Source organism: Methylorubrum pseudosasae, assembly GCF_029504475.1.
In the GTDB taxonomy this organism is placed as follows: domain Bacteria; phylum Pseudomonadota; class Alphaproteobacteria; order Rhizobiales; family Beijerinckiaceae; genus Methylobacterium; species Methylobacterium extorquens.
This window is the reverse complement of sequence record NZ_JAQGDU010000002.1, coordinates 643,411-698,560: the sequence shown is the minus strand read 5'-3', so window position 1 is coordinate 698,560 and position 55,150 is coordinate 643,411. Positions and strand designations below refer to the sequence as shown.

The window sequence follows — 55,150 nt, the reverse complement described above, 5'->3', positions numbered from 1 at the left end:
CCGGCGTATCCATCGACGGCAGCGGCATCCCGCCCATGCTCTGGGCCAGAGCCGGCCCAGCCAGCAGGACAAGGCCGACAAGAGCGGCGGCGGTCTTCGTCGGTGCAACAATCCTGGCAGACATTCGGCCCGGTCCTTCTCCCCGCATGCCGCGACGGGTGTACCCCCGATCCCGCAGCGCCCATCCGGCCTGAATCCCTGGCGGCTCGCGCCATGGGCCCGGCAGAGGGGCTTGAAGTGTTTCGATGCGGAAGTCTTCTGCGCACGGGATTGTGGCGCCAATGGTGCCTTCCGCCGCACGAATGCCAGGAGCGTGGGAAACGCCTTGAAACATTCGAGGCGTGCTGTTTTTGCACCAGTGAGCGTCGGGCCGCCGCCGATTGACAGGCCGGGGCCGCCACGCGACGAGACCGGCTTGCCTGCGAGAGACCATGGCTGCTTACGACTTCACCGCTCCACGCCTCTTCGTCGAAGCGGATCTAGCGGAGGGGCGCGTCCTGCCGCTGGAGCGGGCGCAGGCGAACTACCTGCTCACGGTTTTGCGCCGCGCGGAGGGCGAGCCCGTCCTGCTGTTCAACGGGCGCGACGGCGAGTGGCGCGCCGAGATCGTGCCGCAGGGCCGCAAGAGCGCGGACCTGCGCGTGGTGGCGCAGACCCGGCCGCAGCCGGCGCCGGCCGACCTCCACTACCTGTTCGCGCCGCTGAAGACCGGCCGGATCGACTACATGGCGCAGAAGGCGGTGGAGATGGGCGCGGGGCGCCTCCAGCCGGTCTTCACCCGCTTCACCCAAGGCGAGCGGATCAAGCTCGATCGTCTCCAGGCCAACGCGATCGAGGCGGCCGAGCAATGCGGCATCCTCTCCGTGCCGGAGATCGGCGAGCCGGCCCGGCTGCCCGCCTGCCTCGATGCCCTCGAAGCGAATCGCCTGCTCGTGTTCTGCGACGAGGACGCAGCCGTCACCGATCCGGTGGCGGCCCTGCGCGGTGCGGCCGATCCGGCGAACCCGCCGCCGCTCGCCGTGCTGGTCGGTCCCGAAGGCGGGTTCCACGAAGAGGAGCGCGCGCTGATCGCCGCTCGCCCCAACACGGTCGCGCTGTCGCTCGGTCCGCGCATCCTGCGGGCGGATACGGCCGCGGTGGCGGTGCTGGCGCTGGTGCAGGCGGTTCTGGGGGATGCGCGGTGAGCCGAGCCGAATTGAGGATGTCTTAAAGAATGACGTTGCCCCGCATCCTCCTCCTGTCCCTCGGCGGGACGATCACCATGACCCGGAGCCTTGAGGGCGGGATCGTGCCGACGCTGACGGCCGCCGACCTCGCAGCCTCGGTACCGGGGCTCGCCACGGTGGCATCCATCGAGACGCTCTCGCCCCTGCGCCGGCCGAGCGCCGGGCTCACCCTCGACGACCTCATCGGCGTGGCGCGCACGTTGAACGAGCGTCTCGCGGGCGACCTCGACGGCGCGGTGGTGATCCAGGGCACCGACACGATCGAGGAAACGGCCTTCGTCCTCGACAGCTTGGTCGCCGGCGACAAGCCCGTCGTCGTCACCGGCGCGATGCGCGGGCCGGAAAGCGCCGGCGCCGACGGGCCCGGCAACCTGCTGGCCGCGACCATCGTCGCGGGCAGCGCTTCGGCGCGGGGAATGGGCGTGCTCGCCGTCCTCAACGACGAGATCCACGCCGCCCGCCTCGTGCAGAAGGCCCACACCGCCCTGCCTTCGGCCTTCCGCTCACCGCTCGCCGGCCCGGTCGGTCTCGTGATCGAGGGCGAGGCCCGGATTTTCGTGCGGTCCCACCGCAGCCTTACCCTGACCGGTCCTTTGACGGATGAGCCGGCCCCGGTGGCGCTCCTGAAGATGGGGATCGGCGACGACGGACGTCTGCTCGCCGCCCTGCCCGATCTCGGCTTCGCGGGCGTCGTGATCGAGGGAATGGGCGCGGGCCACGTGCCGGAGGCGCTGGCGGAGATCGTCTCCACCTTGATCGCGCGGCTTCCGGTGGTGCTCGCCTCCCGCACCGAGACCGGTCCTGTGTTCTCGCGCACATACGGGTATCCCGGCGGCGAGATCGATCTGCTGGGTCGCGGCGCGCTCTCGGCCGGCATCCTGTCGGGCGTGAAGGCGCGGCTGATGCTCCAGCTTCTCCTTCGGGCGGGGGTGGATCGGGCCGCCTACGGCGCCTATTTCGCGGATCGGTGATCGGCGAGGTAGACGCCGTAAACATTAGCTTATGTCATGTCTGCCATGCGGTCGGCGGGCGCGTTGTTCACTCTTGCAGCGTCCTCTAAGGACACGACATCCGGTGCGGCTGCTGACGGCCCCTCCGGTGGCGGATTCTCGGCGCGCCGCTGACCCCTTCGACCGACGTTACCTTCGAGGCAGCGCATGGCGCGCGACACGTCCGACACCACCCCGCTCACGACGCGGGACGAACTGATCGCGTGGTTCGCCGCGGGCGAAAAACCGCGCGCACGGTTCGCGATCGGCACCGAGCACGAGAAGATCCCGTTCTACACCGCCGACCACATGCCCGTTCCCTATGAAGGCGAGCGCGGCATCCGGGCGCTTCTGGAAAATCTCGGCCGGGAGACCGGCTGGGAGCCGATCCTGGATGCCGGCAACATCATCGGTCTGGCGGGACCCGAGGGCGGTGGCGCGATCTCGATCGAGCCCGGCGGCCAGTTCGAACTCTCCGGCGCGCCACTGCCCGACATCCACGCGACCGCGACCGAACTCGACGAGCATCTCGCGGCCACGAAGCGCGCGGCCGAGCCTCTCGGCATCGGCTTCCTCGACCTCGGCATGAGTCCGAAATGGACCCGCGAGGCGACGCCGCAGATGCCGAAGAGCCGCTACCGCATCATGCGCAACTACATGCCCAAGGTGGGCAAGCTCGGCCTCGACATGATGCTGCGCACCGCGACCGTGCAGGTGAACGTCGATTTCGCCTCCGAGGCCGACATGGTGCGCAAGATGCGCGTCAGCCTCGCGCTTCAGCCCATCGCCACGGCGCTGTTTGCCAACTCGCCCTTCACCGACGGGCGGCCCAACGGCTTCCTGTCGCGCCGCTCGGAGATCTGGCGCGACACCGACCCCGACCGCACCGGCATGCTGGCCTTCGCCTTCGATGAGGGCTTCGGCTACGAGGCTTACGCCGATTGGCTGCTCGACGTGCCGATGTATTTCGTCAAGCGCGGCGAGACCTACCACGACGTCGCCGGAGCCTCGTTCCGCGACCTGATGGCCGGGCGCCTCGCGCAACTGCCGGGCGAGCGGGCCACCGTCTCGGATTGGGCGAACCACGCCTCCACCGTCTTCCCGGAAGTGCGGCTCAAGCGCTTCCTCGAGATGCGCGGGGCCGATGTCGGCGGGCCGGCGATGATCGCCGCGCAATCGGCTTTCTGGGTCGGGCTCCTCTACGACGAGACCGCCCTCTCCGCCGCCTGGGATCTGGTGCGCGGCTGGTCCGCCAGCGAGCGGGAATCGATGCGCGCGGCCGTGCCGCGGCTCGGGCTCCATGCCAGCATCGGCGGGCGCTGCCTCGGCGCGGTCGCGGCGGAGGCGCTCGCCCATCGCCCGCACCGGGCTTCAGGCGCGGGCGCGCCGCGACGGCAACGGCCGCGACGAGGCGGTCTATCTCCAGCCGCTGGAAGCGATCGTGGCAGCCGGCCGCAGCCACGCGCAGGAGCGGCTCGCCGACTACGAAGGCCCCTGGGAGAAGTCGGTCGATCCGGCCTTCACGGCCTGCACGTTCTGATCGTGCGGGTACCACCCTAGATTTTCTTCCACGGCAAGCGGGGCAGTCGGAACGCGTTCTGTGCGGCGTTGTTCCTCTGCGTGTTCCTTATCGCGTAAGGAGTTCGCATCCATGTCCCGCATCACGACCCTGACGCTGGCCGGCCTCACCGCGGCGAGCCTGACGGTGACGGCCGTTTCGCCCGTCCAGGCCGCGCCCCTGCCGGCGATGAGCGCTGCGCAGGTCGCCGGCGGCCCCGCCGTCGAGACCGTCGGCTGGCGCCGCGGATATTACGGCGGCTATTACGGCCCCCGTTACGGCTACGGCTACGGTTATCGCCGCCGCAACGTCGCGGGTGCGCTGTTCGCGGGTGCGGCGCTCGGCCTGATCGGCGGCGCGATCGCCGCCAGCGCAGCCCCGCGCTACTACGGCTATCCGGCCTATGGCGGTTACTACGGCTACGGCGTCCCCGTCGGCTATTACGGCAGCTACGGCTACCCGGTTTATGGCGGCTATTACGGCTACGGCCCCTACGGCTGGTAGCCGTCTCCTCCACCGCTGAAGACAACGCCCTGCGGCTGGGTTCAGCCGGCAGGGCGTTTTCGTGTTATGCGCCGCTCCCATGTCCGAGATCTCGCAGGACGGCACGGTCGAACTCGACCTCAGCGGCCTCAAATGCCCCCTCCCCGCTTTGCGCACGCGCAAGGCCCTGCGGGCCCTCGCGCCCGGCGCGCGCCTGGCCGTGACCGCGACCGATCCGCTGGCCGGGATCGACATCCCCAACGTCGTCCGCGAGGAAGGGGCCGCGCTGGAGGCGCTGGAGCGCCGCGGCCCGGCCGCGCGCTTCCTGATCCGCCGCGGCGTCGACCGCCCGCCTGCGCAAGCCTGACCCCGAGATTCCGACCTGAAGCCCCGAACCGGAGACGCCATGCCCCCCGAGATCCGCGGCACCCGCACCGTCCACGATGGCTGGGCAACCTTCCTCGTCGCCGAGGTGACGACTCCCGAGGGCACCGCGGTGACCCGCGAGATCGAGGATCACGGCGAGGCGGTCTGCGTGCTGCCCTACGATCCCGAGCGCAAGGTGGCCCTGCTGATCCGGCAGTTCCGCGCCCCACCCTTCTTTACCGCGGGCGTGACCGACCTGCTGGAAGTGCCCGCCGGCCTGCTCGACGAGGCCGACCCGGACGAGGGCGTGCGCCGGGAGGCCTTCGAGGAGACCGGCCTGCGGCTGTCGCATCTGGAGCCGGTCTCCACGGTGTGGAGCCTGCCGGGGATCTCCACCGAGCGGATGCACCTCTACCTCGCCCCCTACGCGGAGAGCGACCGGGAAGGGCCGGGCGGCGGCTTGGCTGAGGAGCACGAGGCGATCACCGTGGTCGAGATGCCGCTCTCCACCCTCGCCGCCATGAGCGAGGCCGGCGAGATCGTCGATATGAAGACGCTAGTGCTCCTGCTCTCGCTCCGCCTGCGCCGCCCCGAATTGTTCGCCTGACGCGCCGCTTGCGGACCGGTCGGCAGCCCCTATCATCCTCTCTCACGCGGACCGGATTTTCTCGAAACAGCAGACGCCGCCGCGGGGAGATGCGCCCATGTCCTTCTTCATCGGGATCGCCGGTCCCTGGCTCGTGATCTCCGCCCTGCTGCTGATGTGGCACCGGCGGGAGGAGGAACGGCCGGCGCGGACCGCGGAGGCCGAGCCGGGCGGATACCCGCCGCGGGCCTGAGGCTGTCCGGGCCAACGCGCCCGCCGCTTCCACCCCTTTCCTCTCCCGATTCCGCATGGTGCTCCGGCACGGCCGAACCAACGGCCACGCCATGGGTTGTCGAGGCCTCTGCGCCCTGTCGCAGCCCGACGTCACCGGCCGGCCCGGACGATCGCGGCGGACACGGCGCGTTCCGTTCGAACCCGACGCGCCGCGTATCGTGGGCCGTCGATGCTGGAGCCACGTATGGACATTGCCCTCGACAAGATCACCGAGATCATCCTGCGGCTGCGGGCGGTCGAGGTGAAGGAAGGCGCGACCGATCCGGATTCGGGCTCCAACCCGACCGATGACGGCTCGATCGACATGCTGGTCGGCGGCACCGACGACGCCACCGAGCAGGAGATCCGCAGCATGATCGCCGGGCTCAACGAGGATGAGCGCGCCGATCTCGGAGCACTGCTGTATATCGGCCGCGGCGACTACGAGGCGGCCGAATGGCACACGGCGGTCAACTTCGCCAAGGAGCGTGAGGCGGCGGGCGATACGGTGATCCGCGAGTTGCTCGGCACGCCGGATGCGGCGCCGCTCCTCGAAGAAGGTCTCGACGCGCTGGGAATTCCGATGGAGCCGCCCGAGGCCTAGGGCGCCCCACCCGGCCTGAGGTCGCGCAGACGCCCGCTGCAAGCCGGACGAGTCGCGGCCATCCGCGCTTCGAAAGAGACATCCATCTCACAAAATGACATCGGCCCGGAACGAGCGCTCCGGGCCGATGCCGTATCAGGGGTTAGATTTTAGGGTTCGCAGGCCAGCGCCTTCGCGCCGACGGCGACGAACTCCGCCGCTGTCCGCAATTCGTCGTCGATCCGCGGCGTCCGGGCCACTTGCCTGGCTTCGCGCGCCAGCTGGTCGTTGCAGGAGCAGGTCGGCAGCCCCTGGCCCACCGGCGGCGAGCAGGCATCGTGGTGCATGCAGGCCCGGTCGAGGGCATCGATCGGCGGAAGGCCGGCGCCGCGGCTGCCTGGGCCGCAATAATTACCGTGAAAAACCAAGGCGCCCTGGGGCAATCCGTTGCCGAGGTCGGGCGCGGTCGGCGCCTCGACGGAGGGCGCCTCGAGGTCCGGTGTGGCCACGGACTGAGCCGAGACGGCGAGCGGTGCGAGGCCGAGCAGGACGGCCGAGAGTGCGGCAACGAGGGGAAGACGCCGGGCGGCGCTGTAAGGACGTATAGCCAAGGTCGGAAAACTCCGTTCGAAACGCTCCCCTCACAGCTTTGCACCGGCCGGGATCGTCACCCGCGCCGGGAAGGCTGAGCCGTTCAAACGATTTGTCCGTGGACGTGGTTCACTCTTGCCATCGCGGTGACGAGCGAGGTCATCGGCCCCGTCGAGGCCGTGGCCCGAGGCCGCCTGATGGTGCTCGGACAAAGCACCGACCGCGAGCCTGAAAACGTCCCGGGCGGCTTCGGAGGCGGTGGGCGGCGCTGACGCCCGTCAGCGGCTGCGCAGGATCAGCCGGTCGCCGCGCACCTCGTAGGAGGGCAACCGGTCGAGGAAGCTCTGGCCGAGCAGGTTGGTGGTCAGCACGCCGGGCCGGCTCACCATGGCGTTGACGTTGCGCTCGGTGATCGGCCCGACGGTGATCGAGTCGAGCCGGATCGGCGCGGTGAGCGCGGTGCCGTTGGCGGTGGAGACGCGCTGGGTGAAGGCGCTCTCCGGCGGACGGATGCCGAGGCGCTCGGCCGTCTCGGCGGTGAGCACGACGCTGCTCGCGCCCGTGTCGAAGACGAAGCGCTGCTCGGCCCCGCCGTTCACCGCCGCCAGAACGGCGAAATCGCCGTCCGAGCGGCGGGTGATCGTCACCTCGCCGCCCGGGCCGACAATGGCGGTGCCGGGGCGCAGCGCCCCGACGACGTTGGCGCCGACCCGCTGCGCGTCGTCGCGATAGGTGTAGCCGACGACGATCACCGCGCCGATGGCGAGCCAGATCAGGATCGAAGCCAGGGTCTTGCCCGGCATGACGAGCGCCTGCCGCCAGCGGCCGGCGACGAGCAGCAACAGCAGCGCGGTCATCGACACGACGCCGGCGAGCTGATCGGCATCGAGCCCCATCACCGGGCCGCCGTCATGGTTGGCGATCAGGACGGCGAGGCCGATCCCGAGAATGGCGAGCGCGGCCCACATCATGACGCGCATGCCTCCCGGCCGGGATAGGCCCGGCGCAGCCGCTCGGGCAGCGCGGCCATGACAGCCAGCCGCTGTGCCTCGGAGAGCGAGCCCCACAGCCCGATCTCGTCGCGCGTGCGCCCGCAGCCCTCGCACAGGCCCGTCACGGCATCGAGCACGCAAAGCTTGGTGCAGGGTGAGGAGGGTTTCTTCGAAGGGGTCGCCAGCATCGCCCGTGCAAATGGGACGGAGCGGGGCCGTGAATCAAGGTCTCACCGAAAACCTTACGCCGCCCGCGGGTCGTCGGACGGGCTGCGCTTCAACCAGTGGATCGGGTGGACGAGGATGCGCGTCCCCACATCCCCCTCCCAATGCGTCCGCAACCCTTGCGCCTCCACGGCCGCCACGATCTCGGCGGCGATGGCGGCCATGGTCGCATCGCGGTCGTCGAACGCGCCGAAGGCGAGATAGAGCCCCCGGTCGAAGACGACCGCTTCGATATCCTGCCCGTGGTAGAAGACGAACCCCCGCGACGCGCGCCCGCGCTCCCGGCGCTGGTGATAGATTTCGGCCGCATCCGAGATTCCGTCCGAGCGGGTGTAGCCGGCATCGTGCAGCGCGATGATGCCGCTCGCGTCGAGTGTGTCGAAGGCGATGGCGAGGCGGTCGAAATCCGTTTCCAGCGGCCAGGTCGCCTCGTCGGCCCGCTTGCGTGCGAAGGCGCGCGCCACCTCCGCCTCGACCCAGCGGCGATCCTCGGGATCGATCTCGTCGGGGTTCAGGTACTCGTCCAGGATCGTCTCGAGCGTCGAGGCTTCGGTCTCGAAGCCGCCGCGGGCCAGGATCTCGATCCGCTCGGCGGTGTCGGCCCGGTCGATCGCCTCCAGGGGCGAGTCGGACGGGGCTTGGCTCTGCGCCTTCACCCTCCGGCTCTGGAAGAGCCGGCGGAGGATCCTCAGCATCGCGCGGATCTCGCCTAGGCCGTCGCTGCCACCAGGGCCAGCAGCACCGCGATCTCGCCGACCTGCTGGCAGGCGCCGACCACGTCGCCGGTCTGTCCGCCGATCTTCCGTTCGGCGAGCGCGCTCAGGCCGAAGGCTGCGAGCGGCGCCAGGATCAGCGCGAGGCCGAGACCCAGCGGCGGCAGGCCGAGGGCGGCGGCGATCCCGGCAAGGATCAGGCAGATCGATCCCGCGATCCCCAGCGTCGCCCGGCTCGGCCGGCCGACGGCGGCACCCGCTCCGCCGGGACGGGCGGGGTCGAGGATCGCGAGCGGGAGCAGCGCCACCGTCCGCGACAGGGCCGCGGCGAACAGGAGCGACACGGCGGCGAGCCCGCCGGAGCGGTCGAGCAGGGTGGCGAGCATCGCCGCCCGCAGCGCCAGCCCGAGGAACAAAGCGGTGCCGCCATAGGCGCCGATGCGGCTGTCGCGCATGATCTCCAGGCTGCGCTCGCGGCTCTGTCCTCCGCCGAACCCGTCGGCGACGTCGGCCAAGCCGTCCTCGTGCATGGCGCCGGTGATGAGCGCGAGCGCCACGAGGGCGAGTGCGGCGGCGACGAACGGCCCGAGCCGGATCTCCCAGGCCAGCACCAGCACCAGGGCGGCGGGCACGCCGATCAGCAGCCCGGCCAGCGGCAGCATCCGCGGCACGGTGCGAAAATCCGGCGCGGCGTAGGGCGCCGGCTCGTCGGGCAGTGGCGGAACCGGCAGGCGGGTGAAGAAGCGAAGGCAGGCGGCGAGATCGTAGACCAGCTCCGCCCCCGGAAAGGGCGGTCCGAGATCGCGGCCACTGCGCTCGATCATTCCGCTGCCCTTCCCTTCGGCCACCTGTACCGCGGGCCCGTCCGCTTCTATAGCGCCGGGAGCCGGCTGCCTGCTACGCGGCGCCGCTGGCTATCCGGTGGCAATTCCCGCACCGATCGGGCGACCTCCTTCGTTTTTCCCGCATCCGACGCGCACGAGCCCTGCCGATGACCTCCAGCCCGACCCCCGACGCCTCGCCCTTCGCCGACATCCGCCGCCTGCTCACCGAGATGCCCGGCCCCGATGGGGACGCGGTCGCCGCGATCCGGGCGCGGGATGCCAGCCTCACCAAGCCGCCGGGCGCGCTCGGGCGGCTCGAAGGTCTCGTGGAATGGCTCGGCGCGTGGCAGGGCAAGGCCAAGCCCACCCTCGACCGGCCGATGGTCTGCGTGTTCGCCGGCAGCCACGGCGTGGTGGAGCGCGGCGTCTCGGCCTTCCCCGCCGCGGTCAACCGGCAGATGCTGGACAACTTCGCCGCCGGGGGCGCGGCAATCAACCAGCTCTGCGCCGCCTACGGCCTCGGCTTCCGGGTGTTCGACCTCGCCGTGGATCTGCCGACCGGCGACATCTGCTCCGGCCCGGCCCTCGACGAGAAGGGGTGCGTCGCCACCATGGCCTTCGGCATGGAGGCGGTGGCGGCGGGCACCGATTGCCTCGCGGTCGGCGAGATGGGCATCGGCAACACCACGGTCGCGGCGGCGATCTACGCCGCGCTCTACGGCGGCGAGGCCGAGCACTGGGTCGGGCGCGGCACCGGCCTCGATGCGGCCGGCCTCGACCGCAAGGCGCAGGCCGTGCGGCTCGCGCTCGACACCCATAAGGATCATCTCGGCGACCCGCTGACGATCCTGGCACGCCTCGGCGGCCGGGAGATCGCGGCGATGGCCGGGGCCATCCTCGCCGCGCGGCTGCAAAGGGTGCCGGTGGTGCTCGACGGCTATGTCGCGACCGCCGCGGCGGCCATTCTGCACGCCGCCGACCCTCACGCCCTCGACCACTGCATCGCCGGGCATCTTTCAGCCGAGGGCGCGCATGGCGAGGTGCTGGCACGGCTCGGCCTCAAGCCCGTCCTGTCGCTCGACATGCGCCTCGGCGAAGCCTCCGGCGCGGCCCTGGCGCTCGGCCTGCTGAAGGGCGCGCTCGCCTGCCACCGCGACATTGGCGACGTTCGAGCAGGCGGGGGTTTCGGGCAAGAGCGCCGATTAAGACGCGCCGGCTGAGGACGTGGGCCGGGGCGCTCGGGCTGAGCGCTTCGTCCGTCAGGCCGCCCGCGCCCGCCGGGCGGACGCCGCCTCGGCCGGGGCCTTCTCGGCAGCGAGCGTCATCGCGGGCAGGGTGTCCATGCCGCGGCTCGCGGGGAAGGTGACGATCACCTCGGTGCCCTCGCGCGGCTTCGACTTAAGCTGGAAGCCGCCGCCATGGAGGTCGATCAGGCCCTTCACGATCGGCAGGCCGAGGCCGGAGCCCTGCTCGGCGGTCTTGATCGCCAGCGAGCCGCGCCCGAACGAGGACATCACCGTGCCGAGTTCGTCCTCGGGGATGCCGGGCCCGGAATCCTTGACGCTGAGATATTGCCCGCCCGACGAGGTCCAGCCGACCTTGATCGTGATCTCGCCGCCCGGCGGCGTGAACTTCACCGCGTTCGAGAGCAGGTTGAGCACGATCTGGCGCAGTGCCCGCTCGTCGGCCCAGAGGCGCGGCAGGGAATCGTCGATCAGGCTGGCGAAGGTCTGGCCCTTGCTGCGGGCGCGCAGGGTCATCATGTGGCGGCACTCCTCGACCGTATGGGCGAGTTGCACCGCCTCCTCGGTGAGGTCGTAGCGCCCGGCCTCGATGCGCGAGAGGTCGAGGATCTCGTTGATGAGATTGAGCAGGTGCATCCCGCTGTCGTGGATGTCGGTGGCGTATTCCCGGTAGGCTGGGGCGACATGGGCGCCGAACACCTCGTTCTTCATCACCTCCGAAAAGCCGAGGATGGCGTTGAGCGGCGTGCGCAGCTCGTGGCTCATGGTGGCGAGGAAGCGCGACTTGGCGAGGTTCGCCTCCTCCGCCCGCCGCCGGGCCTCGTCGGAATTGGCCTTGGCCTGTTCGAGTTCGGCGAAGATCGCGTCCTTCTCCGCCCGCGATTGCAGGGTGCCGACCGCGGAGGCGTAGAGGCGGCGGGCCAGCCCGGCGAAGAAGAGCTGGCTCGCCACCGTCATCGCGACGAGGAGCATCGTGTCCATGTCGCTGGAAAAGATCAGCAGCGACAAAGCCGCCAGCATCAGCGGCACGAGGCCGGCCAGGGCGGCGACCGGCACGGTCGCGGCGAGCATCGTCGTCACCGCCGCGACGATGACGAGGCCGAACAACGCGAAGGTGCGCGCCTCGGGAACGCCCACGAGAAGCAGCATCGCCCAGGCGGCGCTCTGGCCGAACTCGGCGGCGACGAAGGCGCGCCCCCAGTGCTTCAGCGACAGGCTTTCCGGCGCCTGCCGCAGGAAGCGGCGGCTCAGCAGCAGCATCAGGGTGGTGGCGGCGATCGCCCCGGCCGCCCAGATCGCCGCGGTCACGGCCGGCACCCAGATCGAGGAGGCACCCGCGACCATCAGCGCCAGGATCAGGAGCGGGATGCCCGCCCCGACCCGGTACTGGGCGTAGAGGCGCAGGAGTTCGGTGTCGAAGGCCCGTTCCAGGCCGCTCGTGGAGGTCAGCCGCTCCCGGGCCGAGCGCATTTCGCGCGCGATGCCGCGCCGCTTGGCCACCTCTTGCGAGGAGGGCCCGCGCCCGCGCTGAACCATCTCCGCTGTGAGGTCGGCCATAACAGTCGAGATCGCCAATCGGGATCGGAACGCCGGGCGCCCGGTCGTGGTCTAGCGGCGCACGGGGTGAGGTGGAGAGCCCACAGGGTGCCGTGCGAACCGTTAAGAAGCGGCTTCGACGATCCGGCGAATTGCGTAGATCCAGGGGCGGAAACGTCTCATCCTTATCGGAGTGCGCTCCCGCACATCGGGAACGAGCGGACAGGATCAAACTCGGAACGATTCCAAGTGCCGACACTCCAGGTGCCGACACCAAGTGACGGTGCCGAAGCGCATCTCGCGGCCCGATGGCGGCCCTGAGCCCGGGCGCTTCGTGCGACAGCTTCCTCTCGGAGAGCGCCCATGCTGACCCTCAACCTGAACGGCGTGGCCCGGGAGGTCGATGCCGACCCCGACATGCCCCTGCTCTGGGTGATCCGCGACCGCCTCGACATGACCGGGACCAAGTATGGCTGCGGCATCGCCCAGTGCGGCGCCTGCACCGTGCACATGGACGGCCAGCCGGTGCGCGCCTGCCAGACCCGCATCGGCGATGTCGGCGAGGCCAAGATCACCACGATCGAGGGCGTCGAGGGCAAGGTGGCCGACGCCGTCAAGGCGGCGTGGCGCGGCCTCGACGTGGTGCAGTGCGGCTACTGCCAGTCCGGCCAGATCATGTCGGCCATCGGTCTGCTCACCGAGAACCCGAAGCCCAGCGACACGGATATCGACGGCGCCATGGACGGCAATGTCTGCCGCTGCGGCACCTACCAGCGCATCCGCGCCGCCATCCACGAAGCCGCCCGCACGCTCGCTTGAGCCGCCCCGCAGCCTATCAAGATTTGGAGCCCGGCATGCTCAAGCGAGACCTGACTGATGCGCCCATCCCCTCGCGGCGCGCCTTCCTCGGCGGTGCGGCGGCGGGTGCCATGCTGCTCGCCTTCCGCCTCGACCTGAAGGGTGCCCGCGCCGCGGAAGCCTCGGACGCGCTGTCGAAGGCCCCGGCCCAGCCCAATGCCTTCGTGCGGATCGCCGCCGACGACACCGTCACGGTGATGATCAAGCATCTCGATATGGGCCAGGGCAACACGACCGGGCTCACCACCATCCTCGCCGATGAACTCGACGCGGATTGGGGGCAGATGCGCGTCGCCTTCGCCCCGGCCGACGCCAAGCTCTACGCCAACCTGCTGATGGGCCCGGTCCAGGGCACCGGCGGCTCGACGGCGATCGCCAATTCCTGGTTCCAGCTCCGCAAGGCGGGTGCGGCCGCCCGCGCCATGCTGATCGCCGCCGCCGCCGACAAGTGGGGCGTACCGGCGGGCGAGATCACCGTCGCCAAGGGCGTCATCAGCCACAAGTCGGGCAAGCAGGCCCGCTTCGGCGAGTTCGCGGAGGCCGCCGCCGCCAAGCCGGTGCCGCAGGAGCCCCGCCTCAAGACGCCGGCCGAGTGGACGCTGATCGGCGGGCGCGTGCCGCGCATCGATTCCGCGGCGAAGACCGACGGCACCGCGATCTACTCCCTCGACATCCGCCGCCCCGGTCAGGTCACGGCCCTCGTCGCCCACCCGCCGCGCTTCGGCGCCACGGTGAAGTCGGTGGATGCGGAGGCCGCGCAAGGCATGCCCGGCGTCGTCGGCATCGTCACGATCCCGACCGGCGTGGCGGTGATCGCCCGCGACACCTGGACCGCGATGAAGGCCCGCGAGGCCCTGAAGATCACCTGGGACGATTCCGCCGCCGAGACCCGCTCCTCGGACGCGATCCTGGCCGAGTACCGCGAGACGGCCAAGACCTCCGGCCTCGTCGCCTCGCAGGCGGGCGACGCCGACGGCGCCATCAAGGGCTCAGCCAAGGTGCTGGAGGCGGAGTTCTCCTTCCCCTACCTGGCCCATGCCGCGATGGAGCCCCTGAACGCCACGATCGAGCGCGCGGCGGACGGCAGCTTCGACGTCTATGCCGGCTGCCAGATCCAGACGATCGAGCAGGCGGTGGTGGCGGCGACGCTGGGCGTCACGACCGACCGGGTCCGGCTGCACACCCAATGGGCCGGCGGTTCGTTCGGCCGCCGGGCCACGCCGGGCGCCGACTACTTCGCCGAAGCCGCCGCAATCGTGAAGGCCTGGGACGGCAAGGCGCCGGTCCACCTTGTCTGGACCCGCGAGGACGACATGGCGGCCGGCTATTACCGCCCGCAGGTCCACCACACGGTCAAGGCGGGCCTGAACGAGAAGGGCCAGATCACCGGCTGGCGCCACACCATGGTCGGCAAGTCGATCATGATCGGCTCGCCCTTCGAGGCGATGCTCGTCAAGAACGGGATCGACTCCACCACCGTCGAGGGCGCCTCCGACACGCCCTACGCGCTCCCGGCCTACCGCTTCGAGGTGCACAATGCCCGCGAGGGCGTGCCGGTGCTGTGGTGGCGTTCGGTCGGCCACACCCACACCGCCCACGTCATGGAGGTGTTCATCGACGAGCTGGCCCATGCGGCGGGGTCCGATCCGGTCGCCTACCGGCTGTCGCTGCTGACCCGCGCGCCGCGCCTGTCAGGCGTGCTGCGGCTCGCCGCCGAGCAGGCCGGCTGGGGCGGAAAACCATCCGAAAAGGGCCGCGGCCTCGGCGTGGCGGTGCACGAATCCTTCGGTTCCTACGTCGCGATGGTGGCCGACGTCACGGCGGGCGAGTCCGGCGTGAAGGTCAACCGGATCGTGGCGGCGGTCGATGTCGGCATCGCCGTGAACCCGGACGTGGTGCGTGCCCAGGTCGAGGGTGCGGTGGGCTTCGCCCTGTCGGCGGTTTTGCGCAACCGCATCACCCTCAAGGACGGCGTGGTGCAGGAGAGGAACTTCGACAGCTACCAGCCGACGCGCATCTCCGAGATGCCGCGGGTCGATGTCCACATCGTGCCCTCCGAGGTCGCTCCCACCGGGATCGGCGAGCCCGGCGTGCCGGTGCTGGCGCCGGCCATCGCCAACGCGGTCTTCGCCGCGACGGGCCAGCGCCTGCGCTCGCTGCCGCTCGACCTGTCGAGCCTGCGCGGCGCGTAAGCCGCGGGGCCTCCACACCGCCGGTTCCGGACCGGAACCGGCGGTGCGGCGGGCCGGCCCCCCTACATATCTCGCACCGTACACATCTCGGCGAGGTAGGCTTCCACAACGCAAGCGTGCTTTACAAAATCGACAACCTGCCGATTAGGTGATGCCCATCGAGCCGCAGCAGGGCGCAGGATGGGCCAAAGAACAGACCCGCCCGGGTGGCCGCCGAATCGCGAGGCAACGGCGCAACGGATCCTTGAATTCGATTGGGCCGAAGCGGCGCTTCGGGCGAGCGAAGAGAAGTACCGGACCCTGTTCCAGACCATGGGGCAGGGTTTCTGCGAACTCGAATTCGTGCGCGACGAGCAGGGCCGGGCCGTCGATTTCCGCTACATCGAGCTGAATCCCGCCTTCGAGCGGCTGGTCGGCCTGCCGGCCGCGGAGGCACGCGGGCGGACGGGACGCGAAGTGGTGCCCGACCTCGATCTCTGGTGGGTCGAGACCTACGACCGCATCGCCGCGACGGGCCTGCCGGCGCGGCTGGAGCACACGGACACGCCGATGGGGCGCTGGTTCGAGGTCTCCGTCTACCCGCAGGCGAACGACCGCCTGCTGATCCTCTACGACGACGTCACCGAGCGCAAAGTCGCCGAGACGGCCCTGCGCGATCGCGAGGAGCGGCAGGCCTTCCTCCTGGCGCTGAGCGATGCGGTGCGCTCGCTGACCGATCCGGAGGCGATCCAGAGCGCGGCATGCCGGCTCGTGGGCGAGCGGCTGGATGTGGACCGGTGCTACTACGCGACCGCCGACGAAGCCGCCGGGATTATCCGGATCGCGTGGGACCACGTTCGCGGCGATGCGCCCTCGATCGCCGGCGAGCACAGGCTCGCGGACTTCGAATGGTCCGCCGAGATCCTCCGCCGCGGGGAGTGCCACGTCCTTGCCGACACACAGGCCTCGGTTCCGGAGGCGAGCCGTCCCGCCTTCGCCGCCCTGCAGATCGGCGCCTGCATGGGCACACCACTCATCAAGAACGGCAACCTGGTCGGCGCGCTCTGGGTCACCCACTCGACCCCACGCGATTGGACTGGGGCCGACCTGGGATTGCTGCGGGAGGTGGCCGAGCGGATCTGGTCGGCGGTCGAGCGCGGCCGGGCGGAGGCGGACATCCGGCGCAAGAACGCCGTGCTCGAAGGGATCAATCGCATCTTCCGTGAGGCGCTGACCGCCCCCACGGAAGAGGAACTCGGCCGCGTCTGCCTCGCGGTCGCCGAGGATGTGACGCAGAGCGCCTTCAGCTTCATGGGGGAGGTCGATCACGAGAACGACCGGTTCGACGAACTCTCCATCAGCGATCGCGGCTGGCAGCACTTCGCGATGGAGAACTCCGCTTTTTCCAAGGGCGTCGGCCCGAAAGGGCTCAAGATCCACGGTCTCTACGGCCGCGTGCTGCGCGACGGGAAAAGCCTCATCGCCAACGATCCCGGCTCGCACCCGGACCGGATCGGGACACCGGCGGGCCACCCGAGCCTGCAGGCCTTTCTCGGCGTCCCGCTGAAGCGGAACGGACAGACCATCGGCATGATCGGGCTCGGCAACCGCGCGGGCGGATACCGGTCGGAGGATCTCGAGGCCGCCGAGGCCCTCGCCCCGGCCATCCTCCAGGCCCTGCTGAGCAAGCGCACGGCCGACACCCTGCGCGAGAGCGAGGAGCGCTTCCGGACCCTCGCCGAACTCGTGCCGAGCCTGCTCTGGAACTGCGATCCCGAGGGCAAGGTCATCGTCGTGAACCAGCAATGGGGCGCCTATACCGGCCAGACGCAGGAGGAGGTCCAGAACGGCGGGTTGGCTGGCCACCATCCCGACCGACGAGAGGGAGGAGACGAAGCGCATCTTCACGGAAGCCTTCACCACCGGCCGGCCGGTAGAGCGGCAGCAGCGCATCCGCCGCCGCGACGGCCCCTTTCGGTGGTTCCTGATCCGCCACGCCCCGGCGCGGGACGCGGAAGGGCGGATCACGCGCTGGATCGGCGCCGCCACGGACATCCACGACCAGCACATCGCCGCCCAGAGCCTGCGGGCGGAGGAGGCACGGCAGGCCTTCCTTCTCGACCTCGCCGACCGGCTTCAGGACCAGACCGACCCGCAGGCCGCCCTTCAGACCGTAGTCGAGGCGCTGGGGCGCCATCTGGGCGCCGGACGGGTCGGCTACGCGCGCCTCTCCGCGGACGGGAAGCAGATCGAGCGGCAGGTCGGCTATCACGCCGAGTCCGAGGCTCGGCTCGGCCCCCTGCCCATCACGGCCTTCGGCCGGGCGGTTCTCGATCGGCTGCGGAACGGCGAGACGATCATCGTGGACGATGCCGCGGCCGTCGCGGCCCCCGGCGTCTGGCAACAGGGCGCCGTCGGTAGCTTCGTGGCGGTGCCGCTGGTCCGCGACGGCCGGGTCCGTACCGTCCTCTACCTGACCCATCGTCAGCCCCGGACGTGGACGCGCTCCGAGACGACCCTGATCGAGGAGGTGGCCGCGCGGACCTGGGAGGCGGCCGAGCGGGCGCAGGCCGAAACGGAGCTGCGCACGAGCGAAGCCCGGCAGCGCGCCCTGGTCGAAGGCATCCCCCAACTCGTCTGGCGGGCGGGCGATGGCGGCGCGTGGAGCTGGGCGAGCCCGCAATGGTGCCGCTACACCGGCCAGACCGAGGCCGAGAGCCGCGGCTTCGGCTGGCTCGACGCGGTTCATCCCGAGGATCGCGACCGGGCCCAGAATGCCTGGAGCGGCGCCGCCGCGGCCGAGGTGCTGGCCGTCGATTACCGAATCCGTCACGCCCCCGAGGGCCGCTATCGCTGGTTCCAGTCGCGGGCCCTGCCGCTGCGCGAGGGCAGCGACATCGTCGAGTGGCTGGGCACCTCGACCGACATCGACGACCTGCGGCAGCTGCAGGAGCAGCAGGGCGTGATGGTGGCCGAGTTGCAGCACCGCACGCGCAACCTCATCACGGTGGTGCGCTCGCTGGCCGAGCAGACCATGGCCCGAAGCGATTCCATGCCGATGTTCCGCGCGCGGTTCTACGACCGGCTCGCGGTGCTCTCGCGGGTGCAGGGCCTGCTCTCCCGCTCGACCATCGAGCCGATCACCCTGCACGCCCTCATCGCCACGGAGCTCGACGCCCTCGGTGCCTGGGAGGCGTCCGACCGCATCTATCTCGACGGCCCGTCCGTACGGCTGCGCAAGGCGACGGTGCAGACCTTCGCGCTGGCCCTGCACGAACTCGCCACCAACGCCCGCAAATACGGCGCGCTTTCCGGAGACACGGGGCGGCTGAGCGTGACGTGGCGCACCTATACCGAGGACGACCGGATGCGGCTCGCCCTGCATTGGAGCGAGACGGAGATCGAGCGCCCGCGCGAGGAGGGCGCCGCGCAACGGCGCGGCTACGGGCGCGAGCTGATCGAGAAGGCGCTGCCCTACGCCCTCGACGCGCGCACGCGCTACGAACTGAGCGAGACCGCTCTGCACTGCTCGATCGACCTGCCGCTCACGGAACGGCGCAAGGCGGCGCGTCAAACCAAGGACCGAGAGACGCCGGCCTGACGCACGGGGTCGGCTACGGCTCTGGCGAGGCCCCATTTTCCGTTCGGCCCTGAGCGCCGCAGGACAAAGCCGCTCGGGACAAGGCTCTATGCCCGCGCCAGCGCCCCCTCGATCATCCGCGCGACGGCGAGCGCCCGTCCGTCGTCGCCGAACCGGGCGATCACCTGCACGCCGAGCGGCAGCCCGTCGCCCGGCACCGGAACGGTGACGCAGGGTACGCCCATCAGGGTCCAGAGGCGGTTGAAGCGGGCATCCCCGGTCGAACCGAGCCCCTTGGGCGCGCGACCGACGCTCGACACCGTCAGGATCGCATCGACATCCGCGAACAGCTCCTTGAGCAGGCGGCGGGCCCGGTGCGCCTCGCGGCGGGCGGCGTCGTAATCGGCGGCGCTGAGATCCTGCGCCCGGTCGAGTTGGCCGCGCAGCACCGGCGGCAGGGCCCCCCGGTGTTCGGCATATTCCCAGGCGAGCGCTTGGCGCGCCTCAAAATCCTGCACGGTCGGGTGCGCGGCCCAGGCGCGTGCGAAGGGTTCCGGCAGGACGAGATCGCGCAGAACCGCTCCGGCCCGCTCGGCGGCACGGGCCGCGTGATCAAGCGCCGCGAGCGCGTCCGCATCGGCGCTCCCCGCGAAATCCTGAAGGCAGAGGGCGAGGCGCGGGTGCTCCGGGGCGGGCGCCTTGATGCCGCTCCGGTCCGCGATCAGCGCGAGCGCGTGGGCGATGTCGGCGACGGAAGCGCCGAACAGGCCGACCGTGTCGAGCGCCCAGGAGAAGGTCTTGACCCCGACCGTCGGCAGCAGCCGGAACGACGGCTTGATCGCCGCGATCCCGCAGAAGGCCGCCGGGCGGATCACCGAGCCGCCGGTCTGGGTGCCGAGCGCCAGGGGCAGCATCCCGGCGGCGACCGCCGCGGCCGAGCCCGAGGAGGAGCCGCCCGGCGTATGGCCGGGATCGTGCGGGTTCACGGTGGCGGCGGGGTCGAGACCGGCAAAGGCCGTGGTCGCGGTCTTGGCGAGGGGCACGGCGCCGAGCGCGCGCAGCCGCGACACGATCGCCGCGTCGGCCCTCGGTCGCCAGCCGGCATAGATTCCCGAGCCGGACTCCGTCGCCATGTCGGCGGTGTCGATGATGTCCTTGATCCCCACCGCGATGCCGGCGAGCGGCCCACGCGCAGGGACGGCCGTCGTTTCGGGCGCAAGGCGCAGCACGGCGCCGATGGCCGGGTCGCGCGCAGCGATCCGCTCGCGCGCCGTCTGAATCGCGTCCGCCGCCGAAAGGGTGCCGTCCGCGACACGGGCGCGGATGTCGAGAAGCGAGATCATGCCCATCCGAGTCACGGTCCGTGTCGAATCTGTCAACAGCGCTCCACATGGGGGCGGATCCGATCACGCATCGTTAGCGCCTCGTTTACGGGACGGTGCGCATCGTCGGGTCCATGTGGCGTAAAGCGTTAGCGTTCTCGGCTCTGGTGCTGTTCGGCGCGGGGCTCACGGGCTGTGCGATCAACCGGTTCGAGCGCCGGGAAGCATGGCGTGACCAAGCCGAACAGATGTGCATCGCGCGCAAGCTCGTGCAGCCGACGGCCTATGTCTCGCTCGCCAAGGAGATCGACGGCCCCGGCCCGTGCGGCATGCAGCAGCCGTTCAAGGTCACCCGGCTCGGTGGCGGCACGGTGGCGCTCAAGCAGCGCATGACGCTGGCCTGCCCGGCGCTCGCCGAGGCCGAGGCGTGGCTCGCCGATACGATCCAGCCCGCCGCCAACCTCTATTTCGGCGTGCCGGTGGCCGAGATCAACGCGGGCACCTATTCCTGCCGCGGCCGCAACAACCAAGCCGGTGCCAAGCTCTCCGAGCATTCGTTCGGCAATGCGCTCGACATCATGTCCTTCACGCTCGCCGACGGGCACGTCATCACCGTCAAGGGCGGCTGGCGCGGCACCGAGGCCGAGCAGGCCTTCCTGCGCGAGGTCTTCGTGGGGGCCTGTGCCCGGTTCTCGACCGTGCTGGCGCCGGGTTCCAACGTGTTCCACTACGACCACATCCACGTCGATCTAGCGATGCACGACCCGCGCGGCCTGAAGCGGATCTGCAAGCCGCTGCTCAAGTTCGAGTCGCAGCTCAACCTCGCCGACGGCTCGCCGCGGCCGCTGGCCTCGCCCCGCCCGCCCGCGCGCCAGACCGTCCCGACCCAGGCGCCGATCGACGTCGAAGAGGACGATCCCTACGGCGTCGCGCCGACCTCCTCGCGCACGACCGGCACGCGCGTCGCCCGCGCCCCGGCTGCCCCGGCGCCGACGGCCTATGCCGCCGCTCCGGCCCCGAGCCGGCCCCGCTCCCCGGTTCCGGCGCATGACGCGGCCTACGCGCCGCTGTCGCTGGCCGCGCCCCATGCCTCGGACCACGCTTCGGACGAGCCGATCTATTAATCCTTCAGGGGTGTGCCCGGCGCACCCCAGCCCGGACCAAAAGCGGCGCGCGCGCCCGGTCGAAGCTTGACTTGAGCCAAGCGCAGCGCATCGTCTTTCGCCCATCCGGTGCCCGCTGCGCCAAGCCCTGAACGGGCCTGCGTCGCGCCACGGCACCCTCAACTGGCGGATCTGAGCGGCATGCGCCCGAACCTTCCCCTCGCCGTCCTGGCGCTCGGCCTCGTCACGGCCTCGTCCGTGCTGCCGGCGCTCGCCCGCTCCGGCCGCGAGGAAATCTCGCCGGCCGAGGAGCAGACCTTCCCCTACGACGCCGACATTCCCGGCTGCCAGGACGCCGACGTTCTGGAGAAGGTCTCGACCCAGTTCGCCGAGAAGGAGGCGAAGTTCTGGAACTCGTCGCTGACGATCGTCTCCTACGAGCGGATCGAGCGCACGGCGTGGCGCCCCTACGGCGTCGACTTCATCCCGCGCCGCTTCTGCTCGGCCCTCGCCACCACGTCGGACGGGGTGCGGCGCAAGGTCGATTACTCGGTGCGCGAGAGCCTCGGCATCATCGGCTCGACCTGGGGCGTCGATTTCTGCGTCCACGGCCTCGACCGCAACAACGCCTACGCCTACGCCACCGCCTGCCGGATGGCGCGGCCCTGATCGGGGCGGGAAACAGGGAGCAGCGCGCGGATGCAAGCTTGACTTGCAGGCCGCGCCCGGCATCGTCCTGAGGCGTCCCGCCGCCCCCGAGTCCCGTCCATGCCCCGCCGCCTCCGCCCCCTCGTCGCCCTGGCCCTCGGGCTGACCCTGGCCTCCGGTGCGGGCGCGCAGGATTTCGGCGGGTTCCGCCGCGGCGGCGAGCCCGGTAGTTTCGACTTCTACGTGCTGTCGCTGTCGTGGTCGCCGACCTATTGCGACGGCGAGGGTGCGCGCCGTGACCGGAACGGGCAATGCGCCCCGGGCCGCGGACTCGGCTTCGTGGTGCACGGGCTGTGGCCGCAATACGAGCGCGGCTATCCCTCGAACTGCTCGGCGGTGGAGCGCCCGCTGACCCGCAACGCGGTCGAGGCTGCGGGCGATATCATGCCGAGCGAGGGGCTGGCCCGCCACGAGTGGCGCACCCACGGCACCTGCTCCGGCCTCGATCCCCTCGCCTATTTCAAGGCGGTGAAGACGGCGCGCGAGGCGATGACGATCCCCGAGGCCTTCACCAAGCCGGATGCGAGCCTGCGCGCCGCCCCGATCGAGATTGCCCGGCAGTTCGTGATGGCCAACAAGGGCCTGCGCCCGGACATGATGTCGGTGACCTGCCGCCGCGGGCAGTTGCAGGAGGTGCGGATCTGCTTCTCGAAGGATCTGCGCGGCTTCACCCCCTGCCCCGAGGTGGCGCGCCAGAACTGCCGGGCCGGCGAGGTGTCGGTCGACGCGGCGCGGTAAGGCGCGGACATTCCGTCGGATTGTGTGAAGCCCGAAGTCCACGGATTGTGGAATTCCGCAGAACGACATTATGTTGTGGGTGGAGACCGGCAGGTGGCAGACCGCCGGCCTCCTGTCAGACGATCCTGATCAGATCAGCGCGAGGTGGATGGCTAAGCGCCAACCATCTCGCGTTTTCGTCACGGTGATGCTGACCGCAATCGGGAAACCGATCACATTCTCTCACCTCCTTCCCGGTTCGCCTGCTCGCGATGGGCGGTGGCCGGCTGGCTCCACCGCAAGCCCCGCTGGCCACGGGGCCGTCGCAACCGGGAAGGTTCACGTCCGACACGACTACGTATGAGCGGTTGCACTTCCGCCCGTCAACGATGACGGCGCCGTGCCCTCAACTCAGCAAGCCTTCGACGTCGCCTCTCCTGATCCTGGACCCGCGCCCTGAACTACCGTCACGCCTTCCACGCCGGCAATTTCGCAGATGTGCTCAAGCACCTCGTGCTGACCCGCGTGCTCGTCCATCTCTGCGCCAAGGACAAACCGTTCCGCGCCATCGACACCCATGCGGGCCTCGGCGTCTACGACCTCGAAGCGGACGAGGCCGGGCGCACGGGCGAGTGGCACGATGGCTTCGGCCGGCTCGACGTGCCGTTCGCGCCCGAGGTCGAGGCCTTGCTCACGCCCTACCGCGAGGCGGTTGCCGCCGTGCGGGCGCGGTTTGGTGCCACCACCTATCCCGGTTCACCCGCGATCATCCGCGAAGCCCTGCGGGCCGGCGACAAGGGCGTCTTCGTGGAGTTGCATCCGGCCGACGCGCAGACGCTGGCCCAGCGCTACGCCAGCGATTCCCGCACGAAGGTGATGCATCTCGACGGCTGGACGGCGCTCAACGCCCTGATCCCGCCGCCGGAGCGCCGGGGCCTCGTGCTGATCGATCCGCCCTACGAGGAACGCGGCGAGATCGACCGTTTGGGTGCTCACTTGCTGAAGGCCGCGCGGAAATGGCCGACCGGGATCTATCTCGGCTGGTATCCGATCAAGGACGTGTCCGGGGTCGATCGCATGGCGGCCGCGCTCGATGCGGCGCTGGAGCGGCCCGCATTGCGCCTCGACCTGATGATCGAGCGGCCCGACGATCCGACCCGCCTGACCGGCACCGGCCTCGTGGTCATCAACCCGCCCTGGACCCTGGCGGCGGAAGCGGAACGGTTCATGCCGGCTCTCGCCGAGCGGCTTGCCCGCAGCGGCTACGGTGCCTTCCGCAGCGAGCGGCTCGGGCCGGCGGAGTAGAACACCCGCCTCGCCCTCAATGCAGCGTCCCCTCCCCCGGCTCGGGCTCGGCGCCCGGTTCGGGGATCGCCTCGGCAAAGGGGAATTCCAGGACGACATCCCCGGCCTCGTCGGTGGACGACGAGGATCGCTGTGACCAGCCGCGGGTCGCTTCCCTCTTCCTCCAGGCTGGCGCGGATTGTCGCCCGCGCCACACGCCAGGCCTGATCGGGATCGCGCAGCTCCACGCCCTCGTCGTCCGTGAGGGCGTCGGCGCCGATGCGGGTGTGGAAGAAGTAGCGTGGCACCGGGGAGGACAGCCTTACTTCGCGGAGCCCTGTTGCGGGCTCTGACCGCCGGACTTGTCCTTTTTGTTAGCCTCGTGGTGGCCGATGGCGCAACCGGCAGCGGCACCGGCCTTGCCGTGGCCAGCCATGCTGCCCGCCGCGCCGCCGACGACGGCGCCCTTGAGGCAGCCCTTGGCCTCGACCGGGCCGGCCAGAGCCGCCGCGCCGAGAGCGAGGGCGGCAGCGGTCAGAATCGGATGCTTCATCGCGTGAGCCTCTTGTTGGCGCATCGTCCCGGCGCGATCATCGCAGGCCGATGCGAAGCGGGTGAGACGCCAACCGGCCGCGACCGCATCCGTTCCGCGGGCCGGTCAGGCCGCGATCCGGCCCTCGAGCGGGAACACCTTGGCCGGGTTCATCAGCCAGGCCGGATCGAACACGTTGCGCACGCGCATCTGCTGTTCGAGGTCGTCCTGCGTGTACTGGAAGCGCATCAGCTCGCGCTTCTCGATCCCAACGCCGTGCTCGCCGGTGAGGCAACCGCCGACCTCGACGCAGAGCTTGAGGATCGCGTCGCCCGCCGCCTCAGCCTTCTGCAATTCGCCGGGCTTGTTGATGTCGAACAGGATCAGCGGGTGCAGGTTGCCGTCGCCGGCATGGAACACGTTGGCGACGCGAAGCCCCTGCTCGGCGCAGATCGCCTCGATCCGCTCCAGCACGTGGCCGAGCTGGCCGGTCGGGATCGTGCCGTCCATGCAGATATAGTCGGAGATGCGCCCGGTAGCGCCGAAGGCGGATTTCCGGCCCTTCCAGATCGCGGCGGATTCGGCTTCCGATTTCGAGACGCGGATGCTGGTCGGGTTGAACCCGGCGGCGATCGCCTCGATGCGGGCCAGCATGTCCGAGCACTCCTCGTCCGAGCCCTCCACCTCGATGATCAGCATCGCGGCGGCGTCGCGCGGGTAGCCGGCCTTGGCGAAGTCGTCGGTGATCAGGATCGCCTCGCGGTCCATGTACTCGATGGCGACCGGGATGATGCCCGCCGCGATGATCGCCGCGGTGCAGGCGCCGGCATCCTCGACCGAGGAGAAGCCGACTAGGGCCGGGCGCGCGCCTTCCGCGGCGCGCAGAATGCGCACGGTGGCCTCGGTGACGATGCCGAGCTGGCCTTCCGAGCCGCAGATCAGGCCGAGCAGGTCGTAGCCGCCGGAATCGAGATGCTCGCCGCCGAGCTCGACCACGGTCCCGTCGTTGGTCACGAGCGTGACGCCCATGAGGTTGTTGGTGGTCACGCCGTATTTCAGGCAATGCGCGCCGCCGGAATTCATGGCGATGTTGCCGGCGATGGTGCAGGCGAGCTGGCTCGACGGGTCGGGCGCGTAGAAGAAGCCCTCATGCGCCACCGCCCCGGAGATCGCGAGGTTGGTGATGCCGGCCTCGACCCGGGCGATGCGATTGGCGAAATCGAGATCGAGGATGCGCGTCATCTTGCCCACCCCGAGGATGATCGCATCCTCCTGGGCGATGGCACCGCCGGCCAGCGACGTGCCGGCGCCGCGCGGCACCACCCGCACGCCGTTGGCGTGGCAGAAGGCCATCACCGCCGAGACCTCGCGGGTCGTGGAGGGCAGCACCACTGCGAGCGGCATTTTGCGGTAGGCGGTGAGCCCGTCGGTCTCGAAGGCGCGGCGCTCGTCCTCCGTCGTCACCAGAGACTCCGGCGCCACCAGCGCGGACAGCCCCTCGATGATCGCCTCGCGGCGGGCGACGATATCCGCATCCGGCGCGGGGAAGGCGATCGACATGGCCGGCATCTCCTCCAGAGATTTGTTTTTTACGTCTTCGTTCCGGCGATCCACAGCGGCGTGCAGGGCCTTCAGCCCCGCTTCAGCCGCCGCAGTTCAGGTTCAGCCCGGACGACGTCGGACGCGCATTCTAACGGAAAGTCTCCTGGGACGCACGGCGGTTCCCGCCGACCCATGCAGCCACCGAAAGGACCGGAAGCGTCTTCGTGAAGTCACCTCGGCTGGACGCGTGCCCGGCATAGTCTATATCTGTTCTAAGGCTAAAAGCTCTGCCATAAGCAGGCCGGCTTCGGCCGTTCAAGGAGGAAAACAATGATGCGTCATCTCATCCTCGGCGCCGCCCTCGCGCTGCTGCTGCCTGTCGCCGCCCATGCCGAGGGCGATGCCGCCGCCGGCGAGAAGGCGTTCGCGCCATGCAAGGCCTGCCACAATTTCGAGAAGAACGGCGTCGGTCCGACCCTGAAGGGTGTCGTCGGCGCGAAGGCCGGTGAGGGTGCCGACGGTTACGCCTTCTCCGACGCGCTGAAGAAGTCCGGCCTCACCTGGGACGAAGCCAACCTCAAGGAGTGGCTTGCCGACCCGAAGAAGAAGGTGCCCGGCACCAAGATGGTCTTCCCCGGCATCAAGGACCCGAAGAAGGTCGACGACATCATCGCCTACCTCAAGACGAAGTCCTGAGGCCCCGCGCCTCCGAAATTCGATCGGACCAAACAGGAAAGCCGCCCCTCGGGGCGGCTTTCTTCGTTTCAAATCCTTGAGTGACCGGCGGGTGCGTCAGCGAGACGCGTTCGCCGCCGGCAATTCGGTGCTGCCGGCACGGGCATGCAGCTCGTCGCGCATGGAAGCGAGGTTGTCGAGGAGCGCGCGCCGCTCATCGAGGGTCATCCCGGTCATGCCGCCCACCGTGTGCGGCAGGCAGTCCATCTTGCCCTTGAGCCCACGCCCCTTGTCCGTGAGGAAGATGCTGACCTGGCGCTCGTCCGGCCGGTCGCGGGCGCGGCGGACATGGCCCGAGGCCTCCAAGCGCTTGAGCAGCGGCGTGAGTGTGCCGGAATCGAGGAAAAGGCGGCTGCCGATCTCCTTGACCGAGAGCCCCTCCTCCTCCCACAGCACCAGCAGTACGAGATATTGCGGGTAGGTCAGCTCGTGATGGGCCAAGAGGCTGCGATAGGCGCGACCGAAGGCATGCGCCGCCGCGTAGACGGCAAAGCAGAGTTGGCTGTCCAGGGATTGCGGGTCATCGCGGCCCGTTTGACTCATGACACTCTTCCTCGGTGCGCCCACGGCGCACTGGCGTTTCAAACCCGCAGACAGGTTCGGCACCGACGGATATGGGGACGGCGAGCCGCCTCCGCGAATCATTGGGCCGCCCCGCGATCCGCCGCCGCCATCGGATGAGAGGCCTGCGTGAAAAGGCAGCAGCCCCTTGGGCCCCTGCGCTCTCGCGCGATCCGCGTCCCGGCCAATGGCAGCCGCGCGGTGGAATCCCTGCGACAGACCTAAGACTCAGACCCTAAAGAAAAATCGTCGTGGGTACAATCGAACCACGCGCATGGCTTTCACGGTCACCCGCATGGACGCGGCGCTCGCGAAAGCCGCTGCGGCGGAAATAATCCGCCCGTTCCTCGAAGAACGACCCACGCGTCCGTGGGCCGAAGCGGGATCGGGTGAACCGGCGGCCAGGGGCGGCGATCCTTCGGGCGGTCGGCCCCACGCGCCTGCAATCGCTGTGGACGGCCAAGACGGCACCGGCGCTCGGGGCAGCGGAGCGGAGGCGTTCAGCCCCTGCCTCTTCAGTTCTGCCCTTAGCTCTTGCCCTTCCCCGGCTCCTCTCCCGTCGGCTCGGCCGGGCTATCGATGGTGCAGGACACTGCCTGCACCGCCGCGTCGGCTACCGCGCGCTCGCTCGGCAGAGCGGCGATCACCCGGACCACCGCGAAACCACGCCGGGCGGGGGCGACGATGCGGACGTCGCGCGTCACCTCGCCGGCCACGTCGTTGGCCAGTGCCTCATCGAACTGGGCGCGGGTCATCACCACGAGATCGAGCCCGCCGCGCACCGCCGCCTGATCGGTCACCGCGTAGAAGGCGCCCCGGCGGCTGTGCATCGAGACCGACAGCATCAGCGAGCCGGCCTGGGCCGAGACTCGCATCGGCCCGTCGTCGAGGTCGTAGGAGCACACGCCGACCGAGACCGCCGGATCGGGATTGGGCAGCCATTCGCCGTTCGCCGCGGGCGCGCCCGCGAGGCCGTGGATGCGCAGGGGGTGGTCGAGGGTCTCGCTCGCCCTCGCGCGGGTGAAGGCGTCGCCCTCCGAGAAGCGCGGGATCGCCAGCACCGTGGCGATGTGGACGATGCCGGCGATGACGAGGCCGCAGGCAGTGGCGAGCCAGAACGCGCTGCGGCTCATGACCCGCACCCCGTGCGCTCGATCACCGGCAGGGTGTCCCGATCAAGCGAGCCGACGCTTGCCGCCACCGGCGTGTCGTAGAGGCGCAGCGCCAGCCGCACCGGCCCCCTCGGCCGCGGCATCGGCAGCCAGTTGCCGGGCTGGACCTCGGGGCTCAGCAGGATCGCGAAGCGGCCGTCGGTCTCGCGCAGGATCTCGGTGGAGGTAAAGCCCGTCCGCACCGGCTCCTGACCCGGCGCCAGCGCGCCACGGCCGGTCACGGTGAGGGTCCAGGCGCGGGCCGGAGGCGTCACGCCAGCAAGGCGATAGCTGCAGGCGGCGTCCAGCGTCCGCCCGTCGTCGTCGCTGGCCGCGGTCAGCAGCATGCCCTCTCCGACTGCAAGGGGAATGTCGCTGCGCCGGGCGTTGACGGCGCGGGCATAGGGGTCGGAATCGAGCGAGCCCGCCCGCGGCCACGCCGTCCAGCTTCCGATCGCCGTCCCGCCGAAGGGGTAGCCGCCGCTGGTGGCGTAATCGGCACTGGCGAGGCCGAGGAGCCCGCCGAGGGTGAGCGCGTAGACGAACAGCCCGACGCGCGAGCTGCGCGAGGCGGCGCCCCGCGCGAGGCGGCCAAGTTGCTTGGGTAGCCGCTTATGGTTGCCGCGTGGGCAGACGCCCGGACGGCTCGGCGCTCGCCTCCTCACGCAGCGATGTTCCGGCCGCCGGGCCGACTCCACTCGACAGGGCCATGGGGTCGGCCTCAGGGCGTCCCGAAGCCGCCGGAGGCGCGCGCGCCCTCGGCGACATCGACGGGCACGAGGCCGGGCGCCCGCATCCGATCGGGGGCGACGGCGCCGGAGCGCGCCGGATCGCTCTTGCCGGGCTCGCTCTTGATGGGTTCGCTTTTGGCGGCGGAGCGGTTGGTCTCGACGTTGCGGAATAGGCCGTTGAGGCCCGACAGCACCTCGAAGGAACGGCGCGAGAGCCGGCCGCCGGTGCTGGCGGCGGCCGCCGCGCCGTCGGCCTGCGCCTGGGCGGCCTGCGGCGCGCTCCTGCGATCGTTCAGGCCGGGCATCGGCTTCAATTCGATGCCCTGATGGGCAGGGGCCATGATCTCGTGCCACGTCATCGCGGGGAGCGAACCGCCGGTCATCTTGTTGGTCGGGCTGTGGTCGTCGTTACCGTACCAGACGGCGCCGACATAGTTGCCGGTGTAGCCGACGAACCACGCATCGCGGTAGCCGTTGGTCGTGCCGGTCTTGCCCGCGACCTTCACGCCCTCGATCTGGGCCTTTCGCGCGGTGCCTTCCTCGACGACCTTGTTGAGCATGTAGTTCATGTCGGCCGTCACCTGGGACGACAGCACCTGCACCGGCTTCTCGTCGGCGTGGCGGTAGATCACCTCGCCGCTGGAATTGCGCACCTCGCTGGCGACGTAGGGCTTGGCGACCTTGCCCCCGTTGGCGAACACGGCAAAGCCGGCCGCCTGGTCCATCACCGTCACCTCGGTGGCGCCGATCGGCAGCGAGGGCGTGTCGGTCAGCGGCGTCGTCACGCCCATCGCTTTCGCGAGCTGAATGATCTTCTCGCGCCCGGCCTTCGCCGCCTTCCAGTCGTGGGTGATGCCGAGCCCCTTGCCGATGGCCGTGGTGACCATTGATCGGGATCGTGTTGACCGATTTGGCCACCGCGAGCCACATCGGCTGGCGGCCGGAATAGGAGCGGCCGTAATTCTGCGGGCACCAGTTGCCGACGCAGACCGGCGAATCCACCACCTGCGTGTCCGGCTTGAACAGGCCGGAGGCGAGTGCCGCGGCGTAGACATAGGGCTTGAACGAGGAGCCCGGCTGGCGCAGCGCATCGGTGGCGCGGTTGAACTGGCTCTCGCCGTAATCGGCGCCGCCGACCATGGCACGCAGCGCCCCGTCGGGATCGAGGATCACCACGCCGGCCTCGTCCACGTCGTACTGGTCGCCCAGCCGCCGCAGCATGTTCTCGACCGCCTGGTCGGCGGAGCGCTGGATCGAGAGGTCGAGGGGCGTCTTCACCGTGAGCACGCGGTCGTTGCGGAGCTTGCCCGCATCGGCCATCCGCTTCACCTCGTTGAAGGCCCAATCGAGGTAGTAGTCGGCGGTGATGTCCTTGGTGCGGGTCACTGGGGTCGCGGGGTTGCGCAACGCCGTCTGGATCTGGCCCTCGGTGACGAAGCCTGCCTCGACCATGTTGTGCAGCACGTCCACCGCCCGGCCGCGGGCGGCGGGCAGGTTGACGTTGGGCGAGTATTTGGTCGGCGCCTTGAACAGGCCGGCGAGCATCGCGGCTTCCGCCAGCGTGATGTCCTGCAGCCGCTTGCCGAAATAGTAATCCGCCGCCGCCACCGCGCCGAAGGTGCCGCCGCCCATATAGGCGCGGTCGAGATAGAGCTTGAGAATCTGGTTCTTGGTCAGGTGCGCTTCGAGCCAGAAGGCCAGGAACGCCTCATTGACCTTGCGCTCCAGCGAGCGCTCGTTCGTTAGGAACAGGTTCTTGGCGAGCTGCTGCGTCAGGGTGGAGCCGCCCTGCACGTTGCCCTTGCCGGAGGAATTCGAGACGAGCGCGCGGGAGGTGCCGATCGGATCGATGCCCCAATGCTCGTAGAAGCGCCGGTCCTCGGTCGAGAGCAGCGCCTTGATCATCAGTTCGGGAAAATCGTCGAACTTCAGCGAGTCGTCGTGCTTGATGCCGCGGCGTCCGACCTCGGTGCCGTAGCGGTCGAGGAAGGTGACGGCGAGATCCTGGGCCTTCAGCCAGTTGTCGCTGGTGAGGTTGAAAGCGGGCTGAGCCAGGAACAGCAGCAGCAGGGCGCCCGCCGTGCCGATGGTGACGCCCTCGCTGGTGAGGTCGAGGGCGTAGCGCTTCCAGCCGCGGACCGAGAAGACCTGCATCCGCGCCTGGAAGCGCTCGTAGGCTTCCGTCGTGGAATGGCCGCCCTCGTACAGACTCGCATTGACCCAGGCATCGAAGGCCAGGGCCGCGCGGCTGATCCGCGTCGTCAGCGTCTTGAGGCGGGGCAGGCGCAAGGCGGCTTCCGGTTTCTGTCGACGTTGTCCGGGTCGGCGTAGAGAAAGCCCGGGCAACGATTATCCGATACGTTCTGTATCAGGACACGCGCCGGCCCGCGAGCTTTCGCTTCCGTTAAGGAACGCGAACGACAGGCCACCGTCCCCCGGCGGACCACTTACCGCGCATTAACCTTAAGACGCCTGTGGCAGCCGAATCCGGCGGGCGGATGGCGGATCGTCCGGTCCCGCTTGCTCCCGGCGGCGCCATGCGGCAGGAGGGGCGCCTTGTCCCGAAACGATACGATCGAAAGCGAGCGAGGCGCCTGATATGGCCGAGCGCAGCGAAGGGCCGTTCTGGCGCGTGAAGACGCTCGAAGCGATGAGCCCGGCGGAGTGGGAGAGCCTGTGCGACGGCTGCGGCCGCTGCTGCCTGCTCAAGCTCGAGGACGACGACACCGGCGAGATCCACCACACCGATGTCGGCTGCACGCTGCTCGACACCCATACCTGCCGCTGCCGCGACTACCGCAACCGTGCCAAGCGCGTGCCGGATTGCGTGCAGCTGACCCCGGAGGCGGTGCGCACGATCCCCTGGCTGCCGCCGACCTGCGCCTACCGCCTCGTGCGGGAGGGCCGCGACCTGCCGGCGTGGCACCCGCTGAAGACCGGCCGCCGGGCCAGCGTCCACGATGCCGGCATCTCCGTGCGCGGGCGCGTTGCCGGCAACGAGGAGGAATTCGCCGAGGACGAATTGGTCGAGCGCATCGTCGCATGGCCGGACGAAGCCGCCTGAGCGGGCGATTCAGGCTGCACGCGCGAGAAACGGCGGCAGACACGGCAAGGGTAGCGACCGGGATCGCGGCAGGGTCACCACGGCAAGGTTGAAATCGAGGGCCGCCTCGATCCCCTCCCGCCACAAGGAGAGCGGCGTCGGCTGCGCCAGACGGATCGCTCCCTCGCTCTCGCCCTCAGTGAGGCGCAGCTCTGCGCCGAGTCCTGCGACCAGCCGCCGCATCGCGACGTTGTGGGGTAGGCAGCGCAGGCGAAGCTCGACGAGGCCGCGATTGCGGGCGGCCTCGACCAGACGCCGCAGCAGTTTCAACCCGAGTCCGGCCCGCCGAAACCCCCGCTCCACCGTCAGTGCGGCCTCTGCCCGCCGGGCGTCCGCTTGCCCTGGGCCAAACGGGCGCAATTCGCCGATCGCCCGCAGGGTGCCATCCACGAAGACGCCGACGATCAGGCCGGGCGCGACCATCGCCTGCGCCGCATAGGCCGCGGCCGCCCGGTCACCGACCGCGGCCATGAAGCGACTCGCGCGGGTTTCCGGATCGAGGCGCAGGAAGAAGGCGTGCACCGCCGGCCCATCGCTCGGCCAGAGGCGGCGCAGACTCGGTCGGCCCCGTATCGCGCCGAGGGGGCGGCCTGAGGGACGATCGTCGGAAAAAGTTGAGAGGGACATCGGGGAGGTGAAGAACTCTTGCGGCGCACCGGATTGGCGATGTGCCCGCGCGGCCTCCCTCTCCGGCACGGACAGAGCCAATTTGGCGCGGCGGTGGGCTTACCGCAATGCAGCAAAGTGCTGAATCTCCGCTTGAGCCCGCATGGCTGGTCTGTCCGCTTGTTCCAGGCCTGCAACCAGAGGTGACGGAAGGATCGCATCGATCTTCGCCGGCAAAGGCCCGGATTTCTGATATCCTGTTACCTTTTATTTAAATGCTGACGGATACCCTGAATCCATGCGGCGAGAATCGAATTACATCAGCAACGAGGAAGGATCGGTGGCCGTCGAGTTCGCCCTCGTCGGAGCAGCGTTTATCCTTACACTGCTTTTCGTGATGGCGTCCGCACTGGTCGGGTATATCAACCAGACCCTGGACAACGCGACGATACGGGCCTCACGCCAGATCCTGACGGGGGGCCTTCAGTCTCAATCGAGTGCGGCAACGCTGGAGGGTTTCAAGCAAACCCTCTGCGGATACCTGCCCGCGACGCTTTCTTGCGACAACCTCATCGTCAATCTCTACGTCGTGCCCAAGGCAGGCCAACCCAGCGGGTATTACGCCTACGTCTCCTCCGACCTGAGCGGCGTGACCGTCGCCAATCTGGCCACCGGGTCAGGGCAATTCAATCTCGGAAGCCGGGGAGACTACCAGTATCTGCAGGTCATCTACCCGATCACATTCCTACCTCCGCAGATTTCATACTGGTTGAGCGGCGGCGCGACCTACAAGGGCAAGCCGGCTTATCTCGCGGTCTCGGCTGCGGCTTTTCGCAACGAGCAGTACTGATGGCGGACGGCTCCCCCCGCACGCCCCTTCCCGCCGCGCGGCGCGGCGCGGCACCGGAGAGCACCCCCGCCCTCCGGGCGCTGGCGGCGCTCCGACACGTCCGCGCCGGCCTCGGGGCGCAGGCGGAACGCTTCCGTGCCGCGGAGGGCGCGGTGGCCGCGATCGAGTTCGCCCTGATCCTGCCCACGCTGCTGCTGATCCTGTTCGCGGGCACCCAAGTGGTCGCCTACGTCAACGCGACTCGCAAGGTTGAACTCGTCGCGCACTCGATCAGCCAGATGATCTCGCAATCGGTGCCGCCGGACACCTCGACCGTCGCCCGGGTCAACGCCACCGACCTGCATTTCAGCTACGACGCCACCCTCGTGCTGTTTCCCTACGTGATGAAGGATGCCAAGCGGCAGGGCCGGTCGTGGTGGGAGAACATCTCGATCAATTATGCCAGCATCCAGTTCAAGGCGAAGAACACCGCCTGCCAGAACAATTCCGACACCAGCACCGACCTGAGCCCCTGCTACAATGCCAACGTGGTCTGGACGACCACCGGCACCGCTCAGCCCGGCGGCGCCAATTACCGTCCTTGCGATACGCCGCAACTGCCGGCCGATGACGACGCAACGCCGAGCCGGGTCACCCTGCCGCGATCCACCTACGGGCCCGGATCGCTGGTGGTGATCGATGTGGCATTCGACTTCACGCCGACTTTCGGGTCGGGCTTCGTCCCCGCCGTGCGGATCGCGCGATCGGCCTATGTGCAGCCGCGCTACGCGTCGCTGGTGAACTTCGACACAACCAACAACGACGGGATCGCGACCAAATGCACCGGCTATTGACCCGCGCAGGCCGGCTCAAGGGCCGGGCGACGGCACTGGCCTCGAACGCCGAGGGCAGCATCAACGTCCTCTTCGCGCTCGCCGTGCTTCCGACCATCGGCCTCGTCGGCCTCGGCGTCGATTACGGCATGGCGATCAGCAGCAAGACGCGGCTCGACAACGCGGCGGACGCCGCCGCGCTCGCGGGCGTCGTGACAGCCAAGGAGTTCATCGCCGCCAACGCGCAGCAGAGCGACGTGACGGCGTCCGGCATCAAGGCGGGCGAGTCCCAGGCCCTCAAGGCCTTCAACGCCAATGCCAGCAAAGTCCCGTTCGCAACGGTCTCTCTTGCTCAACTCGAGATCGTACGAACCGGACAAACCCTCGATGCGACGGTCAGCTATACGGCCACCGTTCAAAGCACGTTCGGCAGAATCTTCGGGCTTTCGGCGACGACCCTGACCAACCGGGTCAACGCCTCGGTAGACCTCGCAAGCTACCTCGATTTCTACCTGATGGTGGACGTATCGGGCTCGATGGGTCTGCCGACGAAAGATTCCGACGCTGAAGCGCTCGCCATGCAAAGCAAGGAGAAGCAGGGAAACTGCCAATTCGCGTGCCACTTCCCAGACAGTGTCGGCTGGACCAAGGCGGCGGGAAAAATCCAGTTGCGGTCCGACGCGGTGAACAACGCCGTTTGCGAACTTCTGAAACGGGCCTCGACGCCGGTCGTGCCGAACCAGTATCGAATCGGCATCTACCCGTTCATCAATCAATTGGCGACACTCGCACCCCTCACCGATACCACCACGTCTCTTGCCGCGCTGAGAACGGCGGCTCAGTGCGACAAGGTTTGGCCGCTCGCTTTCACCAATCTGCTTGATACGGGCAGCACGCAACTCTTCACGAACAACGATCCGAAGACCGGCACCGGCAGCGGTGGGACTCATTTCGAGGCGGCCCTGCCGAAGATGAAGTCGACCATCAAGCCCTATGGCAACGGCTCCGCCTCAACGAACTCGAGGCCGTTCGTGTTTCTGATCACCGACGGCATGCAGAACAGCCAGTCGTACTCAGCGTGGAAGGATACGAAGACATTTTCTGGAAATCCTTCGAAATTTGCAGGCTATCCCAACGCCGACTGGAACGGCTCGCAACCCGCTCAGATCGATCCGTCGAAGTGCACGGATCTCAAAAACGCCGGTGCGACCATCTCAGTTCTGTACATACCCTACAACATTGTAAAAAATTACAACAATGACAGCTATATTGTTTGGGAGAATGGCCGCGTCAATCAATTCAGTCCGACGCTCGCAGATCCTCTTCGGAAATGCGCATCGCCGGGATTTTTCTACACGGCCAATACCCAGGATGATATCACCGCTTCACTCGGAGCAATGTTCAAACAGGCACTGAGAGTCGCTCGCATCACTCAGTAAGACACAGCTGTGCCGAACCGCATGGTGGTGCGGAACGAGAGAATGGGCGAATGAGCGCCTGGAGCCGCTTCCCGCGGTAAAGTCATGGGGAGCGGCTCCGGCGTGTTGAGGTCCGAGCATGGTCGCGGACGATCGACCCTGGCAGAAAGACTGCGCTTCGGATCGCGGCGGATGTTTGCAGGGTTGCCCAGCGCCGGCTTGATCGCGCCGCCGCCGCGCGGCAGAGCGGGACGAGCCACACCGCCCGCCTCCTCCGCAGGTTCACTTGCCGGAAGAGCCGCTCCCTCACGTGAATGATCGGCCGGGATGCCCGAGACCCATACGCCCTCCGACCATGCCCGCGCCGGCGCGGCGCCGCACGGCCGGGTCCGCGAACGCTACGACGCCCTCGTGGCCTCGGGCGCGATCGAGCGGGATTCGTCGCAGATCCGCCTCGTCCAGGCCCTCGACCGGCTGGTGCAGAACCTGGAGCGCCGCCGCCGGGCGAAGAAGGGCAGCGCGCTGGGCTGGCTGTTCGGCCGCAAGGATGACGATGTCGGGCCGCCCAAGGGGCTGTACATCTGGGGCTCGGTCGGCCGCGGCAAGACCATGCTGATGGACCTCTTCCACGAAGTCGCGCCGGGCCCGAAGCGTCGGGTCCATTTCCACGGCTTCCTCGCCGACGCACACGAGCGCATCCACGCCCACCGCCAGGCCCTGAAACGGGGCGAGGTGAAGGGCGACGACCCGATCCCGCCGGTGGCCGAGGCGCTGGCAGCGGAAGCGACGCTGCTCTGCTTTGATGAGTTCACGGTCACCGACATCGCCGACGCGATGATCCTGGGGCGCCTGTTCGGAGCCCTGTTCAAGCGCGGCGTGACGGTGGTGGCGACCTCGAACGTCGAGCCCGACCGGCTCTACGAGGGCGGCCTCAACCGCGCTCTGTTCCTGCCCTTCGTGGCGGAGCTGCAGCAGCGGGTCGAGGTGTTGCGCCTCGATTCCCGCACCGATTTCCGCCTGGAGAAGCTCGGCGGCAGTTCGGTCTACCATGTGCCGGCCGACGCGGCGGCCGAGGCCGCGCTCGACGCCGCCTTCAAGGCGCTTTCAGGGCGCGCGAAGGGCCAGCCGAGTACGGTGAAGGTGAAGGGCCGCGCGGTTCCGGTGCCGGAGGAAGCCGGCGGCGTCGCCCGGTTCGGCTTCGACGACCTGTGCCGCAAGCCGCTCGGCGCCTCCGACTACATGGCGCTCGCCGACAGCTTCCACACTCTGATCGTGTCCGGCATTCCGGTGATGGGCGAGGCGGAGCGCAACGAGGCCAAGCGCTTCATCACGCTGATCGACACGCTCTACGACGCGCACGTCAAGCTCGTCGCCTCGGCCGCGGCGGAGCCGACCGAACTTTATACCGCGGCGCAGGGCCGCGAGGCCTTCGAGTTCGAGCGCACCGCCTCCCGCCTGATCGAGATGCGCTCGGAGGAATATCTCGGCACGCCGCACGGGCGGGCGCCTTCCGAATCGAGCGCAGGCTTGGCCGAGACCTAAGCCCCCTCCCCCGCGGCACCGGGTTTCGTGCGCGGCAACGCCCGGCTGAGATAGGGTGAGCCAGGCACCAGGAAGCGCCAGGGCGCCTCGACCCCGCGGCTGATGCCAATGCGGGTCGTCGCCGCGACCGGCATCGGCCGCTCCGGCGCTGCCCAGGCGAAGGGCAACCGGTCGAGCGGCAGGCCATCATGCGACAGGTCGATGCCGAGTGCCTGGGCGAGCCGGCCCGGCCCGGCACAGAGGAGGCGCGGCGCGTCGAGCCCGCGGCGGGTGCGCATCGTCTCCAGACCCGCATTCGGTTCGAGCGCCCGCAGCAGCACCGCGCTGCCGGTCTCGCAGACGAGGTTGAGGCACCAGTGCAGGCCGTAGGAGCGGTAGACGTAGGCGCGGCCCGGCGGCCCGAACATGCTGGCGTTGCGCCGCGTCGGCCCAGCGAAGCTGTGCGAGGCCGGATCGGTGCGATCGTAGGCCTCGGTCTCGACGATGAGGCCGCCAACGCCGTCGACGAACAGCCCGTGGCCGATCAGTTCGGCAGCGACGGTCGCGGCGGGGCGGTCGAAGAAGGCGAGAGCATCGTCCTGGATACCGGATCCAGTGCGACGCTCTCGTCTTTTGTTTTGCATCGTCTTTCTCCGAAAGCCGGCGTCCACCTTTCGGGACGATGCCCCAGGTTCATCGCGCCCGCCTCCGCCCGATCAGGACGCCTTCTGCAATTCGGCCCGAACACGGGCGACGCCCGGCGGCTTGAGTTCGAGCGCCAACCGCACCGCGTCCTCGAGATACGCCTGGGGGGTGATCCCGGCACGACCCGCCGCCCGAGATAGGGCGTTGGCCAGATCCGCGCTCAGCGCCACCTGCACCGTCTTGGATTGCACCGGCTGCGCCGGCGCCAGGGCTGGCGCGGCATCGGCCGGCGGGGGCGCCGCTTCACCGGATGTCTTGCCGCTCAGGGCCTCGCGCCGGCCGAGGGTGGCGAGACGGTCGGCGCGCTCGTTGCCGGCCTCGCCGGCATGGCCGCGCACCCAGGTCCAGCGCACGTCGCGGGCTGCGGCCAGCGCGTCGAGGCGCTGCATCAGGTCGATGTTCTTCACGGGCCCCGTGGCGGTGCGCCAGCCCCGCGCCTTCCAGCCGCGCATCCACTCGGTGACGGACTTGACCACGTACTGGCTGTCGCAGCGCATCTCGATCGCGGCGCCCTCGGGAAAATGCTCCAGGGCGCGGATCGCAGCGGTCAGTTCCATGCGGTTGTTGGTGGTGGCGAGCTCGCCGCCGTACAGCTCGATCGTCCCGGTGGGGGCCTGGATCACCGCCGCCCAGCCGCCGGGGCCGGGATTGGGGTCGCAGCCGCCATCCGCATAGACGATGGTTCGCATCGGTCCCATTCGCTTTCAGCCCTGCCCCTGCCGTGTCCGGACCGGGGCTAATACACGGCCGCTAATATTTGGCCACGACCGGCGCGGCCAAGACCGCTTGAACCGGCAGCTCGACGAGGCCGCAGCGGGCGGCGGCGTCCGGCGGCAGCAGCGGGTCGAGGAGCCCGCGCCGCCCTTCGAGGAAGGCGAGCGCCTGCTCGGCCGACGCCGCCTCGCGGCCGGGCATCTCGATCAGGAAATGCTCGAGCGCGTAGCGATAGCGGGCGATGCGCAGGGATGTTTCCAGGCGCACCCACGCCACGAGACAACGGTTCTCGGCAACGCGCATCGCGGCCTGCCGCACATCCCGATCGTCGAGGCTTTTCGAGAACGGCAGGGCACGCAGGCGTACCCCGTCCGCCTCGAAGACACGCCCGGCGACGGCGGCGAAGATCGGGATCAGCCGACCGTCGGCCACGGCGTCATCCGACAACCTGCGGTAGCGGGAATAGGGAGAGCGAAACGACTCGGCGATCAAATCGTTGTGATAGGCGGGAATATCGTCACGCCGCCAACGCGGCGGCAGCACGCGGGCTCGGGTCAGGTTGGCGAGCGCGTCCGAGAAGGCGGCGTGGCCGTCGGCGGGCATCAGGAACCGCCAGGCCCGATCGCGCAGGACCGTCTCGTCGTCGGTCAGCGGAAAGGCCGAAGCCGGCGTGCCGCGTTCGTAGGCGGCCACTGTCCCCGTGGTCTCGATCAGGCTGTTCCAGGCGCTCGGGGCCGGACGGCCAAAGTCACCCTCCTGTGCGCAAGCGCCCAGCAGCAGGGCCAAAAGCAGGCCGGCGAATCGAGAACCGGCGCGCGTCACGAGCGGCGGCGGCGCGGAACCGGCAGAGCCTCCGCCTCCGGCATCCTCTCGTAGCGCACGCCCATGAACAGCAGGATCTGACCACGCGGCGCATCGTCCGCCTCGCGGCGGAAGCGGCGGGTCGTCGCGGGGGCGAAGGGCACGACGGAGCCGGTCGCGCCGCCCTCGCCGTGGCCCGGCTTCGCCGCGGGAGCGAGAGGGGACGCTGAGGAAGGCGTCTTGGAGGGGGCGGTCGTTGAAGGCGTCATGGGCCTGTCCCGTCGATGTGTGTGGCGGCCGGCTCCCGCCCTGCGGCCTCCCGGAGCGGGCGGGCAGCATGGGGCGAGTGCTCGTCGTGAGCGGGACGGGCCCGCCCCGGCCGGGCGATCTCAGGCCAAGCTCAGCACGACGTGGTTAACGGAGTGTTTCAACGCACGCCGCGTTCCGCGTGCCCCCGTGGCGATACGTGCCCTCGGCGCGACCTGTTTCGCGGACGGCACGGTCCTTGCGAAGTCTCGTTTGCCCATGGCGGGCGTTTCCTCCCTTGACTTCGGCCCCGCGCGATCGCGCTGCGGGGCCGTTTCTTTGTCGGGCGGGTTTTCTCAGGTCACACCGGAGGCCCGGACGGGCCCGAGAGAGCGGGTGCAACGGAGGCGTGCTGCGCTTGCTAACGAGGGGGGATGCCCGATATGCGGACCCAACCCAACTTTGATCGAGCGAAGGACAAGGCAGGATGCGTCCGGACTTCACACGATTCGGCAGCCTGGCGCGCGGAGTATCCGCGGCCCTGAGACTGGCGCCTCTCGCTCTGCTGGCTCTGGTGGCGGCAAGCCCAGCTCAGGCCCAGCGCGAGGACCAGGGGCTGCAACTCGGCTGCGCCAACGACTATTTCCGGCTCTGCGCCGGCGTCGATCCGAACAGCCAGGATGCCGATGCCTGCATGACCCGCAACCGCTCCCGCCTCTCGCCGGAGTGCAAGTCCGCCATCAGCGATTACGACCGGCGCAGCGGGGGCGGCTCGCAGTCCCGCGGCCAGCGCTAGAGCGCGTTCCGACGAAGCGGCCACCGCTTCGTCGGAAGAATGCGCGCTACAACAATGACTGAGAGACGCCGGCCTGATGCCATCAGGTCGGATACGGTCCTGAAGGGGGGCTCCCGGAGTGCCTCACACAACGCCCGGGCGCTGAGCATCGCCCCACCGGCTGCGGCGCTGCAGCGGGCATGATGTGAGAGCACCTCGGGCTCCGGTCCCCTCAGAGGATCGATCGGAACGGAGCGGGCTCGCCGAGAGCCCGCTGTTTCGCCCGCTGTTTCGGCGGAACGCGTAGCAATTCGGGGACGAGCATGGCGTTGACCGTCGCGGTTCAGATGGACCCGATCCAGTCGATCCGCATCGCGGGCGACACCACCTTCGGCCTGATGCTGGAAGCACAGGCGCGGGGTCACAGCCTCTACACCTACACGCCGGACCGGCTCTCGATGCAGGGCCGGCTGGTCACGGCCTACGCCCAGCCCGTGACGGTGCAGGATGTCGAGGGCGCGCACGCGACCCTCGGGGCTCCGGAGCGCATCGACCTCGCCGAAGTCGACGTGGTGCTGATGCGCCAGGATCCGCCCTTCGACATGGCCTATGTCACGGCCACCCACATGCTGGAGAAGATCGCCGGGCGCACCCTGGTGGTCAACGATCCGGCCGAGGTCCGGAACGCGCCGGAGAAGCTGTTCGTCCTCGACTTCCCCGAATTGATGCCGCCGACCCTGATCTCCCGCGACCGCGCCGAGATCGAGGCGTTCCGCAAGGAGCACGGCACGGTGGCGATGAAGCCGCTGCACGGTCATGGCGGCGCGGCGGTGTTTCCGGGTCACGGAGGAGGATCCGAACTTCGGCTCGATGTTCGACCTGTTCACCGCCACCTTCCGCGAGCAATGGGTGGTGCAGCGCTTCCTGGAAAAGATCACCGAGGGCGACAAGCGCATCATCCTCGTCGACGGCGAGCCGATGGGCGCGATCAACCGCGTGCCGGCCAAGGGCGACATCCGCTCCAACATGGTCCGCGGCGGCGCGGCCGGCGCCTCCGATCTGACCGAGCGTGAGCGCGAGATCTGCGCCACCATCGGGCCGGAGTTGAGACGCCGCGGTCTGATCCTGGTCGGCATCGACGTGATCGACGGTCATCTCACCGAGATCAACGTCACCTCCCCCACGGGCATCCGCACCATCAAGCGGCTCGGCGGCCCCGATCTCGCCGTCTCGGTCTGGGACGCGATCGAGGTACGGCTCGCCGCCCGCCGCAGCCTCGGCGCCTGACCGCCGCCTGAGACGGGGTCGTCTCGGACGATCAGCCCTTCCCCGCCTCGATCAGCTCCTATCGAAACACCGGGAGCCCGAGCCCGATCAGGCCGAGGCCGAGGATCAGCAGGAGGCCGGACAAGGTTTCGGCCAGCGCCGCGCGCGCGCCGAAGCGGTGCGCCTGAGCCGCCAGCCCGACACCCGCGACAAGACAAGCGACGCTCGCGACCATCAGCACGGGCGATCCAGCAGGCGGACGACACCCTGGCCCGCGAGACAGGCGCGGCTTGATCCCATCCCGAAGCCATGACCGGGAACGCGGTTAGGCTCCGCTGCGGGCGACGCAGGCGGCTTTGCAGTCGGGCTTGAGGCTGACGGTTCGAACATCGATCTCGGCATCGGACCTGTTCCCGCCGCGTCCGCGGAAGCGGATGGCAGCGCGAAGACATGAGGGATCGCGGGCACGCCGCGTGGCGCAGGCCATTACGTGTCACGGGGGCAAAAGGTTTTCCCGGCGCGCTTCTGACGGCCGTCCCCGTCGTCGCCGCCTCGGGCCCGCGAGCTTTACCGCATCGGACCTTTATTCGCCCAGGATTTCTGAATGCTTCCAGGAGAGATACACAATTTCTTGCAACAGATTGCGGACCATGACCTGGACGGCAATACCGGAAACAAATCTCATGAAATGACCCACCGATAGGAAGCTCGCATCAAGATTGTATCCACTCGACCGCGCAGCATCTGCAATCGCGATAAAACGAGGCTTTTCGGCAAATCGAAGGCCAATCTAAGTGATTGCTCTAAATCCTAAGCCAAAGATCAGAATATGAATTCATTTTCTGCAATTTAAAAGTGAATTCGCTCGAAACATTAGCCTTCTGGAAGCACATCAGGCCTCGCCGCGCGGCGTCGCATTGAGTTCGGCCCAATCGAGTTCTTCTTCCAGCACGAGATAAGCATCGTCGCCGATCCGGCCGTTCCGGCGCAGGGTCAGGAGGCGGTCGCGGGCGGCGTGGATCGCGCGGCGGCGGGGCTCGTCGGTCGGCAGCCCTTCCGGAGCGAGTCCCTCCTCATGCGCTTCGGCCTGGGCCAGCGCGGCATGGAACTCCCGGCGCAGGGCGTCCGCCGCCTCCGAGCGGTCGTTCTTGAGGGCCTCGACCGCGGCGCCGTAGGCCTCGGCCCGCGCCCGGCCGACCTCGCGGCCGACAGGATCGCTATCCTCCAGCCCGAGCCATCCGAGGATCGGGCGCAGGCTCAAGCCCTGGAGCACCAACGTACCGATCACCACGCAGAAGGCGGTGAGCACGATCAGGTCGCGATAGGGAAACGCGCCGCCCTCAGGCCCGCCCTCGGGCAGGGCCAAGGCCGTGGCGATGGTGACGAGGCCGCGCATCCCCGACCACGAGACGGCAAAGCCGGCGCCGAGACCGAGATCGCGGGCCGGGCCAAGATCGTCCGGCTGATCGGAGGCTATGCCGAAGCCGACACGGCGGATGGCGCTCGCCGGCAAAACCCAGGCAATGCGAACGAGGATCACGGTGACGACCACGGCTCCGCCGACGGAGGCATAGGCGAATTCCTGCTCGGGCGTCATCCGCGCCAGGATCGGCCCGATCTGCTCGCCGATCAGCACGAAGGCGAGGACGTTGAGCACGAAGATCGCCGTTTCCCAGACCGCGTTCGAGATCACCCGCGGGCGCGGCGAGGTCTGGCCGGGGGCGTAGCGGGCGACGGTGATGGCGAAGCTGACCACGGTGAGCACCCCGGACAGTTCCATCGCCTCGGCGGCGATCCAGAGGCCGAAGGCAGCCGCGAATTGCAGCACGATGACGCTCGCCGGCTCATCGACGCGGCGCAGGATCCGCAGGTAGACGAGCGCGGCGAGCGGCCCCGCCACGAGGCTGCCGACGACACCGATCAGGAAGGCTGGCGCCACCTCGGCAAAGGCGAGATGGCCGGTCATCGCCGCCGCCACGCCGAGCCGGTAGATCAGCAGCGAGGCGGCATCGTTCAGAAGGCTCTCGCCGCGCAGGATCGTGGCGAGGCGGTGCGGCAGGGAGACGTGGTTGAGCACCGACAGCGCCGCCACGGCGTCCGGCGGAGCGACGATCGCCCCGAGCACGATGGCGGCAGCGAGCGGCATGTCCGGCACGAGCCACAAAGCGACCGCCGCGACCGCCGCGGTCGTGGCCGCCACCGCGCCGACGGCGAGCCCGGCGATGGGGCGGGCATTGCGCACGAGGTCGCGCAGCGACGTGCTGTAGCCGGCATCCATCAGAACGGGCGCGAGGAACAGGGCGAGCGCCAGCTCCGGATCGAGCGTGAGGCTCGGCACGCCGGGCACGAAGGCGAGCCCGACACCACCCAGGGCCAGGAAGGCGGGATAGGGCGCGCGCAGGCGCCGCGCCAGGGCAGCGAGCAGAACCGCGCCGACCAAGACGCCGACGATCCAGTGGAACACGAACATGAAGGGAAACGGGTCCGACGCGCCCCCGTGCCGATGAGGGTGGCAACGGAACGCCGGGCGACCGGGTTTCTTTCCGAATTCTTCGGCCCGGCCGCAGTTAGACCGGCCGGGAGGCGATCAGATCGCGCAGGGTCGTGATCGTGGAGGAATCCGCGACGCCGTCGATGCGAGCCGGCCGGAAGTGGCGCTGGAAGGCGGTGACGACCGCGCGCATCGCCGCGTCGAAGTGGCCGGTGACCGGCTGCTCGTAGCCGTAGAGCGCCAACATCGCCTGCAGGGCCTCGACTGGCTGGCCGGTGTCGCCCATGGCGAAGAAGCGGCCATCCCGCACGGGCGCCGGCGGCACCCAGTGCCCGACGCCCTCACGCGCCAGCCGCTCCCAGGGAAAGTCTTCGCCCGGATCCTCCTTGCGTGCGGGCGCCACGTCGGAATGGGCGAGCACACGGGGGCCGGGGATCGCGCGGCGGAGGACGATGTCGCGGGCCAGCGCGATCACCGCGGCGATCTGCACCTCCGGATAGGGCGGGAGCCCGCCGGCATGGCCGGGATGGGCGATCTCGATGCCGATGGAGCGGGAGTTGATGTCGCGCACGCCCGCCCAGGCTCCGGCGCCCGCGTGCCAGGCCCGGTCGGCCTCCGGCACCATCTGCACGACGCGTCCGTCCTCGAACACGAAGTAATGGGCCGAGACCTCGGCGGATGGGTCGCACAGGCGCTCCAGCGCACCCTGCGCCGTCGGCATGCCGGTGTAGTGCAGGATCAGCATATCGAGGCTGTCCCCGACCCGCGCGCCGCGGTTCGGCGAGGCGACGACAGCCTCAGCCAGGGAGCTGTCCGGGGAAAAACTCACGTTAGTCCCCGCTCGGCCGCGATCCGGTCCCAGGCGGCGTTGATGGCCGCGAGCCGGTGCGTCGCGATCGCCACCGCCTCCGGCGGCAATCCGCGGGCCAGCGCCCGGTCGGGATGGTTCTCGGCCACGAGCCGCCGGTACTGCGCCTTGAGGTCGGCGGGGTCGGCGGAGCGTTCGAGGCCGAGCACGAGGTAGGGGTCGTCGGCGAGCCGCACATGCCGGGCGGCGATCCGGCGGAAGGCCGCCTCGTCGAGACCGAAGATCCCGGCAACGGAGCGCAGGTAGCGCTCTTCGCCCTCGTGGATCGCCCCGTCGGCGGTGGCGATGTGGAACAGGCCGTCGAGCACGTCCTCGAGCAGAGCCGGCTCCTCGCCGAAGGTCGCGGCGAGCTGCCCGGCATAGGCCTCGAAGCCGTCGGTCGTCGCCTTGGCGAGGTCGAACAGGCGCTGGACACCCGCGCGCGCTTCGGGCTCGACCTGCACCACCCGCCCGAAGGCCTGGACCTCGGACTCCGTCACCACGCCGTCGGACTTCGCCATCTTGGCCGCGAGCGCCACGAGCCCCGTCGTGAACAGGACGTCCCGGGGCGTCGGGCCGAAGGGCGCGCCCTCGCGATCGACGAGAAAGTGGCCGGCGACCGATCCGACCAGCGCCCCGATCGGCCCGCCAACCAGCACGCCGATCCCGGCCCCGCCGATCTTGCCCCACAGGCCGGTGCTCATCGGGCGCCGCCCGCAACGGGAGAGCGGAAGCGTGAGGGATCCAGGGGGGACAAGGGCGGTTCCGAAGACATTCAGAGGGAGCGGTCGTCACGGCTTAACGCCGCAAAGCGTACCGCAGCGCAAGCCCGGTGCTTTAATCGACCGCAAAAGAAAAGGGCCGGAGCTTGCCGCTCCGGCCCTCCCCCATGAACCGCTTCGCGATCAGCGGCAGTAGACGTTGCCGTACTCGTCGCGGAACGTGCCGTAGGGGCAGCGCGGCGCCGTCGCGGCACCGGCAATGGCACCACCCGCGCCGCCGATCGCGGCACCGGCCAGCGCACCGCCCGCACGACCGGTGGCGAGGCCGCCGACCGCCGCGCCGAGGCCCGCACCGAGGGCGGCACCGCCCAGCGCCCGATCCTGAGGCGTGTTGCAGGCACCGAGCGAGAGCGCGAGGCTGCCCGCGAGGGCGGCGGCAATGAGTCTCTTCATGGTGGTCCGAACTCCCTTGTGCATCGGCGATCGGGCCATTTGCCGGCGCGGGGCACCGTTTTGGCCTTGGTTTGTCACCGGCCGCCATCGACGGCACATGAAACGGCCAAGATTGGGGCAGGTTGCATCGGCGCATGACTTTTCGCCCTGCGCCTGCCATCTGAAGGCGCGCCTGTTGCAAAATCGCCCGGTTTCGGCTCGCTGCCGACGGGCCCCTATCCGAGGATCACCATGCCCAAAGCCAGCCTGATCGTCCGCAAGGCCGCCGTTCGGCCCGATCTCGTCGTCGACACGGTGACCCTCGACCACGCCGCCCGGGGTCAGGCGCATGCGCACCTGACCACGGCGGGCGGCTTGTCCGTCGATCTCCACCTGGATCGTGCCGCGGGCCTTGAGGACGGCGATGCGCTGAAGCTCGAGGACGGGCGCCTCGTGGCCGTGCGTGCCGCCGAAGAAGCGCTTCTGGAAGTCCGCGCCGGCAATCCGGCCCGGCTGCTGCGGCTCGCCTGGCAGCTCGGCGGTGAGCATGTCCCCGCGGAGGTCGGCGCGGAGGTTCTCTATGTGCCGGCCAGCGCCGCCGAGCTGATCCGCGGCGCCGGCTGCTCGGCCGAGCCGGTGAACCGCCCGTTCAAGCCGGAAAAGGCTGCGCACGATCACAGCCAGTGCGGCCACGACCATCATCATCACGGCCACGAAGCCCATACGCATGACGCTCATGGCCATGAAGCCAAGGCTCACCGTGACCACGCCCATCATGACCATGATCACGGGCACAGCCACGCCCACGCAGGCTGCGGGCACGATCACAGCCATGACCACAGCCATGAGCACGGCCATAGCCACCGCCACGAACACTGAGCGGCGCTAGGAAGATCGCGTGCGCGGCGTGGGCATGCCCCGCCGCGCCCCCCCGGAACGCGTTGCGGCGCGCGAGGGTTAACCGGAAAGTTGAATTCCGGGAGAGAGCCGTGGCGGAAATCAGCGTCCTCCAGAACGGCGACGGACTCTGGGCGGTCACCGCACAGGGCCTCGTTGTCACCGGCTTGACCAGGGAGGGCGCGGAAGCCTTCGCAGCAAGCTTTCTCAGGCTCGGCGATCAGCAGCCGGCGCAGAAATCGTAGCCGCTTGCGGGATAGGCATTCTGTCATCACGCCCCGGATCGAACCTGCACGGCTTGTGTGCACGGACCGCGCAAGGACGCCGCAGACACACGCAATCAGCCCGCAACTTGTGCAGATCTCCGGCGATCACGACGACAGAAAAAGCCCGTTCCGGTATCGAAGAAGCGGACAGTGCGCGATGCGCCTTAGCTTGGTGTCTCTCATGAAACGCCCCTTCGTCGCGGCAAGGGGAAAACGCTCGGTGACCGAGAGTTTCGTGAGGCACTCTCGTCGGCGTTGCACAGGCGGAATCCCGTTCGGATCGATGCCGCACCAGGAGAGATGACGTGCAACAGGCGCAAGCAAGCCGCGAAGATCGGATCAGGGCCGTGGCCGCCGTCATCGCGCAGTATGACGTCACCAGCAGACAATTGCCCAGCAGCGGCCGACTGCCCCATGATCTCGCCCGCGCGCTCGCCGAACGTGCGGTGGATGCCGTGATGGCAGCCGACAGCACCCTGCGTCAGCCATTCTCGAAAGGTGCGTGAAAGCCGAGAGCCGTGTCCGAACCGATGGCGTCAGGTCGGCGTCTCTCGGTGTTTGGTTTGACGCGCAAGATGCGGATGCCGCTTCGACCGGTGCGCCCGCCTCCCGCCGAACGCTCGGATCTCGCGACGGCGGTGCTCTTCGCTTTTGAGGCTGGCCGATGCGTGGTATCCGGGCGCGCATTGCGTACATCGTCCTGAACAATGGCTTGCAGCCTGCGGAATCAACCAGATCGAACGCTGGCCGCATCGGCTTTTCGGCGGCCGATCGCCGGCGGTTCAGGCCGAGGCTCGTACGCCTTCGATCGAGCCGCCCAAGCGACGATCCTCGCGGATGGCTCGAAGCGGACCAGCATCGAAACGGAACAGGGCGCACGTGTCGACCCCGGCTGAAAAACTGAACGAACTCAGCGGGTGGCGCTTCAGCGTCGCACCGATGATGGATTGGACCGACCGGCAGTGCCGCGCGTTCCACCGAACCCTGTCGCGCCGGGCGCGGCTCTATACCGAGATGGTGACGACCGGGGCCGTGCTGCACGGGGACCGGGAGCGGCTGCTCGGTTTCGACGCCTACGAGCAGCCGTTGGCGGTGCAGCTCGGCGGCTCCAACCCGGACGACCTCGCGGCGGCGGCGCGGATCGCCGCCGATTTCGGCTATGCCGAGATCAACCTCAATGTCGGCTGCCCTTCAGACCGGGTGCAGGATGGACGCTTCGGTGCCTGCCTGATGCGCGAGCCGGGCCTCGTGGGCGCCTGCGTGGCGGCCATGAAGGCGGCCGTCCCGGTGCCGGTGACCGTGAAGTGCCGCCTCGGCGTCGATGATCAGGATATCGAGGAAGCCCTGGACGCCGTGGCCGACGCCGTGGTCGCGGCGGGGGTCGACGGACTCGTCGTGCATGCCCGCAAGGCCTGGCTTAAAGGTCTCTCGCCGCGCGAGAACCGGGACGTGCCGCCGCTCGATTACGGCCGCGTCGCTCGGCTGAAGCGGGCGCATCCGGATCTGCCGATCGCGGTCAATGGCGGGATCGCCGACATCGCTGCCGCCAAGGCGAGGCTCGGCGAGGTCGATGGCGTGATGATCGGCCGGGCCGCCTACACCGAGCCGGCGCTGCTGCTCGATGTCGATGCCGAGCTGTTCGGCGAACCGGCGCCCGTCGCCGATGCCTTCGCCGCGGTCGAGGCCTTCGAGCCCATCGTCGCGGCAGGGCTCGAACGCGGCCTGCGGCTTCATGCCTATACCCGGCACATGCTTGGCCTGTTCAACGGGCGGCCCGGAGCGCGGGCCTTTCGCCGGCATCTCGCCACCGCCGGGATGGGCCCAGAGGCGGGCCTCGCCACCCTGCGTGAGGCGGTGGCCAAGGTATCTCGGGACCGTGCGCCGGCTTCCGAAGCGGCCTGATTTCCGGCGATCGACGGCAAGCGCGATCGGATCAGGGCTTCACGCGGCGCGGCGTTTCCGGCCGTTCCAGATATCGAGCAGGGCCGGGAGTTCGCTCGCCGGCACCGGTGGGCTGAACAGGTAGCCTTGCACCTCGTCGCAGCCCTCCTCGCGCAGCCAAGCGAGTTGCTCCGGTGTCTCGACGCCTTCCGCGGTCGTCGTCATCCCGAGGCTGGAAGCGAGGCTGACCACCGCCCGCACGATGAAACCGGAGCCCTGCTCCACCGTCAGGTCGCGGGTGAAGGACTGATCCACCTTCATCTTGTCGAAGGGGAAGCTGCGCAGGTAGCTCAAACTGGAATAGCCGGTGCCGAAATCGTCCATGGCGATCCGGGCGCCGAGGTCCCGCAGCCCGTGCAGGATCGCCACCGTGGCGCTGCCGTTCACCAGCAGCACGCTCTCGGTGATCTCCAGTTCGAGGCGGCGGGCGGAGAGGCCGCTCTCGGCGAGCGCCGCCTGTACCGTTCCGATCAGCGCGATCGAGGTGAACTGCGCCGCCGAGACGTTGACCGCGACCTTGAGGCTGTCCGGCCAGTTCGAGGCTTCACGACAGGCGCGGCGGAGCACCCACTCGCCCAGGGGCACGATGAGGCCGATCTCCTCGGCGAGCGGCACGAACTCGGCCGGTGAGACGCGCCCGCGGGTGGGGTGGGTCCAGCGCAGCAGCGCCTCGAAGCCGCTGATGCGCTCCTCGGCGAGGTCGTAGATCGGCTGATAATGCAGGTCGAACGCTTCCGCCTCGAAGGCGGCGCGCAGGTCGAGTTCGAGGGCGCGCCGGGCCTGGAGGCGCGCATCCATCTGCGCCTCGAAGAACCGGAACACACCGCGCCCGTCGTCCTTGGCGCGGTAGAGGGCGACGTCGGCGCATTGCATCAGCCGCTCGGGTTCCAGCCCGTCTCCGGGCGCGAGCGCGATGCCGATGCTGACGCCGACGATGACGGAGTGATGGGTCAGCGCGTAGGGAGCATTGACCACGTCGAGGATGCGTTGCGCCAGGGTGGCGGCATCGGCCGGCGTCGCGACGCTTGCCTGGATGATCGCGAACTCGTCGCCGCCGAGACGGGCGACGGTGTCGACCTCGCGCAGGCAGGCCCTGAGGCGGTGCGCCACCGACCGCAGCAACTCGTCGCCGACAGCGTGGCCGAGGGTGTCGTTGACCTGCTTGAAGTTGTCGAGGTCGAGGCAGAGCACGGCGAAACCGGTCTCGCGCCGTGCCCGGGTGATCGCCCCCTCGATCCGCTCGCGCAGCAGCACGCGGTTGGGCAGGTCGGTGACGGCATCGTGCCGGGCCATGTGGGCGATGCGGTTCTCGGCGTTCCAGCGTTCGGTCGCTTCCTCGTAGATCGCCACGAAGCCGCCGCCGGCAATCGGCTGGATCTCGACGGCGACGACGCGTCCGTCGGCGAGATGCTGGATCTGGGTCGGAACGGCATCGGCCCCCATCATCACGCCGATCTCGGCAATGCACTCGTCCTCGCTCCGGTCCGGCTGATCACCGGTCCCGACATTGCTGCGCAGCACTTCCAGCGCCGACATGCCGGGGGTCACGGCCCCCGGAGGCAGCCGGTAGATCTCGTGGTAGCGGCGGTTGACCACCAGCAGCCGGTGATCGCGATCGTAGAGTAGAAAGCCGAGGGAGAGGGTATCGAGCGCCGCGTTCAAACGGGCGATGCGATCGCTCAACGCGTCCTCGCGAAGCTTCAGGGCCGCAATGTCGGTGAGGATGGCCGGGTCGGCCCCGTCACCGAGCCGAGGGCGGTCGGCGAGCAGGCGGCGCCCGTCCGGAAGTCGGGTCTTGCCGGAGGCGCATGCCGGGAGAGGCCGGAGCGCGACGGCGGGAGCGGTCGCCAGGGCGATGCCTTCGGCGGCCTGCATCGCGCGGGTGAGGCTGCGGGCGAGCCAGCGCAGGATCAGGCAGACGAGAACGAGGGCGAGGATGGCCGCGCCCCCGACGACTGTGAGCCTCAGGGTCGGCTCGGCGGAGAGCGAGGCTATCAGCGCGATGGCAGCAAAGCCGGCAACGGTCAGGCAGAGTCCCGAGCCTGTCCGCAGCAAGTGCCTGCCAACCGTCTCTCGGCCGCCCTCCCCGCTTCCCAGACTCGTCCGCCGACCGGCGACTTCCTGACCTTCGGCCTGCGCCTGCATCGGTCGTCCACCCCCTTCTTCGTTCCCGGCAAAATGCCCGGATCCGGTTAAGAGTGCCTCACGAAGCGCCAACCATAGGTCGGTTTTCTTCGGAAACGGCGATCAGACCGAGTGCTCTGCGAAGGATCCGGCGTGCCACTCGGCGTATCGCGCTCGCATGGACCGACGGGCGTGGACGGCTTTTGGCTCGCGGCAAGGGCACAGCGAAGACGTCGTTGGAAATGCGTAACGCCGGACGGCGCGGCGCGGCATCCTTGATGGACTACCGAACAGGCGAAAACGCCGCCGGTCAGAACTCGACGATCAGAACTTGCCGAGCAGCGGGAATTCCTGGCTCAGCGTCGATTCGGCGGGCAGCGGCGCCTCGCGACGGCGCGGCTTGCGGTTGAGCACCTGCTTCAGCTTCGTCTTCAGGAGGTTGATGTCGAACGGCTTGAGGATGAAGGCGTCGGCGCCCGCGACGTGGGCGTGGTTGATGTCCTCGAAGTCGAACGAGGTCTCGGTAAGGATGAAGGGCGTGTTCATCAGGCTGTCGTCGGCCCGGATCTCGCGCAGGAGCTGAAGCCCGTCCATCGGCTCCATGGCGAGATCGGAGATGACGAGGGCGTAGCGGCGCTCCCGCATCCGGATGAGCGCCTCGGCTCCGTCCGACACGCCCTCGACGTCCGGGAAACCGAGGCGGGTCATCAGCTCGATGATCAGCCGCAGAAGCTTAGGCTGGTCATCGACGATGAGGATGGGAAGCGTGTCGCTCATGGCGTCCGGGGTCGCGTCTCAACGGGATCTCTGAAAGGCGGGCTGGAGGCAGCCCACCCACTCAAACGAACAGATGGTCGATGCCCTGCTTGGCCATCGATTCGGCTTGGAGCGTGACGGCCAGGCCGTGGATCGCGCTGCTCTTGGGCGTGCCCCGTTGCAGCATCGGCAGAAGGCCGGATTTGGCGAAATGCGGCTCGTTGGCCGCCGTGCGGCTCACGGTGGTGAAGGAGCTGACGAACTCCCGCTTGGCGATTTCGCGCCACTCGACGATCTGCACGTCGCGGTGGCGCGAATCGGCGGCAATCCGCTGGAAGGTCTCGTTGACCGACTGGCGTTCGCCCTCGACGACCTGGATCGCGAAATTCTGGTCGATGATCAGAAAGCTCGTGATCACGGCGAACTCGTTCTTCTTCTGAGCCTGACGGGTGATGTCGCCGATCTGCTTCGCGCGCAGAGCCGGCTCGTTCGAGATGGTCAGGCGTGAGAAGTAGATCAGGTGGACGAGGCTCGTCCTCTTGTTCTTCATGAATCCCGTCCGACGCGACAACTCGCAGCTACATTAGCGGGCATGGCGATAACGGGCCGTAAACACGGCTGGACCCGGCAGAATCTGCCGAACGGTCCGTACCCACCCGTCCGAAACTGCCGAGCCGCGGCAAGCCCATTCTAATGATATCAATAACTTAGCTTTGGCACGCGCGTTGCGCTCTCGATCTTCAGATCCGCCGCTTCTTGCGGTCTTTTGGAGCGAGCGAACGCCATGGACGTCTTTTCCGCGCTTCAGACCGCGGTTTCGGGCCTGAAGGCGCAGTCCTTCTCGTTGAGCAACATCTCGGGCAACATCGCGAACTCGCAGACGACCGGCTACAAGCGCATCGACACCAGCTTCGTCGACATGCTCGTCGACGGCGACGCGAAGAGCCAGACCGCGGGTTCGGTCGGCGCCTTCTCGGAGCTCACCAACTCGATCCAGGGCAACAAGGTCTCGACCGGCGTCTCCACCAATATGGCGATCGACGGCCAGGGCTTCTTCGCCGTGCGCAAGAAGACCACCGATGCCGGCGGCGGCGAAGGCTTCACCGCCGGAAACCTCTATACCCGCCGTGGCGATTTCGCCCCGGACAAGGACGGTTACCTCGTCAACACCGCGGGTGCCTACCTCGTCGGCGCGAGCCTCGACCCGGTCACCGGTCAGACCAACGGAACGGGGCCGATCAAGATCTCGAACGCGGTCATCCCGGCCAAGCCGACGACGACGATCACCTACTCGGCCAACCTGCCCAAATCCCCCGCCACCACCAACGCCGCCTCGACGCAGGGCCTGCTCTCCGCCTTCAGCGACGGGACCGACGCGCGGGTGACGCCGGCCAACGGCGCCACCACCGGCAGCGTCTCCCAGACCAATGCGCAAAGCTTCATCGACAACAGCATCGCCGGCCCGGCCCTGACCGTCTACACCGCCTCCGGCGCCCCCGTGAGCGTTCAGAGCCGGTGGGCGAAGGTGGCCGCCGCCGACACCGCGGCCGGCACGAGCGACACCTGGAACCTCTTCACCGCCGACAAGACCAGCGTCAACGGCAACCAGGCGAGCTGGACCAATATCGGCCAGGCCTTCACCTTCAGTCCCAGCGGGCAGATGACCGCCCCGACCGGGAAGACGGTTCCGATCAGCAATCTGACCGTCGACGGCGTCAATGTCGGCGAGGTCACTCTCGATCTCAGCGGGGGCCTCACGCAGTACGCCGCCGCCTCCGGCACCGTGACGACCAACGATCTCAAGCAGAACGGCTACGCCTCCGGCACGCTGAACTCCGTCGAAGTCGGCGAGAACGGCATCATCAGTGGCAAGTATTCCAACGGCTCGGTGATCGGGCTGGCCCGGGTCGAGGTGGCGCAGTTCGTCAATCCCGACGGGCTGAAGCCGGATTCGCTGGGCAATTACCAGCAGACCGTCGCCTCGGGCGAGCCGATCGTCGGGCTGAAGGATTCGACCGTCGTCGGGGCGAATGTCGAGCAGTCGAATACGGACATTGCCGCGGAATTTTCGAAGATGATCGTTACCCAACAGGCCTACTCTGCCAACACCCGGGTGATGTCGACGGCGCAGACGATGATCTCCGATCTGCTGAACGTCATCCGCTGACGAACCCCTGAGGGAGGAGAAGCGCCTTGGCCCTCGACGCGTTCAGCACGGCCACCGCCGGCCTGCGGGTCACGCAGGCTCAGATCGGGGTCGTCTCGCAGAACATCGCCAATGTCGGCACGGCCGGCTATGTCCGGCGCACGCTCGCGCCCATCACCTCGGGCTCGGGGAATGCCGGCGTGGCGACCGGCACGGTCGCGCGGGCGCTCGACGCGGCCGCGCTCAAGCAGCTGCGCGCCGAAAGCTCGGGGGCCGCCTACACCTCGCTGATGTCCAAGACCCGCACGCAGCTCGACACGCTGTACGGGCGGCCCGGAGACGCCTCGGCGCTCGACGGGGTGTTCAACAACTTCACGCTCTCGCTCCAGACCCTGGCCGCCAACCCGACCTCGACGGCCGCGCGGGCGACGGTGCTTAGCGCGGCCAACGACCTCGCCACGCGCATCGGCAGCGCCGCCAACGGGGTTCAGGCCCTGCGCTCGGGGCTGGAATCGCAACTCGCCACC

52 protein-coding genes and 6 pseudogenes (2 of these 58 running past the window's edge) are annotated in these 55,150 nt (G+C 69.1%); 30 read left to right on the top strand and 28 right to left on the bottom strand.

The window, feature by feature from the left end; all coding sequences use genetic code 11:
• Positions 1 to 124, bottom strand: partial view of a hypothetical protein gene (locus tag M2437_RS04100; protein ID WP_003598880.1) — the start only. Its footprint begins 479 nt before the window's first position; 124 of the gene's 603 nt are visible here — the first part of the coding sequence; its start codon is at positions 122 to 124; the stop codon falls past the left edge of the window.
• 307 nt (positions 125 to 431) lie between these two features.
• Between M2437_RS04100 and M2437_RS04095 the strand changes: the two genes are divergently transcribed.
• From M2437_RS04095 to M2437_RS04060, 8 genes and pseudogenes are all read left to right on the top strand, one after another.
• The gene (locus M2437_RS04095) at positions 432 to 1,184 is read left to right on the top strand and encodes a 16S rRNA (uracil(1498)-N(3))-methyltransferase (protein ID WP_238505958.1); all 753 of its coding nucleotides are present in this window, start codon (positions 432 to 434) and stop codon (positions 1,182 to 1,184) included.
• 29 nt (positions 1,185 to 1,213) lie between these two features.
• Positions 1,214 to 2,197 carry an asparaginase gene (locus M2437_RS04090; RefSeq protein WP_253389438.1) on the top strand — a complete coding sequence of 328 codons (984 nt, stop codon included), beginning with the start codon at positions 1,214 to 1,216 and terminating at the stop codon, positions 2,195 to 2,197.
• 186 nt (positions 2,198 to 2,383) lie between these two features.
• Positions 2,384 to 3,755: pseudogene (locus M2437_RS04085) on the top strand (glutamate--cysteine ligase).
• Positions 3,756 to 3,866: 111 nt separating this feature from the next.
• On the top strand, positions 3,867 to 4,277 hold the full coding sequence (locus tag M2437_RS04080; protein WP_253389437.1) for a hypothetical protein: 411 nt from the start codon (positions 3,867 to 3,869) through the stop codon (positions 4,275 to 4,277).
• Between the two features lie 79 nt (positions 4,278 to 4,356).
• Positions 4,357 to 4,623 (top strand): sulfurtransferase TusA family protein, encoded by a 267-nt coding sequence (locus tag M2437_RS04075; RefSeq protein ID WP_253389436.1) that lies wholly within the window; start codon positions 4,357 to 4,359, stop codon positions 4,621 to 4,623.
• 39 nt (positions 4,624 to 4,662) lie between these two features.
• Positions 4,663 to 5,229, top strand: a complete 567-nt coding sequence (locus tag M2437_RS04070; RefSeq protein ID WP_056463187.1) for an NUDIX domain-containing protein — start codon at positions 4,663 to 4,665, stop codon at positions 5,227 to 5,229.
• Between the two features lie 97 nt (positions 5,230 to 5,326).
• Complete coding sequence (locus M2437_RS04065) at positions 5,327 to 5,461, top strand: hypothetical protein (RefSeq protein WP_265223099.1); 135 nt, start codon at positions 5,327 to 5,329, stop codon at positions 5,459 to 5,461.
• A 225-nt stretch (positions 5,462 to 5,686) separates the two neighbouring features.
• Complete coding sequence (locus tag M2437_RS04060; RefSeq protein ID WP_012252619.1) at positions 5,687 to 6,085, top strand: DUF3775 domain-containing protein; 399 nt, start codon at positions 5,687 to 5,689, stop codon at positions 6,083 to 6,085.
• A 149-nt stretch (positions 6,086 to 6,234) separates the two neighbouring features.
• Here M2437_RS04060 and M2437_RS04055 read toward each other — a convergent pair whose 3' ends face one another.
• From M2437_RS04055 to cobS, 5 genes are all read right to left on the bottom strand, one after another.
• The gene (locus M2437_RS04055; RefSeq protein ID WP_253389435.1) at positions 6,235 to 6,675 is read right to left on the bottom strand and encodes a phospholipase A2 family protein; all 441 of its coding nucleotides are present in this window, start codon (positions 6,673 to 6,675) and stop codon (positions 6,235 to 6,237) included.
• A 258-nt stretch (positions 6,676 to 6,933) separates the two neighbouring features.
• Positions 6,934 to 7,626 (bottom strand): retropepsin-like aspartic protease family protein, encoded by a 693-nt coding sequence (locus M2437_RS04050; RefSeq protein WP_253389434.1) that lies wholly within the window; start codon positions 7,624 to 7,626, stop codon positions 6,934 to 6,936.
• Positions 7,623 to 7,835 (bottom strand): DUF1289 domain-containing protein, encoded by a 213-nt coding sequence (locus tag M2437_RS04045; protein ID WP_060768635.1) that lies wholly within the window; start codon positions 7,833 to 7,835, stop codon positions 7,623 to 7,625. Before M2437_RS04045 ends, M2437_RS04050 begins: the two co-directional genes overlap by 4 nt.
• A gap of 54 nt (positions 7,836 to 7,889) precedes the next feature.
• A complete protein-coding gene (locus M2437_RS04040) occupies positions 7,890 to 8,567 on the bottom strand; it encodes a DUF6891 domain-containing protein (RefSeq protein ID WP_253389433.1) in 678 nt (225 codons plus the stop codon).
• A 14-nt stretch (positions 8,568 to 8,581) separates the two neighbouring features.
• Positions 8,582 to 9,409, bottom strand: a complete 828-nt coding sequence (gene cobS, locus M2437_RS04035; protein WP_253389432.1) for an adenosylcobinamide-GDP ribazoletransferase — start codon at positions 9,407 to 9,409, stop codon at positions 8,582 to 8,584.
• A gap of 167 nt (positions 9,410 to 9,576) precedes the next feature.
• Here cobS and cobT point away from each other — a divergent pair.
• Positions 9,577 to 10,615, top strand: a pseudogene (cobT, locus tag M2437_RS04030) (nicotinate-nucleotide--dimethylbenzimidazole phosphoribosyltransferase).
• A gap of 53 nt (positions 10,616 to 10,668) precedes the next feature.
• Here cobT and M2437_RS04025 read toward each other — a convergent pair.
• Complete coding sequence (locus M2437_RS04025; protein ID WP_003603743.1) at positions 10,669 to 12,210, bottom strand: sensor histidine kinase; 1,542 nt, start codon at positions 12,208 to 12,210, stop codon at positions 10,669 to 10,671.
• 342 nt (positions 12,211 to 12,552) lie between these two features.
• On the opposite strand from M2437_RS04025, the gene M2437_RS04020 reads away from it, so the two are divergent.
• The 3 genes and pseudogenes from M2437_RS04020 to M2437_RS04010 all read left to right on the top strand — a co-directional run bounded on the left by M2437_RS04020 (position 12,553) and on the right by M2437_RS04010 (position 18,819).
• Positions 12,553 to 13,008 carry a (2Fe-2S)-binding protein gene (locus tag M2437_RS04020; RefSeq protein WP_003603744.1) on the top strand — a complete coding sequence of 152 codons (456 nt, stop codon included), beginning with the start codon at positions 12,553 to 12,555 and terminating at the stop codon, positions 13,006 to 13,008.
• A 35-nt stretch (positions 13,009 to 13,043) separates the two neighbouring features.
• Positions 13,044 to 15,239 (top strand): xanthine dehydrogenase family protein molybdopterin-binding subunit, encoded by a 2,196-nt coding sequence (locus tag M2437_RS04015; RefSeq protein ID WP_253389430.1) that lies wholly within the window; start codon positions 13,044 to 13,046, stop codon positions 15,237 to 15,239.
• A gap of 180 nt (positions 15,240 to 15,419) precedes the next feature.
• Positions 15,420 to 18,819, top strand: a pseudogene (locus M2437_RS04010) (GAF domain-containing protein).
• A gap of 86 nt (positions 18,820 to 18,905) precedes the next feature.
• Here M2437_RS04010 and M2437_RS04005 read toward each other — a convergent pair.
• Positions 18,906 to 20,141, bottom strand: a complete 1,236-nt coding sequence (locus M2437_RS04005) for an amidase (protein ID WP_253389428.1) — start codon at positions 20,139 to 20,141, stop codon at positions 18,906 to 18,908.
• A gap of 113 nt (positions 20,142 to 20,254) precedes the next feature.
• On the opposite strand from M2437_RS04005, the gene M2437_RS04000 reads away from it, so the two are divergent.
• From M2437_RS04000 to M2437_RS03985, 4 genes are all read left to right on the top strand, one after another.
• Positions 20,255 to 21,244 carry an extensin-like domain-containing protein gene (locus M2437_RS04000; RefSeq protein ID WP_012252628.1) on the top strand — a complete coding sequence of 330 codons (990 nt, stop codon included), beginning with the start codon at positions 20,255 to 20,257 and terminating at the stop codon, positions 21,242 to 21,244.
• Between the two features lie 180 nt (positions 21,245 to 21,424).
• Positions 21,425 to 21,892, top strand: coding sequence for a hypothetical protein (locus M2437_RS03995; protein WP_015821371.1), 468 nt, complete (start codon positions 21,425 to 21,427; stop codon positions 21,890 to 21,892).
• Positions 21,893 to 21,991: 99 nt separating this feature from the next.
• Entirely contained in the window at positions 21,992 to 22,669 is a 678-nt protein-coding gene (locus M2437_RS03990) for a ribonuclease T2 family protein (protein WP_253389427.1), read from the top strand.
• 477 nt (positions 22,670 to 23,146) lie between these two features.
• The gene (locus M2437_RS03985; RefSeq protein WP_253389426.1) at positions 23,147 to 23,953 is read left to right on the top strand and encodes a 23S rRNA (adenine(2030)-N(6))-methyltransferase RlmJ; all 807 of its coding nucleotides are present in this window, start codon (positions 23,147 to 23,149) and stop codon (positions 23,951 to 23,953) included.
• Between the two features lie 16 nt (positions 23,954 to 23,969).
• On the opposite strand, the pseudogene M2437_RS03980 reads toward M2437_RS03985, so the two are convergent.
• From M2437_RS03980 to M2437_RS03970, 3 genes and pseudogenes are all read right to left on the bottom strand, one after another.
• A pseudogene (locus M2437_RS03980) lies at positions 23,970 to 24,240 on the bottom strand (DUF6894 family protein).
• A 14-nt stretch (positions 24,241 to 24,254) separates the two neighbouring features.
• On the bottom strand, positions 24,255 to 24,485 hold the full coding sequence (locus tag M2437_RS03975; protein ID WP_003605384.1) for a hypothetical protein: 231 nt from the start codon (positions 24,483 to 24,485) through the stop codon (positions 24,255 to 24,257).
• Between the two features lie 105 nt (positions 24,486 to 24,590).
• Positions 24,591 to 26,024: an FAD-linked oxidase C-terminal domain-containing protein gene (locus M2437_RS03970; protein ID WP_056463393.1), complete on the bottom strand. Its 1,434-nt coding sequence runs from the start codon at positions 26,022 to 26,024 to the stop codon at positions 24,591 to 24,593.
• A 315-nt stretch (positions 26,025 to 26,339) separates the two neighbouring features.
• On the opposite strand from M2437_RS03970, the gene M2437_RS03965 reads away from it, so the two are divergent.
• Positions 26,340 to 26,702: a c-type cytochrome gene (locus M2437_RS03965; protein WP_003605380.1), complete on the top strand. Its 363-nt coding sequence runs from the start codon at positions 26,340 to 26,342 to the stop codon at positions 26,700 to 26,702.
• A gap of 96 nt (positions 26,703 to 26,798) precedes the next feature.
• Here the strand turns inward: M2437_RS03965 and M2437_RS03960 are convergent, their stop codons facing one another.
• The 4 genes and pseudogenes from M2437_RS03960 to M2437_RS03945 all read right to left on the bottom strand — a co-directional run bounded on the left by M2437_RS03960 (position 26,799) and on the right by M2437_RS03945 (position 31,473).
• Positions 26,799 to 27,284, bottom strand: a complete 486-nt coding sequence (locus M2437_RS03960) for a MarR family winged helix-turn-helix transcriptional regulator (RefSeq protein WP_003605378.1) — start codon at positions 27,282 to 27,284, stop codon at positions 26,799 to 26,801.
• A 545-nt stretch (positions 27,285 to 27,829) separates the two neighbouring features.
• On the bottom strand, positions 27,830 to 28,435 hold the full coding sequence (locus tag M2437_RS03955; RefSeq protein ID WP_003605377.1) for a DUF1254 domain-containing protein: 606 nt from the start codon (positions 28,433 to 28,435) through the stop codon (positions 27,830 to 27,832).
• Positions 28,432 to 29,118, bottom strand: a complete 687-nt coding sequence (locus tag M2437_RS03950) for a DUF1214 domain-containing protein (protein ID WP_499006480.1) — start codon at positions 29,116 to 29,118, stop codon at positions 28,432 to 28,434. Before M2437_RS03950 ends, M2437_RS03955 begins: the two co-directional genes overlap by 4 nt.
• Positions 29,119 to 29,174: 56 nt before the next feature.
• Positions 29,175 to 31,473 (bottom strand): annotated as a pseudogene (locus M2437_RS03945) (transglycosylase domain-containing protein).
• A 310-nt stretch (positions 31,474 to 31,783) separates the two neighbouring features.
• Between M2437_RS03945 and M2437_RS03940 the strand changes: the two are divergent.
• Positions 31,784 to 32,248: a YcgN family cysteine cluster protein gene (locus M2437_RS03940; protein WP_003604853.1), complete on the top strand. Its 465-nt coding sequence runs from the start codon at positions 31,784 to 31,786 to the stop codon at positions 32,246 to 32,248.
• A 9-nt stretch (positions 32,249 to 32,257) separates the two neighbouring features.
• Here M2437_RS03940 and M2437_RS03935 read toward each other — a convergent pair whose 3' ends face one another.
• Entirely contained in the window at positions 32,258 to 32,914 is a 657-nt protein-coding gene (locus M2437_RS03935) for a GNAT family N-acetyltransferase (protein WP_253389424.1), read from the bottom strand.
• Positions 32,915 to 33,191: 277 nt separating this feature from the next.
• On the opposite strand from M2437_RS03935, the gene M2437_RS03930 reads away from it, so the two are divergent.
• The 4 genes from M2437_RS03930 to zapE all read left to right on the top strand — a co-directional run bounded on the left by M2437_RS03930 (position 33,192) and on the right by zapE (position 37,515).
• Positions 33,192 to 33,743: a TadE/TadG family type IV pilus assembly protein gene (locus M2437_RS03930; RefSeq protein WP_041357431.1), complete on the top strand. Its 552-nt coding sequence runs from the start codon at positions 33,192 to 33,194 to the stop codon at positions 33,741 to 33,743.
• The gene (locus M2437_RS03925; RefSeq protein ID WP_003604856.1) at positions 33,743 to 34,576 is read left to right on the top strand and encodes a TadE/TadG family type IV pilus assembly protein; all 834 of its coding nucleotides are present in this window, start codon (positions 33,743 to 33,745) and stop codon (positions 34,574 to 34,576) included. The genes M2437_RS03930 and M2437_RS03925 overlap by 1 nt, the downstream gene beginning before the upstream one ends.
• Positions 34,561 to 35,994 (top strand): pilus assembly protein TadG-related protein, encoded by a 1,434-nt coding sequence (locus M2437_RS03920; RefSeq protein WP_253389423.1) that lies wholly within the window; start codon positions 34,561 to 34,563, stop codon positions 35,992 to 35,994. Before M2437_RS03925 ends, M2437_RS03920 begins: the two co-directional genes overlap by 16 nt.
• A gap of 306 nt (positions 35,995 to 36,300) precedes the next feature.
• A complete protein-coding gene (zapE, locus tag M2437_RS03915; RefSeq protein WP_253389422.1) occupies positions 36,301 to 37,515 on the top strand; it encodes a cell division protein ZapE in 1,215 nt (404 codons plus the stop codon).
• Here zapE and M2437_RS03910 read toward each other — a convergent pair.
• The 4 genes from M2437_RS03910 to M2437_RS03895 form a co-directional block, all read right to left on the bottom strand.
• On the bottom strand, positions 37,512 to 38,138 hold the full coding sequence (locus tag M2437_RS03910) for a DNA-3-methyladenine glycosylase (protein WP_253389421.1): 627 nt from the start codon (positions 38,136 to 38,138) through the stop codon (positions 37,512 to 37,514). The genes zapE and M2437_RS03910 overlap by 4 nt on opposite strands.
• A gap of 72 nt (positions 38,139 to 38,210) precedes the next feature.
• On the bottom strand, positions 38,211 to 38,888 hold the full coding sequence (gene rnhA, locus M2437_RS03905) for a ribonuclease HI (RefSeq protein ID WP_253389420.1): 678 nt from the start codon (positions 38,886 to 38,888) through the stop codon (positions 38,211 to 38,213).
• A gap of 61 nt (positions 38,889 to 38,949) precedes the next feature.
• Complete coding sequence (locus tag M2437_RS03900; RefSeq protein WP_253389419.1) at positions 38,950 to 39,735, bottom strand: hypothetical protein; 786 nt, start codon at positions 39,733 to 39,735, stop codon at positions 38,950 to 38,952.
• On the bottom strand, positions 39,732 to 39,983 hold the full coding sequence (locus tag M2437_RS03895) for a hypothetical protein (protein ID WP_042508712.1): 252 nt from the start codon (positions 39,981 to 39,983) through the stop codon (positions 39,732 to 39,734). The genes M2437_RS03900 and M2437_RS03895 overlap by 4 nt, the downstream gene beginning before the upstream one ends.
• Before the next feature lie 464 nt (positions 39,984 to 40,447).
• Between M2437_RS03895 and M2437_RS03890 the strand changes: the two genes are divergently transcribed.
• Together M2437_RS03890 and gshB are read left to right on the top strand one after the other, a co-directional pair.
• Positions 40,448 to 40,756, top strand: coding sequence for a hypothetical protein (locus M2437_RS03890; RefSeq protein WP_003606302.1), 309 nt, complete (start codon positions 40,448 to 40,450; stop codon positions 40,754 to 40,756).
• Positions 40,757 to 41,058: 302 nt separating this feature from the next.
• Positions 41,059 to 42,022 (top strand): annotated as a pseudogene (gene gshB / locus M2437_RS03885) (glutathione synthase).
• A 58-nt stretch (positions 42,023 to 42,080) separates the two neighbouring features.
• On the opposite strand, the gene M2437_RS03880 reads toward gshB, so the two are convergent.
• The 5 genes from M2437_RS03880 to M2437_RS03860 all read right to left on the bottom strand — a co-directional run bounded on the left by M2437_RS03880 (position 42,081) and on the right by M2437_RS03860 (position 46,514).
• Positions 42,081 to 42,242: a hypothetical protein gene (locus tag M2437_RS03880; protein ID WP_015821386.1), complete on the bottom strand. Its 162-nt coding sequence runs from the start codon at positions 42,240 to 42,242 to the stop codon at positions 42,081 to 42,083.
• A gap of 651 nt (positions 42,243 to 42,893) precedes the next feature.
• Positions 42,894 to 44,471, bottom strand: coding sequence for a Na+/H+ antiporter (locus M2437_RS03875; protein ID WP_253389417.1), 1,578 nt, complete (start codon positions 44,469 to 44,471; stop codon positions 42,894 to 42,896).
• A 97-nt stretch (positions 44,472 to 44,568) separates the two neighbouring features.
• Positions 44,569 to 45,321 carry an N-acetylmuramoyl-L-alanine amidase gene (locus M2437_RS03870; RefSeq protein WP_253389416.1) on the bottom strand — a complete coding sequence of 251 codons (753 nt, stop codon included), beginning with the start codon at positions 45,319 to 45,321 and terminating at the stop codon, positions 44,569 to 44,571.
• Positions 45,318 to 46,043, bottom strand: coding sequence for a TerB family tellurite resistance protein (locus M2437_RS03865; protein ID WP_012252648.1), 726 nt, complete (start codon positions 46,041 to 46,043; stop codon positions 45,318 to 45,320). The genes M2437_RS03870 and M2437_RS03865 overlap by 4 nt, the downstream gene beginning before the upstream one ends.
• A 201-nt stretch (positions 46,044 to 46,244) precedes the next feature.
• Positions 46,245 to 46,514, bottom strand: a complete 270-nt coding sequence (locus tag M2437_RS03860) for a YMGG-like glycine zipper-containing protein (RefSeq protein ID WP_012252649.1) — start codon at positions 46,512 to 46,514, stop codon at positions 46,245 to 46,247.
• Between the two features lie 231 nt (positions 46,515 to 46,745).
• On the opposite strand from M2437_RS03860, the gene M2437_RS03855 reads away from it, so the two are divergent.
• The 4 genes from M2437_RS03855 (at position 46,746) to dusA (ending at position 49,558) form a co-directional block, all read left to right on the top strand.
• Positions 46,746 to 47,372, top strand: a complete 627-nt coding sequence (locus M2437_RS03855; protein WP_253389415.1) for an urease accessory protein UreE — start codon at positions 46,746 to 46,748, stop codon at positions 47,370 to 47,372.
• A gap of 110 nt (positions 47,373 to 47,482) precedes the next feature.
• Entirely contained in the window at positions 47,483 to 47,635 is a 153-nt protein-coding gene (locus M2437_RS03850) for a hypothetical protein (protein ID WP_253389414.1), read from the top strand.
• Between the two features lie 326 nt (positions 47,636 to 47,961).
• Positions 47,962 to 48,162, top strand: a complete 201-nt coding sequence (locus M2437_RS03845; protein WP_056501553.1) for a hypothetical protein — start codon at positions 47,962 to 47,964, stop codon at positions 48,160 to 48,162.
• A gap of 373 nt (positions 48,163 to 48,535) precedes the next feature.
• Positions 48,536 to 49,558 (top strand): tRNA dihydrouridine(20/20a) synthase DusA, encoded by a 1,023-nt coding sequence (gene dusA, locus M2437_RS03840; protein ID WP_253389413.1) that lies wholly within the window; start codon positions 48,536 to 48,538, stop codon positions 49,556 to 49,558.
• A 39-nt stretch (positions 49,559 to 49,597) separates the two neighbouring features.
• On the opposite strand, the gene M2437_RS03835 is transcribed toward dusA, so the two are convergent.
• From M2437_RS03835 to M2437_RS03825, 3 genes are all read right to left on the bottom strand, one after another.
• Positions 49,598 to 51,742: a putative bifunctional diguanylate cyclase/phosphodiesterase gene (locus tag M2437_RS03835; RefSeq protein ID WP_309247847.1), complete on the bottom strand. Its 2,145-nt coding sequence runs from the start codon at positions 51,740 to 51,742 to the stop codon at positions 49,598 to 49,600.
• A 303-nt stretch (positions 51,743 to 52,045) separates the two neighbouring features.
• Positions 52,046 to 52,498 carry a response regulator gene (locus M2437_RS03830; RefSeq protein WP_003603716.1) on the bottom strand — a complete coding sequence of 151 codons (453 nt, stop codon included), beginning with the start codon at positions 52,496 to 52,498 and terminating at the stop codon, positions 52,046 to 52,048.
• Positions 52,499 to 52,559: 61 nt separating this feature from the next.
• On the bottom strand, positions 52,560 to 53,027 hold the full coding sequence (locus M2437_RS03825) for a BLUF domain-containing protein (RefSeq protein WP_003603713.1): 468 nt from the start codon (positions 53,025 to 53,027) through the stop codon (positions 52,560 to 52,562).
• 234 nt (positions 53,028 to 53,261) lie between these two features.
• On the opposite strand from M2437_RS03825, the gene M2437_RS03820 reads away from it, so the two are divergent.
• A complete protein-coding gene (locus M2437_RS03820) occupies positions 53,262 to 54,644 on the top strand; it encodes a flagellar hook protein FlgE (RefSeq protein WP_056120342.1) in 1,383 nt (460 codons plus the stop codon).
• Between the two features lie 26 nt (positions 54,645 to 54,670).
• Positions 54,671 to 55,150, top strand: partial view of a flagellar hook-associated protein FlgK gene (gene flgK / locus M2437_RS03815; RefSeq protein WP_253389411.1) — the start only. 1,419 nt of this gene lie beyond the right edge of the window; 480 of the gene's 1,899 nt are visible here — the first part of the coding sequence; the start codon lies at positions 54,671 to 54,673; the stop codon falls past the right edge of the window.

Excerpts from the sequence above, each read along its gene's own strand:
- cobS (WP_253389432.1), bottom strand. The coding sequence starts at position 9,409 with ATGATCGAGCGCAGTGGCCGCGATCTCGGACCGCCCTTTCCGGGGGCG.
- M2437_RS03965 (WP_003605380.1), top strand. The coding sequence starts at position 26,340 with ATGCGTCATCTCATCCTCGGCGCCGCCCTCGCGCTGCTGCTGCCTGTC.
- M2437_RS03920 (WP_253389423.1), top strand. The coding sequence starts at position 34,561 with ATGCACCGGCTATTGACCCGCGCAGGCCGGCTCAAGGGCCGGGCGACG.
- M2437_RS03930 (WP_041357431.1), top strand. The coding sequence starts at position 33,192 with ATGCGGCGAGAATCGAATTACATCAGCAACGAGGAAGGATCGGTGGCC.
- M2437_RS03970 (WP_056463393.1), bottom strand. The coding sequence starts at position 26,024 with ATGTCGATCGCCTTCCCCGCGCCGGATGCGGATATCGTCGCCCGCCGC.
- M2437_RS03860 (WP_012252649.1), bottom strand. The coding sequence starts at position 46,514 with ATGAAGAGACTCATTGCCGCCGCCCTCGCGGGCAGCCTCGCGCTCTCG.
- M2437_RS03895 (WP_042508712.1), bottom strand. The coding sequence starts at position 39,983 with ATGACGCCTTCAACGACCGCCCCCTCCAAGACGCCTTCCTCAGCGTCC.
- M2437_RS04070 (WP_056463187.1), top strand. The coding sequence starts at position 4,663 with ATGCCCCCCGAGATCCGCGGCACCCGCACCGTCCACGATGGCTGGGCA.
- M2437_RS04015 (WP_253389430.1), top strand. The coding sequence starts at position 13,044 with ATGCTCAAGCGAGACCTGACTGATGCGCCCATCCCCTCGCGGCGCGCC.
- M2437_RS04090 (WP_253389438.1), top strand. The coding sequence starts at position 1,214 with ATGACGTTGCCCCGCATCCTCCTCCTGTCCCTCGGCGGGACGATCACC.
- M2437_RS03865 (WP_012252648.1), bottom strand. The coding sequence starts at position 46,043 with ATGAGCACCGGCCTGTGGGGCAAGATCGGCGGGGCCGGGATCGGCGTG.
- M2437_RS04080 (WP_253389437.1), top strand. The coding sequence starts at position 3,867 with ATGTCCCGCATCACGACCCTGACGCTGGCCGGCCTCACCGCGGCGAGC.
- M2437_RS03940 (WP_003604853.1), top strand. The coding sequence starts at position 31,784 with ATGGCCGAGCGCAGCGAAGGGCCGTTCTGGCGCGTGAAGACGCTCGAA.
- M2437_RS03820 (WP_056120342.1), top strand. The coding sequence starts at position 53,262 with ATGGACGTCTTTTCCGCGCTTCAGACCGCGGTTTCGGGCCTGAAGGCG.
- M2437_RS04060 (WP_012252619.1), top strand. The coding sequence starts at position 5,687 with ATGGACATTGCCCTCGACAAGATCACCGAGATCATCCTGCGGCTGCGG.
- M2437_RS03955 (WP_003605377.1), bottom strand. The coding sequence starts at position 28,435 with ATGAGCCGCAGCGCGTTCTGGCTCGCCACTGCCTGCGGCCTCGTCATC.
- M2437_RS03925 (WP_003604856.1), top strand. The coding sequence starts at position 33,743 with ATGGCGGACGGCTCCCCCCGCACGCCCCTTCCCGCCGCGCGGCGCGGC.
- M2437_RS03830 (WP_003603716.1), bottom strand. The coding sequence starts at position 52,498 with ATGAGCGACACGCTTCCCATCCTCATCGTCGATGACCAGCCTAAGCTT.
- M2437_RS03825 (WP_003603713.1), bottom strand. The coding sequence starts at position 53,027 with ATGAAGAACAAGAGGACGAGCCTCGTCCACCTGATCTACTTCTCACGC.
- M2437_RS03990 (WP_253389427.1), top strand. The coding sequence starts at position 21,992 with ATGCCCCGCCGCCTCCGCCCCCTCGTCGCCCTGGCCCTCGGGCTGACC.
- M2437_RS03935 (WP_253389424.1), bottom strand. The coding sequence starts at position 32,914 with ATGTCCCTCTCAACTTTTTCCGACGATCGTCCCTCAGGCCGCCCCCTC.
- M2437_RS04040 (WP_253389433.1), bottom strand. The coding sequence starts at position 8,567 with ATGCTGAGGATCCTCCGCCGGCTCTTCCAGAGCCGGAGGGTGAAGGCG.
- zapE (WP_253389422.1), top strand. The coding sequence starts at position 36,301 with ATGCCCGAGACCCATACGCCCTCCGACCATGCCCGCGCCGGCGCGGCG.
- M2437_RS03975 (WP_003605384.1), bottom strand. The coding sequence starts at position 24,485 with ATGAAGCATCCGATTCTGACCGCTGCCGCCCTCGCTCTCGGCGCGGCG.
- M2437_RS03835 (WP_309247847.1), bottom strand. The coding sequence starts at position 51,742 with ATGCAGGCGCAGGCCGAAGGTCAGGAAGTCGCCGGTCGGCGGACGAGT.
- M2437_RS03875 (WP_253389417.1), bottom strand. The coding sequence starts at position 44,471 with ATGTTCGTGTTCCACTGGATCGTCGGCGTCTTGGTCGGCGCGGTTCTG.
- M2437_RS04065 (WP_265223099.1), top strand. The coding sequence starts at position 5,327 with ATGTCCTTCTTCATCGGGATCGCCGGTCCCTGGCTCGTGATCTCCGCC.
- M2437_RS03855 (WP_253389415.1), top strand. The coding sequence starts at position 46,746 with ATGCCCAAAGCCAGCCTGATCGTCCGCAAGGCCGCCGTTCGGCCCGAT.
- M2437_RS04045 (WP_060768635.1), bottom strand. The coding sequence starts at position 7,835 with ATGCTGGCGACCCCTTCGAAGAAACCCTCCTCACCCTGCACCAAGCTT.
- M2437_RS03910 (WP_253389421.1), bottom strand. The coding sequence starts at position 38,138 with ATGCAAAACAAAAGACGAGAGCGTCGCACTGGATCCGGTATCCAGGAC.
- M2437_RS04005 (WP_253389428.1), bottom strand. The coding sequence starts at position 20,141 with ATGATCTCGCTTCTCGACATCCGCGCCCGTGTCGCGGACGGCACCCTT.
- M2437_RS03890 (WP_003606302.1), top strand. The coding sequence starts at position 40,448 with ATGCGTCCGGACTTCACACGATTCGGCAGCCTGGCGCGCGGAGTATCC.
- M2437_RS04020 (WP_003603744.1), top strand. The coding sequence starts at position 12,553 with ATGCTGACCCTCAACCTGAACGGCGTGGCCCGGGAGGTCGATGCCGAC.
- M2437_RS03960 (WP_003605378.1), bottom strand. The coding sequence starts at position 27,284 with ATGAGTCAAACGGGCCGCGATGACCCGCAATCCCTGGACAGCCAACTC.
- M2437_RS04050 (WP_253389434.1), bottom strand. The coding sequence starts at position 7,626 with ATGATGTGGGCCGCGCTCGCCATTCTCGGGATCGGCCTCGCCGTCCTG.
- M2437_RS03995 (WP_015821371.1), top strand. The coding sequence starts at position 21,425 with ATGCGCCCGAACCTTCCCCTCGCCGTCCTGGCGCTCGGCCTCGTCACG.
- M2437_RS04025 (WP_003603743.1), bottom strand. The coding sequence starts at position 12,210 with ATGGCCGACCTCACAGCGGAGATGGTTCAGCGCGGGCGCGGGCCCTCC.
- rnhA (WP_253389420.1), bottom strand. The coding sequence starts at position 38,888 with ATGCGAACCATCGTCTATGCGGATGGCGGCTGCGACCCCAATCCCGGC.
- M2437_RS04075 (WP_253389436.1), top strand. The coding sequence starts at position 4,357 with ATGTCCGAGATCTCGCAGGACGGCACGGTCGAACTCGACCTCAGCGGC.
- M2437_RS04095 (WP_238505958.1), top strand. The coding sequence starts at position 432 with ATGGCTGCTTACGACTTCACCGCTCCACGCCTCTTCGTCGAAGCGGAT.
- M2437_RS04000 (WP_012252628.1), top strand. The coding sequence starts at position 20,255 with ATGTGGCGTAAAGCGTTAGCGTTCTCGGCTCTGGTGCTGTTCGGCGCG.